General features: G+C 71.1%; 55 protein-coding genes and 1 other RNA gene (1 of these 56 cut by a window edge). 30 read left to right on the top strand and 26 right to left on the bottom strand.

What is annotated here, in order from left to right:
- Both ACRX5W_RS23680 and ACRX5W_RS23675 read left to right on the top strand, forming a co-directional pair.
- A protein-coding gene (locus ACRX5W_RS23680; protein ID WP_436790285.1) for an FAD-dependent monooxygenase crosses the window boundary here: on the top strand, positions 1-1,129 show its 3' portion. Its footprint begins 575 nt before the window's first position; the window shows 1,129 of its 1,704 coding nt (coding positions 576-1,704); its start codon lies off the left edge, out of view; its stop codon occupies positions 1,127-1,129.
- A gap of 462 nt (positions 1,130-1,591) precedes the next feature.
- Complete coding sequence (locus ACRX5W_RS23675; RefSeq protein ID WP_436790284.1) at positions 1,592-2,002, top strand: VOC family protein; 411 nt, start codon at positions 1,592-1,594, stop codon at positions 2,000-2,002.
- 11 nt (positions 2,003-2,013) lie between these two features.
- On the opposite strand, the gene ACRX5W_RS23670 is transcribed toward ACRX5W_RS23675, so the two are convergent.
- The 3 genes from ACRX5W_RS23670 to recA form a co-directional block, all read right to left on the bottom strand.
- Positions 2,014-2,700: a helix-turn-helix domain-containing protein gene (locus ACRX5W_RS23670; protein WP_436790283.1), complete on the bottom strand. Its 687-nt coding sequence runs from the start codon at positions 2,698-2,700 to the stop codon at positions 2,014-2,016.
- A 243-nt stretch (positions 2,701-2,943) separates the two neighbouring features.
- Positions 2,944-4,047 carry a regulatory protein RecX gene (locus tag ACRX5W_RS23665; RefSeq protein WP_436790282.1) on the bottom strand — a complete coding sequence of 368 codons (1,104 nt, stop codon included), beginning with the start codon at positions 4,045-4,047 and terminating at the stop codon, positions 2,944-2,946.
- A 369-nt stretch (positions 4,048-4,416) separates the two neighbouring features.
- Positions 4,417-5,583: a recombinase RecA gene (recA, locus tag ACRX5W_RS23660; RefSeq protein ID WP_436790281.1), complete on the bottom strand. Its 1,167-nt coding sequence runs from the start codon at positions 5,581-5,583 to the stop codon at positions 4,417-4,419.
- Positions 5,584-5,856: 273 nt separating this feature from the next.
- Between recA and ACRX5W_RS23655 the strand changes: the two genes are divergently transcribed.
- Positions 5,857-7,014 carry an RNA-guided endonuclease InsQ/TnpB family protein gene (locus ACRX5W_RS23655; RefSeq protein WP_436790280.1) on the top strand — a complete coding sequence of 386 codons (1,158 nt, stop codon included), beginning with the start codon at positions 5,857-5,859 and terminating at the stop codon, positions 7,012-7,014.
- A 143-nt stretch (positions 7,015-7,157) separates the two neighbouring features.
- Here ACRX5W_RS23655 and ACRX5W_RS23650 read toward each other — a convergent pair whose 3' ends face one another.
- Positions 7,158-7,400, bottom strand: coding sequence for a hypothetical protein (locus ACRX5W_RS23650; RefSeq protein ID WP_436790279.1), 243 nt, complete (start codon positions 7,398-7,400; stop codon positions 7,158-7,160).
- A gap of 203 nt (positions 7,401-7,603) precedes the next feature.
- Here ACRX5W_RS23650 and ACRX5W_RS23645 point away from each other — a divergent pair, with 203 nt between their 5' ends.
- A complete protein-coding gene (locus ACRX5W_RS23645) occupies positions 7,604-8,218 on the top strand; it encodes an NADPH-dependent FMN reductase (protein WP_436790278.1) in 615 nt (204 codons plus the stop codon).
- Between the two features lie 132 nt (positions 8,219-8,350).
- Here ACRX5W_RS23645 and npdG read toward each other — a convergent pair whose 3' ends face one another.
- Positions 8,351-9,043 (bottom strand): NADPH-dependent F420 reductase, encoded by a 693-nt coding sequence (npdG, locus tag ACRX5W_RS23640; RefSeq protein ID WP_436790277.1) that lies wholly within the window; start codon positions 9,041-9,043, stop codon positions 8,351-8,353.
- 226 nt (positions 9,044-9,269) lie between these two features.
- Here npdG and ACRX5W_RS23635 point away from each other — a divergent pair, with 226 nt between their 5' ends.
- Positions 9,270-9,911 carry a YegP family protein gene (locus ACRX5W_RS23635; RefSeq protein ID WP_436790276.1) on the top strand — a complete coding sequence of 214 codons (642 nt, stop codon included), beginning with the start codon at positions 9,270-9,272 and terminating at the stop codon, positions 9,909-9,911.
- A 218-nt stretch (positions 9,912-10,129) separates the two neighbouring features.
- Here the strand turns inward: ACRX5W_RS23635 and ACRX5W_RS23630 are convergent, their stop codons facing one another.
- Positions 10,130-10,348, bottom strand: a complete 219-nt coding sequence (locus ACRX5W_RS23630) for a hypothetical protein (protein WP_436790384.1) — start codon at positions 10,346-10,348, stop codon at positions 10,130-10,132.
- Positions 10,349-10,436: 88 nt separating this feature from the next.
- Here ACRX5W_RS23630 and map point away from each other — a divergent pair, with 88 nt between their 5' ends.
- Together map and ACRX5W_RS23620 are read left to right on the top strand one after the other, a co-directional pair.
- The gene (map, locus tag ACRX5W_RS23625) at positions 10,437-11,285 is read left to right on the top strand and encodes a type I methionyl aminopeptidase (RefSeq protein WP_436790275.1); all 849 of its coding nucleotides are present in this window, start codon (positions 10,437-10,439) and stop codon (positions 11,283-11,285) included.
- 10 nt (positions 11,286-11,295) lie between these two features.
- The gene (locus ACRX5W_RS23620) at positions 11,296-12,309 is read left to right on the top strand and encodes a hypothetical protein (protein ID WP_436790274.1); all 1,014 of its coding nucleotides are present in this window, start codon (positions 11,296-11,298) and stop codon (positions 12,307-12,309) included.
- Positions 12,310-12,375: 66 nt separating this feature from the next.
- Here the strand turns inward: ACRX5W_RS23620 and ACRX5W_RS23615 are convergent, their stop codons facing one another.
- Both ACRX5W_RS23615 and ACRX5W_RS23610 read right to left on the bottom strand, forming a co-directional pair.
- Complete coding sequence (locus tag ACRX5W_RS23615; protein ID WP_436790273.1) at positions 12,376-13,083, bottom strand: bifunctional DNA primase/polymerase; 708 nt, start codon at positions 13,081-13,083, stop codon at positions 12,376-12,378.
- Positions 13,084-13,479: 396 nt separating this feature from the next.
- On the bottom strand, positions 13,480-13,689 hold the full coding sequence (locus ACRX5W_RS23610; RefSeq protein WP_436790272.1) for a hypothetical protein: 210 nt from the start codon (positions 13,687-13,689) through the stop codon (positions 13,480-13,482).
- A gap of 71 nt (positions 13,690-13,760) precedes the next feature.
- Between ACRX5W_RS23610 and ACRX5W_RS23605 the strand changes: the two genes are divergently transcribed.
- On the top strand, positions 13,761-13,898 hold the full coding sequence (locus ACRX5W_RS23605) for a hypothetical protein (RefSeq protein WP_436790271.1): 138 nt from the start codon (positions 13,761-13,763) through the stop codon (positions 13,896-13,898).
- A gap of 341 nt (positions 13,899-14,239) precedes the next feature.
- Here the strand turns inward: ACRX5W_RS23605 and ACRX5W_RS23600 are convergent, their stop codons facing one another.
- Entirely contained in the window at positions 14,240-14,860 is a 621-nt protein-coding gene (locus tag ACRX5W_RS23600; protein WP_436790270.1) for a TetR family transcriptional regulator, read from the bottom strand.
- Between the two features lie 89 nt (positions 14,861-14,949).
- On the opposite strand from ACRX5W_RS23600, the gene ACRX5W_RS23595 reads away from it, so the two are divergent.
- Positions 14,950-15,447, top strand: a complete 498-nt coding sequence (locus tag ACRX5W_RS23595; protein WP_436790269.1) for a pyridoxamine 5'-phosphate oxidase family protein — start codon at positions 14,950-14,952, stop codon at positions 15,445-15,447.
- Between the two features lie 215 nt (positions 15,448-15,662).
- Positions 15,663-16,280, top strand: a complete 618-nt coding sequence (locus ACRX5W_RS23590; RefSeq protein WP_436790268.1) for a Uma2 family endonuclease — start codon at positions 15,663-15,665, stop codon at positions 16,278-16,280.
- Positions 16,281-16,409: 129 nt separating this feature from the next.
- Here the strand turns inward: ACRX5W_RS23590 and ACRX5W_RS23585 are convergent, their stop codons facing one another.
- Positions 16,410-17,030 carry a TetR/AcrR family transcriptional regulator gene (locus ACRX5W_RS23585; RefSeq protein ID WP_436790267.1) on the bottom strand — a complete coding sequence of 207 codons (621 nt, stop codon included), beginning with the start codon at positions 17,028-17,030 and terminating at the stop codon, positions 16,410-16,412.
- Positions 17,031-17,116: 86 nt separating this feature from the next.
- On the opposite strand from ACRX5W_RS23585, the gene ACRX5W_RS23580 reads away from it, so the two are divergent.
- The gene (locus ACRX5W_RS23580; RefSeq protein WP_436790266.1) at positions 17,117-18,538 is read left to right on the top strand and encodes an MFS transporter; all 1,422 of its coding nucleotides are present in this window, start codon (positions 17,117-17,119) and stop codon (positions 18,536-18,538) included.
- A gap of 34 nt (positions 18,539-18,572) precedes the next feature.
- Positions 18,573-18,695 (top strand): hypothetical protein, encoded by a 123-nt coding sequence (locus ACRX5W_RS23575; RefSeq protein ID WP_436790265.1) that lies wholly within the window; start codon positions 18,573-18,575, stop codon positions 18,693-18,695.
- A gap of 62 nt (positions 18,696-18,757) precedes the next feature.
- Here ACRX5W_RS23575 and rnpB read toward each other — a convergent pair.
- An RNA gene (rnpB, locus tag ACRX5W_RS23570) (RNase P RNA component class A) lies at positions 18,758-19,161 on the bottom strand.
- A 289-nt stretch (positions 19,162-19,450) separates the two neighbouring features.
- Between rnpB and yaaA the strand changes: the two genes are divergently transcribed.
- A complete protein-coding gene (gene yaaA, locus ACRX5W_RS23565; protein WP_436790264.1) occupies positions 19,451-20,248 on the top strand; it encodes a peroxide stress protein YaaA in 798 nt (265 codons plus the stop codon).
- Between the two features lie 85 nt (positions 20,249-20,333).
- Here yaaA and ACRX5W_RS23560 read toward each other — a convergent pair whose 3' ends face one another.
- The 3 genes from ACRX5W_RS23560 to ACRX5W_RS23550 form a co-directional block, all read right to left on the bottom strand.
- Positions 20,334-21,524 (bottom strand): bifunctional RNase H/acid phosphatase, encoded by a 1,191-nt coding sequence (locus ACRX5W_RS23560; RefSeq protein ID WP_436790263.1) that lies wholly within the window; start codon positions 21,522-21,524, stop codon positions 20,334-20,336.
- Positions 21,521-22,264, bottom strand: a complete 744-nt coding sequence (locus ACRX5W_RS23555) for a zinc ribbon domain-containing protein (RefSeq protein WP_436790383.1) — start codon at positions 22,262-22,264, stop codon at positions 21,521-21,523. The genes ACRX5W_RS23560 and ACRX5W_RS23555 overlap by 4 nt, the downstream gene beginning before the upstream one ends.
- Before the next feature lie 166 nt (positions 22,265-22,430).
- Positions 22,431-23,276 (bottom strand): Nif3-like dinuclear metal center hexameric protein, encoded by an 846-nt coding sequence (locus tag ACRX5W_RS23550; RefSeq protein ID WP_436790262.1) that lies wholly within the window; start codon positions 23,274-23,276, stop codon positions 22,431-22,433.
- Between the two features lie 436 nt (positions 23,277-23,712).
- Here ACRX5W_RS23550 and ACRX5W_RS23545 point away from each other — a divergent pair, with 436 nt between their 5' ends.
- The 3 genes from ACRX5W_RS23545 (at position 23,713) to ACRX5W_RS23535 (ending at position 27,792) form a co-directional block, all read left to right on the top strand.
- Positions 23,713-24,918, top strand: a complete 1,206-nt coding sequence (locus ACRX5W_RS23545) for a PASTA domain-containing protein (RefSeq protein WP_436790261.1) — start codon at positions 23,713-23,715, stop codon at positions 24,916-24,918.
- Positions 24,919-25,338: 420 nt separating this feature from the next.
- Positions 25,339-26,403, top strand: a complete 1,065-nt coding sequence (locus tag ACRX5W_RS23540; protein WP_436790260.1) for an ATP-binding cassette domain-containing protein — start codon at positions 25,339-25,341, stop codon at positions 26,401-26,403.
- A 201-nt stretch (positions 26,404-26,604) separates the two neighbouring features.
- On the top strand, positions 26,605-27,792 hold the full coding sequence (locus ACRX5W_RS23535; protein ID WP_436790259.1) for a PASTA domain-containing protein: 1,188 nt from the start codon (positions 26,605-26,607) through the stop codon (positions 27,790-27,792).
- A 96-nt stretch (positions 27,793-27,888) separates the two neighbouring features.
- Here the strand turns inward: ACRX5W_RS23535 and ACRX5W_RS23530 are convergent, their stop codons facing one another.
- The 3 genes from ACRX5W_RS23530 to ACRX5W_RS23520 form a co-directional block, all read right to left on the bottom strand.
- The gene (locus ACRX5W_RS23530; protein WP_436790258.1) at positions 27,889-28,812 is read right to left on the bottom strand and encodes a 3-oxoacyl-ACP reductase; all 924 of its coding nucleotides are present in this window, start codon (positions 28,810-28,812) and stop codon (positions 27,889-27,891) included.
- Positions 28,813-28,912: 100 nt separating this feature from the next.
- On the bottom strand, positions 28,913-29,992 hold the full coding sequence (locus ACRX5W_RS23525; RefSeq protein ID WP_436790257.1) for a Zn-dependent alcohol dehydrogenase: 1,080 nt from the start codon (positions 29,990-29,992) through the stop codon (positions 28,913-28,915).
- A 182-nt stretch (positions 29,993-30,174) separates the two neighbouring features.
- Positions 30,175-31,035 (bottom strand): MaoC/PaaZ C-terminal domain-containing protein, encoded by an 861-nt coding sequence (locus tag ACRX5W_RS23520; protein WP_436790256.1) that lies wholly within the window; start codon positions 31,033-31,035, stop codon positions 30,175-30,177.
- Between the two features lie 255 nt (positions 31,036-31,290).
- Here ACRX5W_RS23520 and rarD (ACRX5W_RS23515) point away from each other — a divergent pair, with 255 nt between their 5' ends.
- Positions 31,291-32,262, top strand: coding sequence for an EamA family transporter RarD (rarD, locus tag ACRX5W_RS23515; RefSeq protein WP_436790382.1), 972 nt, complete (start codon positions 31,291-31,293; stop codon positions 32,260-32,262).
- A gap of 65 nt (positions 32,263-32,327) precedes the next feature.
- On the opposite strand, the gene ACRX5W_RS23510 is transcribed toward rarD (ACRX5W_RS23515), so the two are convergent.
- Positions 32,328-34,043 (bottom strand): long-chain-fatty-acid--CoA ligase, encoded by a 1,716-nt coding sequence (locus ACRX5W_RS23510; RefSeq protein ID WP_436790255.1) that lies wholly within the window; start codon positions 34,041-34,043, stop codon positions 32,328-32,330.
- Between the two features lie 500 nt (positions 34,044-34,543).
- Here ACRX5W_RS23510 and ACRX5W_RS23505 point away from each other — a divergent pair, with 500 nt between their 5' ends.
- Entirely contained in the window at positions 34,544-35,455 is a 912-nt protein-coding gene (locus ACRX5W_RS23505) for an alpha/beta hydrolase fold domain-containing protein (protein WP_436790254.1), read from the top strand.
- A 30-nt stretch (positions 35,456-35,485) separates the two neighbouring features.
- Here ACRX5W_RS23505 and ACRX5W_RS23500 read toward each other — a convergent pair whose 3' ends face one another.
- Positions 35,486-37,876 (bottom strand): outer membrane protein assembly factor BamB family protein, encoded by a 2,391-nt coding sequence (locus tag ACRX5W_RS23500; protein ID WP_436790253.1) that lies wholly within the window; start codon positions 37,874-37,876, stop codon positions 35,486-35,488.
- Positions 37,877-38,113: 237 nt separating this feature from the next.
- Here ACRX5W_RS23500 and cutA point away from each other — a divergent pair, with 237 nt between their 5' ends.
- Complete coding sequence (gene cutA / locus ACRX5W_RS23495; protein WP_436790252.1) at positions 38,114-38,440, top strand: divalent-cation tolerance protein CutA; 327 nt, start codon at positions 38,114-38,116, stop codon at positions 38,438-38,440.
- Between the two features lie 148 nt (positions 38,441-38,588).
- Here the strand turns inward: cutA and ACRX5W_RS23490 are convergent, their stop codons facing one another.
- The 5 genes from ACRX5W_RS23490 to ACRX5W_RS23470 all read right to left on the bottom strand — a co-directional run bounded on the left by ACRX5W_RS23490 (position 38,589) and on the right by ACRX5W_RS23470 (position 42,203).
- Positions 38,589-39,374: a ferritin-like domain-containing protein gene (locus tag ACRX5W_RS23490; protein ID WP_436790251.1), complete on the bottom strand. Its 786-nt coding sequence runs from the start codon at positions 39,372-39,374 to the stop codon at positions 38,589-38,591.
- Between the two features lie 213 nt (positions 39,375-39,587).
- Positions 39,588-40,463 carry an EamA family transporter RarD gene (gene rarD / locus ACRX5W_RS23485; RefSeq protein ID WP_436790250.1) on the bottom strand — a complete coding sequence of 292 codons (876 nt, stop codon included), beginning with the start codon at positions 40,461-40,463 and terminating at the stop codon, positions 39,588-39,590.
- Positions 40,464-40,631: 168 nt separating this feature from the next.
- The gene (locus tag ACRX5W_RS23480; protein WP_436790249.1) at positions 40,632-41,375 is read right to left on the bottom strand and encodes a GntR family transcriptional regulator; all 744 of its coding nucleotides are present in this window, start codon (positions 41,373-41,375) and stop codon (positions 40,632-40,634) included.
- 139 nt (positions 41,376-41,514) lie between these two features.
- Positions 41,515-42,000: a hypothetical protein gene (locus ACRX5W_RS23475; protein WP_436790248.1), complete on the bottom strand. Its 486-nt coding sequence runs from the start codon at positions 41,998-42,000 to the stop codon at positions 41,515-41,517.
- A complete protein-coding gene (locus ACRX5W_RS23470) occupies positions 41,997-42,203 on the bottom strand; it encodes a hypothetical protein (RefSeq protein WP_436790247.1) in 207 nt (68 codons plus the stop codon). Before ACRX5W_RS23470 ends, ACRX5W_RS23475 begins: the two co-directional genes overlap by 4 nt.
- A gap of 121 nt (positions 42,204-42,324) precedes the next feature.
- Here ACRX5W_RS23470 and ACRX5W_RS23465 point away from each other — a divergent pair, with 121 nt between their 5' ends.
- Positions 42,325-43,287, top strand: a complete 963-nt coding sequence (locus tag ACRX5W_RS23465) for a helix-turn-helix domain-containing protein (RefSeq protein WP_436790381.1) — start codon at positions 42,325-42,327, stop codon at positions 43,285-43,287.
- Positions 43,229-43,357: a DUF397 domain-containing protein gene (locus ACRX5W_RS23460; protein ID WP_436790246.1), complete on the top strand. Its 129-nt coding sequence runs from the start codon at positions 43,229-43,231 to the stop codon at positions 43,355-43,357. Before ACRX5W_RS23465 ends, ACRX5W_RS23460 begins: the two co-directional genes overlap by 59 nt.
- A 146-nt stretch (positions 43,358-43,503) precedes the next feature.
- On the opposite strand, the gene ACRX5W_RS23455 is transcribed toward ACRX5W_RS23460, so the two are convergent.
- On the bottom strand, positions 43,504-43,848 hold the full coding sequence (locus tag ACRX5W_RS23455) for a hypothetical protein (RefSeq protein ID WP_436790245.1): 345 nt from the start codon (positions 43,846-43,848) through the stop codon (positions 43,504-43,506).
- Positions 43,849-44,388: 540 nt separating this feature from the next.
- Here ACRX5W_RS23455 and ACRX5W_RS23450 point away from each other — a divergent pair.
- The 4 genes from ACRX5W_RS23450 to ACRX5W_RS23435 all read left to right on the top strand — a co-directional run bounded on the left by ACRX5W_RS23450 (position 44,389) and on the right by ACRX5W_RS23435 (position 48,254).
- A complete protein-coding gene (locus ACRX5W_RS23450; protein WP_436790244.1) occupies positions 44,389-45,987 on the top strand; it encodes a (2,3-dihydroxybenzoyl)adenylate synthase in 1,599 nt (532 codons plus the stop codon).
- A 202-nt stretch (positions 45,988-46,189) separates the two neighbouring features.
- A complete protein-coding gene (locus ACRX5W_RS23445; protein WP_436790243.1) occupies positions 46,190-46,444 on the top strand; it encodes an acyl carrier protein in 255 nt (84 codons plus the stop codon).
- A gap of 49 nt (positions 46,445-46,493) precedes the next feature.
- Entirely contained in the window at positions 46,494-47,756 is a 1,263-nt protein-coding gene (locus ACRX5W_RS23440) for a beta-ketoacyl-[acyl-carrier-protein] synthase family protein (RefSeq protein ID WP_436790242.1), read from the top strand.
- Positions 47,757-47,864: 108 nt separating this feature from the next.
- Positions 47,865-48,254, top strand: coding sequence for a peptidase inhibitor family I36 protein (locus ACRX5W_RS23435; protein ID WP_436790241.1), 390 nt, complete (start codon positions 47,865-47,867; stop codon positions 48,252-48,254).
- 150 nt (positions 48,255-48,404) lie between these two features.
- Here ACRX5W_RS23435 and ACRX5W_RS23430 read toward each other — a convergent pair whose 3' ends face one another.
- A complete protein-coding gene (locus ACRX5W_RS23430; protein ID WP_436790240.1) occupies positions 48,405-49,616 on the bottom strand; it encodes a thiolase C-terminal domain-containing protein in 1,212 nt (403 codons plus the stop codon).
- Positions 49,617-49,850: 234 nt separating this feature from the next.
- Between ACRX5W_RS23430 and ACRX5W_RS23425 the strand changes: the two genes are divergently transcribed.
- The 5 genes from ACRX5W_RS23425 to ACRX5W_RS23405 all read left to right on the top strand — a co-directional run bounded on the left by ACRX5W_RS23425 (position 49,851) and on the right by ACRX5W_RS23405 (position 55,648).
- Positions 49,851-50,510, top strand: coding sequence for a class I SAM-dependent methyltransferase (locus ACRX5W_RS23425; RefSeq protein WP_436790239.1), 660 nt, complete (start codon positions 49,851-49,853; stop codon positions 50,508-50,510).
- Between the two features lie 788 nt (positions 50,511-51,298).
- Complete coding sequence (locus ACRX5W_RS23420) at positions 51,299-52,288, top strand: hypothetical protein (protein WP_436790238.1); 990 nt, start codon at positions 51,299-51,301, stop codon at positions 52,286-52,288.
- A 94-nt stretch (positions 52,289-52,382) separates the two neighbouring features.
- Positions 52,383-53,345 carry an N-acetylmuramoyl-L-alanine amidase gene (locus ACRX5W_RS23415; RefSeq protein WP_436790237.1) on the top strand — a complete coding sequence of 321 codons (963 nt, stop codon included), beginning with the start codon at positions 52,383-52,385 and terminating at the stop codon, positions 53,343-53,345.
- A 153-nt stretch (positions 53,346-53,498) separates the two neighbouring features.
- Positions 53,499-54,599 (top strand): hypothetical protein, encoded by a 1,101-nt coding sequence (locus tag ACRX5W_RS23410; RefSeq protein ID WP_436790236.1) that lies wholly within the window; start codon positions 53,499-53,501, stop codon positions 54,597-54,599.
- 248 nt (positions 54,600-54,847) lie between these two features.
- Positions 54,848-55,648, top strand: coding sequence for a hypothetical protein (locus ACRX5W_RS23405; RefSeq protein WP_436790235.1), 801 nt, complete (start codon positions 54,848-54,850; stop codon positions 55,646-55,648).
- Positions 55,649-55,669: the final 21 nt, after the last annotated feature.

Here is a 55,669-nt window from a genome sequence, read left to right as displayed (position 1 = left end):
GCTGCTGTGCGCCGACGTCAAGGTCGCGCTCCCGCGCCCGCCCTGGGACGAATCCCCCGTCGAACCCTGGCTGTTCGTCGATCCGCCCTTCCAACGCGACGGCACCGTGCTGGCCCAGCCGCTGCCCTCGGACATGTGGCGGCTGACTTGGCAACTCCCGCTCGCCCAGGGCATCGCCAAGGCCGCCGACGCCACCGCGCTCATCCCCGTGCACGGCGACCCGGGCGATCCGCGCCGCACGACGCACCGCGTTCGGGCGGTCCTGCGCACGCTGGAGGCGATGAACCCGGACGCCGACACCGCCGCGGACCCCGTCTACGACCTGGTCTGGACCGGCGAGTTCGAGGTCCACCAGCGCCTCGCCCGGCGATTCCGCATCGGGCGGGTCCTCCTCGCCGGCGACGCCGCGCACCTGGTCCACCCCACGGTCGCCGACGCCGTCGACCTCGCCCTCCAGGACGCCCGCAACCTGGCCTGGAAACTCGCGCTGGTGATCCGCCGCCGCGCGCCGGAACGCCTCGCGGAGACCTACCACGGCGAACGCCGAAGCGCCGCGCGGCGCAGGCTCGCGTACGGCGAGGACGCACTGCACTTCTTCAGCCCGCGCGGCACCGCCCAGAAGGTCGGGCGCCGGCTCACCCTGATGGGCGCGCGCGGCAAGGGCACGACGCTCCGACGCCTCGACCCGCGCACGCTCGTCGCGGACGCACAGCCGGAATACGCCGGTTCGCCGCTGCTCACCCCCGGCCCCGGCGTCGGCGCGATCGCCGACGACGTCCCCGTGGTCCGCGCCGACGGACAGCGCGCCCAACTGTCCGACTGCCTGGACGCCGGCCTGGTCGTGGTCCTTGTCGCCCCCGGCATAGAAGTTTGGGAGGGGCGACGCTGGCGGGACGCCGGCCTGATGCCCCTGCTCCGCGCCCGGCTCGCCGAACTCCCGGTGGCATCCGAGCTGGTCGTCACCCCGGAGTATCCGGAGGCGACCGCCCACACCCTGCTGGTCGTACGCCCCGACGGCTACCTTGCGGCCTGGCTGCCCCCGGGCCACGACGGCGAACTGATCACGACGGCCCTGCGAACAGTCGGCCGCCGCGCCCGCGAGGCGGTCGTCGCGGGTGTGCCGGAGTAAGGCCGGGCCGCGCGGCGACGACCAGCGACTCGACCGCGGCCGCGCGGGCTAAGCCCGTGGTCGCGTCTGCGACGCGCGCGAGTTCGGTCGCTCTGACGAGCACGCAGCGTGCGCCTTGCCTTCCCCCGGCCTGTTTCGTTCGCCCCGCAGCCCGAGACGGCTCTGGACGCTGCGACCGTCGACGCGGCCGGGGCCGGTGCCGACGTGGCGGTGGCCGTCGTCGGCGAGCGCACGGGCCGGGTCGGCGCCAACCCACGGACCGCGCGGGGTCCGGCGTCGTTGTCCGTCCGGCGGCCGTCGTGAAGCCCATCCCGATCGGCTTGCGGGAATCGTGCGGGTTCCTGCGGCTGTCGCGGACGTCCCTGGTGACGTCGTGCGGACGATCTCGGCCGCCGTTGACCCGTCCGCGGTGTGTCCGATTCGTTCAAGACCGCCCACCCGCCGCAGACCTACGGTGGCGGCATGAGCAGCACGAATTCCGCACCCGCGTTCACGTTCATCGGCTGCGTCGTCGACGACATGGCCGCCACACTCGCCTTCTACCGGCGGCTCGGCCTCGACATCCCCGCCGACGCCGACACACAGCCGCACGTCGAAGCTCCCCTGCCCGGCGGGCTGCTGCTGGTCTGGGACACCGCAGAGATCGTGCGTTCCTTCGCCCCGCATTGGGAGGCGCCCCGGGGCGGCCGGATCGGCCTCGCCTTCACCTGCACCGACCCCGCGTCGGTCGACCGGACGCACGACGATCTCGTCTCCGCGGGCTACCGGAGCCATCTGGCGCCCTTCGACGCGCCCTGGGGGCAGCGTTACGCGACCGTCCTCGATCCGGACGGCAACGGCGTGGACCTGCTGGCCGCGCTGCCTGCCGACTGACGGGGCCGTTCTCAGCCGCCGACCAAGGCGGTCAGCGGGACGCCGGTCAGCGACCGCACTTCGCGCGCGAGGTGGGACTGGTCGGCGTACCCCGCCCTCGCTGCGACGTCGGCGAACGGCTCTCCTCCGCGTGCCAGTTCGAGCGCGCGGCCGAGACGGAGCACACGGCCGAGCGTCTTCGCGCCGTAACCGAACGCCGCGACGCTCCGCCGATGCAACTGACGTCCGCTGAAGCCCACTTGGTCGGCAAGTGCGGCAACTCCCGCGCCGCGCGCCAGCCCTGCGGCAACGGCCTGGGCAACCGGATCGGGGGCGGTCTCACGCAGGCGCCGGGCCGCGATGTGCTCCAGGACCGGCCCGGGGTCCGCGGACTCGCCGATGTGTTCGACCCACGCACGCGCTTCACGCGCGGGCCACACATCCGCCAACGGCACCCTCCGGTCCCGGAGTTCGACGGCGGGCACGCCGAAGACCGCGGGCCCGAGGCCGGGCGCGAAGCGGATCCCGGTGTGCGCCGAGGGCTCACCGCCGACGACATGCGCGACAGTGTCCGGCCCGGCGACGACCAGATCGCCGTGCATCCAGATCAAATCCATGCACCCGTCCGGCAGAACCCGCGACTGTGCCGGCCGAAGCTCGCCCGTCCGCTTGTGCCAGACAACGGCACCGGCGACCACCGATACCCGCTCCTCGTACATCCCCTCAGCATGCCGGATCGCGCGGACGTTCGAGTCGCGGGCGGGACATTGAGGTTGACGGGGACGGCCCGGCCGCACTTGAGGAGGTGGCGGGAGTAGGACGCGGCCTCGCTGACGGCGACGATGCGGTTTCGGGCGCCCGGTTCCTCCCAGTGGCGGTTCCGGCCCACGACCGCATCCGGGGAAGGCGGGGCGTCACCTGGCGTGTCAGGCGAATGCCGGCGGCCTGCGTCCGCGTGCTCTTCAGGGTTCCGGTTCGGGCGGAGGATCGTCGTCGTAGTCGCCGCTGCCCGCCAGGCCCTCACCGTGCCACGCGTCGTCGTCCTCGTCGGCGTCGAGTGCCTCGCGGACGACCCGGAGCGCCAACCCCTCGCCGTACCCCTTGCGCGCGAGCATGCCGGCGAGCCTGCGCATGCGGACTTGTCGGTCGAGGCGCCGGGTGCTCGGAAGTCTGCGGGCGACCAGCGCCCGAGCGGTTGCCAACTCCTGTTCGGGGTCGAGGCGTTCGACCGCTTCGTGGACGAGGTCGGGGTCGACTCCGCGCTGTCGCAGTTCGCGGGCGAGCGCACGGCGGGCCAGGCCGCGCCCGACATGCCGGGTGTCGACCCATGCGGCTGCGAAGGCCGCGTCGTCGATGAGTTTGACCTCGGTGAACCGGCCGAGAACGTGCTCGGCCACGTCATCGGGCACGCCCCGGCGCTTGAGGGCGTCGGCCAACTGCGCGCGGGTCCGGGGCTGACCGGTCAACTGCCGCAGGCAGATCGCGCGCGCGGCGGCCTCGGGGTCGGCGTCCGGATCGATTTGCGCGGGCCCCGACCGCCGCTCGCGGGGGCGGGTGCCGCTCGTCGGCTCCGCTCCCGGGTCGGCGACCGCATCCCGCCCTCCACCGCGCCCGCGACGCCTGCCCCGACGACGGCGTCCCGTCGCACGATCGGAGCCGTCGTGGCCGTCGGTGCCGTCGTGGGTGTCGGTGCCGTCGAAGCCGTCGACGCCACCCGCGTCCGCCCTGCTCAGGCGGTCCGAACCACCTGCCTGAGACCCGTCGTCGTCCTGCCGCCCCACCGCGTCATCGTCGGACGCCGCATCCGCCTCGCCGATGCGTCCCCCGCGACTCCCCACGCGGCGCTCCGGCCGCCCTGGACGGCTGCGGGCCCGCGCCCACTCCTCTACGGCGACCGTGGTGTCGTGGCCGCCGGCCAGCGCCTGCCCCAGCAGCGCGCGGGCACGCGCTTGCTCCTCGGCGCTGACCTCTCCCGCCCAGGTGTCATTCCATTCCGCGGTGTCATCGGGCGCGGCGGCTCCGTCAGTGTCGGAAGCCTCGCCGCGCACGCCGCGACGCCCTCGCACGTGTGTCCCCTTCTTGCGGCCGGAACCGGATCCTCGGAACCGCGCTCGCCCCTCGCTCCGCTCCGGCAACCGCACTGCGACCGTGGACTCGCCCGCGCCTGGATTCGCCGGTTCGCCGGGGTCGGGTCGGATACCGCCCCGCCCGCGGCGACCGGTCCGCACTTCTCCGGCGCACCGCGTCCCGAAGCACGGCCACCGCCCACTCCCCCGCTTCGTCGATCGCGAGTTCGTGCCGTGGCGTGCGGAAGGAAGCGGTGAACTCCTTCCGCCGCCCGCACGCGTGTCGCGGGCCGCGGCAAACTCGGGCTGGTCCCGGCGTGCCGCCGCGCTGCGAGAGCGTCGGTCCCGCACCGTCCACTCGCGCGGCCCCTACGCCTTCGCCGCCTTTGCCGCCGGCTCTGCGGGGGCCGCCGCCGGAGCCGCCTTGGCCGCGGGTGCTGCCGCCGGAGTCGCCTTTGCCGCTGAGGTCTTCGCGGGCGGTGTCGTACGCGCGGACGATTCCGCGGCGGCGGGCTCGCCCGAGGCGTCCGCATCGGCGTGCGGGCCGACGCCGAGCTTTTCCTTGATCTTCTTCTCGATCTCGTCGGCGAGGTCGGGGTTGTCCTTCAGGAAGTTGCGGGCATTCTCCTTGCCCTGGCCGAGCTGGTCGCCCTCGTACGTGTACCAGGCGCCGGACTTGCGGATGAAGCCGTGCTCGACGCCCATGTCGATGAGGCCGCCCTCGCGGCTGATGCCCACGCCGTACAGGATGTCGAACTCGGCCTGCTTGAAGGGCGCGGCCATCTTGTTCTTCACGACCTTGACCCGCGTGCGGTTGCCGACCGCCTCGGTGCCGTCCTTCAGGGTCTCGATGCGGCGGATGTCGAGGCGCACGGACGAGTAGAACTTGAGCGCGCGGCCACCCGTCGTCGTCTCGGGCGACCCGAACATGACGCCGATCTTCTCGCGGAGCTGGTTGATGAAGATCGCGGTGGTCTTGGTCTGGTTGAGCGCGCCGGCGACCTTGCGCAGCGCCTGGCTCATCAGCCGGGCCTGGAGGCCGACGTGGGAGTCGCCCATCTCGCCCTCGATCTCGGCTCGGGGCACCAGGGCCGCGACGGAGTCGACCACGATGATGTCGAGGGCGCCGGAGCGGATCAGCATGTCCGCGATTTCGAGCGCCTGCTCGCCGGTGTCCGGCTGGGAGACCAGCAGGGCGTCGGTGTCGACGCCGAGCTTCTTGGCGTACTCCGGGTCGAGCGCGTGCTCGGCGTCGACGATCGCGGCGACGCCGCCGGCGCGCTGCGCGTTCGCGATCGCGTGCAGGGCGATCGTCGTCTTACCGGACGACTCCGGGCCGTACACCTCGACGATGCGGCCTCGCGGGAGACCGCCGATGCCGAGGGCGACGTCGAGGGCGATCGACCCGGTGGGAATGATCTCGACCGGGGCACGCGCGTCGTCTCCGAGGCGCATGACGGAGCCCTTGCCGAACTGCCGCTCGATCTGTGCGAGGGCTGCGTCGAGAGCCTTCTCGCGGTCCTGTCCTGGTGCCATCGCTGATGCCGCCCTGTCGGGTCGTGGTGTGCGCTTCATTGTCCAGACGCTAACCCGTCCCACCGACATCGCGGGACGCGTCCGCACACACCTGTGGATAAGTCCCGCACCCAGCCTATGCGAACTCATGTTCGAGTTCGACAGCGACACCCGGCGCGGGGCGAGATTCAGCACGTTCCTGCGAAGAGCCCTGGCCTTGAAGACGAAGACCAAATATGCGCATCAGGATTGGGCCCCCTCGTGGTGACATAGGGCGATGATACGGTCACAGCCGTGAAGATCGTGGTGCAGGTGAAGCTCCTGCCGACGTCCGAGCAGGCGTCGGCGCTCGGGGCGACCCTTCGCACGGTCAACGAGGCGGCGTGCTGGGTCTCGACCGTCGCGTTCGAGCGGGGCGTTCCCCGCGAGTACGAGCTGCGCACGCACACCTACCCACAGCTGAAGGAACGTGGGCTCGGGGCGCAGGTCGCACAGCATGTGATCAAGAAGGTCCGGGACGCATACACGGCCCTGCACGCCAACATCAGGGCGGGAAACCTCGGTAAGCCCGGCTCGAAGCGCCGGACCAAAGCCGGGTCGAAGCCAATCGCCTTCCGCCCGGAGGCGGCGCAGCCGTACGACGACCGGTGCCTGTCCTGGCAGTTGGACGCACAGACTGTGTCGCTCTGGACCACGGCGGGCCGACTGAAGAACATCGCGTTCGCGTGCTCTCCGGACGCCCTCGAAACGCTGCGGCAGTACCGCAGGGGCGAGTCCGACTTGGTGGTGCGCGGCGGCGCGTTTTACCTGACCGCCACCTGCGACATCCCCGAACCCGAGGTGTACGAGCCGGACGGCTTCGTCGGTGTGGACTTCGGGATCGTCAACATCGCCACCGCGTCCACCGGCTACCGGGCCGCCGGGCGTGGCCTGAACCGGTACCGCGCCCGGCAGCTCGCGCTACGGGCCAAGCTCCAGAACAAGCGGACGAAGTCTGCCAAGCGCAGGCTGAAGGCCCGCGCCCGCCGTGAGCAGCGGCACGTCAGGAACACGAACCACATCATCGCGAAGACGATCGTGACCGAGGCTGAACGCACCGCACACGGAATCGCCCTGGAGGAACTCAAGGGCATCCGGCAGCGGGTACGGCTCCGCAAGCCCCAACGGGTCGCGCTCCACTCCTGGGCCTTCGCCCAACTCGGGGAGTTGGTCGTCTACAAGGCCCGACGTGCCGGTGTGCCGCTGGTGCACGTCGATCCCGCCTACACCTCGCAGCAGTGCAGCGAGTGCGGACACACCGACAAACGCAACCGGGTCGACCAGGGTCTCTTCATCTGCCGGAGCTGCGGGGTCGTTGCCCACGCGGACCGGAACGCTTCCCGCAACATCGCCACTCGCGGCGCTGCTGCGTGGACAGCGGGGCGTGAGTCACGCGTCCCTGCCACCCCCTAGTGGGTGTCTGAACGGGGGAGCCCACCCGGCAGCCAGCCGGCCACTACCTCCAAACCCGGCCCTTCTGACCGGGTCAAGTTGACGCGAACGAGTGACGGAAACGTCGCGGTGCCACGCGCCACGGCCCTGCCGGGACAGTCCACTCAGGCGGCGTTCTCCGCCGACGGAGTGGCCGATGAGGAGCGGGAGCCCGCGTCGCGGCGGGCGCGGTGCAGGTAGAACCACGCGATATTGCCGTCCACGGCCGCCAGCAGGACGAACGGAATGCCGAGCCAACTGCCGTCCACGAAGGCGATCACCGCGGCGACAAGCGCGAGCACGGCCACGACTGCGGCCAGGACGGCGACGCGTGGCGTGCGCGGCGCGGGGGTGGGCGTGGAGGGCATGCGGTCGGCTCCCGGAGGGCGGCATCGAGGATCGGAATCGGTGGTGACTCGGCGTTCGCCGGCCTCCATTGTCGCCGAGGGCCCGGCCGGGGAATAAACGCGCCCGGGAGCGGCCTTGTCGCGGGAAGCCCGTGCAAGTTGAAAACGAAACATCATGGGTATAAGTTGTTCACTGTTCAACCAACTCGCTGCCGGAGGCACCCATGACCCGCGTCCTCGCCATCTCGGGCTCGATCCGCGCCCAGTCGTTCAACACCGCCCTGCTGCACGCGCTGCCGGCCCTCGCCCCCGAGGGCATGACCATCGAGGTCTTCAAGGGCATCGACGAACTCCCGCATTTCAACCAGGACTTGGAGGCCGACGTACCAGCCTCCGTGGTCCGCCTGCGAGAGGCGATCCAGGCTGCGGACGGCGTGATCATCTCGACGCCCGAGTACAACCGCTCGGTCCCCGGCGTGCTGAAGAACGCGCTGGACTGGGCGTCGCGCCCGTACGGCCAGTCGTCCTGGTTCGGGAAGCCCGTCGCGGCGCTGTCCGCGTCTCCCGGCCCGCAGGGCGGCGGCATCCGCGCCCAGGAGGAGCTGCGCTCCCAGCTCCGCAACCTGGGGGCGTACGTCGTGCACGGCCCCGAGATCGCGGTGACGGAGGTGCACAGCCGCCTGAGCGTCGACGAGCAGGCCCGTGTGACGCTGAACGACCCGGCGACCGCGGGCATGGCCAAGTTCCTGCTCGCCGCCCTCGACGACGCCGTGCGCGCGAACACCGGCGGCACGCACGTAAAGTCGCTCGGCGCCTGGATGACGTCGCTGGCGGGCTGACGCCGCCCGCCCTAAGGACATGCATGAAGGCCCGGCACAAACGTGCCGGGCCTTCACGCATGTCCTTATATGTATGGGTACGCGGGCGCATCGGCGCGTGACAGGTGACACGCCCGCCCGGAACTCCGGGGCTCAGACGTCGGTGACCCGCAGGCCGGCGTGCGCCTTGTAGCGGCGGTTGACCGAGATGAGGTTCGCGGTGAGCGCCTCGACCTGACCCGCGTTGCGCAGGCGCCCCGCGTACACGCCGCGCATGCCCGGGATCCGGCTCGCCAGCGCCTGCACGATGTCCGTCGCGGCGCGCTCGTCGCCGAGCACCATGATGTCGGTGTCCAGGGACTCCACGTTGGGGTCCAGCAGCAGCACCGCCGAGACGTGGTGGAACGCCGCGGTCACCCGCGACTCGGGCAGGACGGCGGCGGCCTGCTGCGCGGCGCTGCCCTCCTCGACGGGCAGCGCGTACGCGCCGCGCTTGTCGAAGCCCATCGGGTTGACGCAGTCGACCACGATCTTGCCCGCGAGCTGCGCGCTGAGGGAGACGAGCAGCTCCTTGTGGCCGTCCCAGGGGACCGCCACGATGACGACGTCGCTCTCGGCGGCGCACGTCGCGTTGTCGGTACCGCGCACTCCGGCACCCAACTCCGCGGCGGCGGACGCCGCGCGGTCCGCGCTCCGCGAACCGATCACGACTTTCTGCCCCGCGACGGCGAGACGGTAGGCGAGGCCGCGACCCTGCTCGCCGGTTCCACCGAGGACGCCGACGACGAGACTTCCGACGTCAGGCAGGTCGCGCGGGTCGCGCTGAGCGTTGGAGGGGGTAGTCATGGCGTGATCCTGCCAGGGGGGTCGGCGAGAGGCAGCAGGCGGCGCCCAGATGCAGCCGAGGTCACAGCTCAATTCCCAGCATGGCTGGCATCTTGGGCAATTCAGACTCTTTGGTATTTCACCCTAAAGCCACAACTAGTGTGACAAATGCTGCAACCCGTGTTTGTTTGATACGTAAATCGTTCGGCGACGGGCCGGACATTTGTCCCGCACACGGGAGGCACCGATGCCGGCAAAGTTCGTTCTCAGCAAGGGCCGTACGGGCAAGTACAGCTTCGTCGTGGCAGCCGCCGACGGCACCACACTCGCGAAGTCCCCTGGGTACTCGACCAAGCGCGAGGCGATGACCGCACTGCGCTCCGTGCAGCGCATGGACGCGATGAGCGAGGTGGACGACCGGACCAGCGCCGTGATGTCGCAGTCGGCGAAGGCGCCCGCTCGGAAGACCGCGAAGGCGGTGTCGAAGGCCGTGTCGAAGAAGACCGCCGCCAAGCGCACCGCCAAGCGCACCGCGAAGGCCGCCGCACGCACCGCGTCCGCGTCCGCGAAGAAGACGACGGCGAACCGGGCCGGCGCCAGGAGCTCGATGGCGGGTGGCCGCACGCCCACGAAGAAGTCCGTCGTCAAGAAGGCCAAGAGCACCTCGGCGAAGAAGACCACCGCCAGGAAGACCGTCGCGAAGAAGGTCGGCGCGCTGAAGTCCGCTGTCAAGAAGACCGCCCGCAAGGCACCGGCCCGCAAGTCGACCGCGATGCGCGGCCCCGCGACGAAGCGCACCGCCCGCAAGACCGCGACCACGGCCAGGACCGCCGGAACCGCCATGGCCCGGAAGACCTCGATGCCGCGCCGCGTCGGCGCCGCGAGGTAGCCGTGGGTTAGCCCCGACCGATCGCCCGCCTTGCACGCCCGCGCCGCCGGGCCGCGCTCCGAAGCCGTCGTGCTTCTCGGATCGGCCCCCGGTCGCGGGCGTGCGGCAGTCCGGGGAGCCGGCCCATGCGGTTCGCCGGTCCGGGTCCACAGGACTCACATGGACGCGATGCCGCCCGGTCCTGCTCGGGACTGATCGGATCCGCTCACAGCCGCCGCTCAGTCCTGGGGCTTCCGGTCGTTCCACTGCGGGTCGCTCTCCCACGACTGGTTGCGCTCGTGCGCGGTCTCCAGTGCGTGTTCGGCTTCCTCCCGCGTGTCGTACGGGCCCCACCGGTCGAGCGCCCGGCACTCCGGCCCCTCTTCGACCCGGCCGTGCCGCACGCAGTAGAACCATTCGTTCTCGCGGCCCTTCGGCCGCCGCCACCACCCGAACATGACGCACTCCCCTGCCGTTCGTCCGCCGTTCGTCCGTGCGTGCTCGCGGGTGATGCTGCCCGACGCACGGTCGTTACACTCGCTTTTCATGGCCACTCTCGTTCCCGGCAAGCCCACCCCGATCCGTACCGTGCCCGCCGACATCCCGCGGCCGGAGTACGTCGGCAAGGCGGCGCCCGCGCGCTACGAGGGTTCCGACGTGCAGAGCGCGGAAACCATCGAGAAGATGCGTATCGCGGGGCGGATCGCCGCCGGGTCGCTGGTGGAGGCCGCCAAGCACGTCGCGCCCGGTGTGACGACGGACGAACTGGACCGCGTCGCCCACGAGTACATCCTCGACCACGGCGCGTACCCCTCGTGCCTGGGCTACCGCGGCTTCCCGAAGACGATCTGCACCTCGGTCAACGAGGTCATCTGCCACGGCATCCCGGACACCACGCGGCTGGAGGACGGCGACATCGTCAACCTCGACGTCACCGTGTTCATCCACGGGGTGCACGGCGACACCGATGCGACGTACCTGGTCGGGGACGTCGACGAGGAGTCGCGGCTGCTCGTCGAACGCACACAGGAAGCGCTGCACCGGGGCATCAAGGCGGCGCGGGCGGGCCGGCAGATCAACGTCATCGGGCGCGTGATCGAGTCGTACGCCAAGCGGTTCGGCTACGGCGTCGTACGCGACTTCACCGGCCACGGCATCAACTCGACGTTCCACTCCGGCCTGATCATCCCGCACTACGACGACCCTCGGGCGGTCACCGTCATGGAGCCGGGCATGACGTTCACGATCGAGCCGATGCTGACGCTGGGGACCCACGAATACGACATGTGGGACGACGGCTGGACCGTCGTGACCAAGGACCGCAAGCGCACCGCGCAGTTCGAACACACCATCGTCATCACGGACGCCGGCGCGGAGATCCTGACGCTGCCGTAGTCTCCCCGTCGTGGCTCGTACCGCACACACTTCACATCGGCAGATATCCGTGCCGCCCACCCGGCCCGTCCCGCTGCTCGCCGCGCTGTTCGCGGTCCTGCTCGTGTTCGCCGTCACCGGGTGCGTCACCGTCGACGGTGAGCACACCCGTGTCGCGCCGCTGGACGCCCGCGAAGCGGCCCAGGTGCTCGCGGAGTTCGACGCGCGCAACAACGAGGTGTACGCCAAGCGCGACTTGGCGCTCAACGCGCAGATCGAGACCGGGCCGGTCGGCGCGATCGACCAGGCGTCGCTGCGGATCATGCAGTTCACCGATCCCCAACTGACGCGTGAGATCCCGCAGTTCACGCACGATCAGCCGGACTTCTGGATACCCCGGACGATCGGCTGGCCCAAGTGGTTCGCGGTGCACAACACGCCGTCGTACCCGAACGCGCGCCCGATGCTGCTGGTCTTCACCAAGCAGAACCCGGACGCGCCGTGGCAGGCGGCCTGGGGGCCGACCCTGCGGCCCGGTGAGACGTTCCCCGAGCCCTATCGCGACGCGAAGGGCCACGTCGTGGAAGTCCCCGCCGACACAGCCGGGTTGGTCGTCACGCCGCGAGACGCCGCGGGCGCGTTGACCGCGTACCTGACGGATGGTCAGGCATGGGCGGGCCTGTTCGCCGACGGGCCGAGCACGACGGAGCAGCGCAAGTTGCGCGAGGAACCCGTGCAGAACGGATTCGTACGGCAGTTCATCGACACGCCCGCCGCGCACTTCCCGCCGCTCGCGATCCGGACCAAGGGCGGCGGCGCGCTGGTGCTCTTCGCGGTGGCGCACAGCATGAAGCTGACGGTCCAACCGCCCAACGTCCTGGGCGAGATCGAACCGGAACAGCAGGCGTTCATGGCCGCGCCACCGAAGAAGTCCGTGACCGAGCACCGGCTGACCGGATACGCGGCGGTCGTGCCGCCGGTGGGCGAGGGGCAGGTCCGGCTGGTGGCCACGATGTCGGGGCTCATCGGCGCCGAAGGCGAGTGAACGCGCGATCCCGCGGGCGACCGGGCGACACGCGTGCCGCCGGGCACAGCCGTGCCCGGCGGGCGGTCACATTCCCATCAGCCAGCGCGAGTCGGTCGAACCGGCACCGACCGTGTCGCAGGCGTCGGTCAGCACGTCCAGCACCCGCAGCGGGTCGGGCAGCGGGGCCTCGGGGCCGCGGATCCAGCTCACGGCGGCACCGGACGGGTGGCCGGACGGCGGCAGCAGCACATAGCTGCCCCGGCAGTGCCAGCGCAGGCCCGGGTGTTCGTCGAGGGTTTCCGGGTGGCAGTCGAGCTCGCACGGCCACCATTCGTCCTCGTCGACGGGGGTGCCGCGGGTGGCGGTGAAGAACAGATGGCGGTCGGGGCCGCACGCGACGACCGGGCCGACTTCGTCGCCCAGCGCTTCGAGAGCGATCTCGCCGGCCTCGGCCGGGACGTCGAGGACGTCGTGGGCGACACCGGTCGCGGTGACGAAGTTCGCGTCCGGATAGCGGTCGAGCCAGCGGGTCACCTGCGCGGCGTCGGATGTGGCCTGGGTCTGCCAGGCGGAGGAGAGCGGGTGCATGCCGGGCGACGGGCATCCGACGCGGTCACAGGAACAGCCGTACTCCAGCGGGTGCGCGGCCGGGCATACCGGCCAGCCGAGGCGTACGACCTCCAGGAGCAGGTCCGCACGGCTGTCGCGCCCGGCCTCCGGGTCCCGTCGCTGTGCGCGGCGCAGCCATCCGGCCACTCGGGCCCGCTTGCCGATGCGATCCGTACGGTCCATGGCACCCCTTCTTCCGCCCTGTTGACCATGATCTCCCCAAGCGCGGCGCCACCCTGCACAGCGCGGAGATGCGACGAAGGCAGTCCCATCATCGCTGCTCGGTGGTCGTCCCGGCCGCCGAGGGTTCCGAGCTGACCGGAATGGCACCGAGGCGCTACTTCCGGTCATCGCTTATCGGTCGGTTTCGTAGGGAAAGTGTCCGGGGTCACGCGCGAAAACGCGAATGCCGCAGGCCGTCGGCGCCCGGCACGAACGCGGCTCCCGCCCCGCGGGGTACGCGGAGGGCACACGGTAGGGGTTCCGGTGCGCCGCGGGCGGGACCCGGCGGGGTTACTTGGCACGGCTCCGCGTTCCGAGGCTTCGCGAGGCGGCATCGGGTGGGCAACAGCCGTGCGGTCATCCGCCGTTCGCCAGGGGCGACACGACGGCCGCCTCGGAAGTGGGGTCGTTGTCGGTCGTGTTGCCGGCTTTCACCATGAAGCACACCGCGCAGTACTTCGACCAGGGTTTGCCCGGCACGTACTCGCCGTTGTACTTCCAGGCGTGCGGCACGTCGTCGTGACATCGGAAAGGCCAAGTGTTCCGCCAGCCGTTGTTGTCGTCCACGGGATTCTCCGTCTGCCGTGAGGGGTTCTACACTCACGGTAACGGCCGTTGAGGCGGACGGAGGGCGTTCCATGGAGTGCGGCGTGTGCGGGGGCCGCAAGGGCTACTACCGGCTCGTCACCGAGGTCAAGGACGGCAAGGTCGTCGAACGCCGCGAGTGGGTCGATTGTTCGACTTGCCGGGGCACGGGCCAAGGCGCGGGCGGCTGACGGGATCCGCGCGTCCAACACCGCGCGACGGTCCGGCGACGCGGCGAAACAGCGGGCGGGAGAAGGCGGTTGCCGCCCGTCCGACTGCCGACGAGCATGGTGCCGTGGCGGGTTCGGGTGGTGCGGACGACGGTACGAGCGGCTGCGGCGATGTGCCGGCGCTCGGGGTCGCGGCGAACGTGCGCCGCCGGATCCCGCACGGCGAAGGCGGCGAACTGCGGGACGGACCGCGACACTTGCTGCGCGCGATGACCGCACCCCCGCGGAGCCCCGGACCGGACGGTCTTCACGGCGCCGGGCGACGACGCCCTGCACGTGGTCCCCGAGCAGCGGGAACCACGTCACTGCACTTCCGGGGCGCCTTGGGGTGGGGGGCCGACGGTGACGCAGTGCAGGGCGGTGCTGATGCGGGTGGTGAGCGAGCCTCCGTGCCGGATCCAGTCGTCGAGGGAGATGCGTACGGCGGCCATGGTCATCGCGGCGGTCATCCGGGGGCGTGGGTCGTGGTCGGCAAGGTGCGGGAAGCGCGGGGCGATGGCCTCGGCGATGGCGGTCTCGTAGCGGCGGTAGGCGTGCAGCACCCACGCGTCGAGGATGTTCGACGAGCGGGTCAGGCGCGCGAACTCGCGGATCCGGCCGTAGCTGGGCGGGTTGCGTTCGGCGATCTCGCGGAAGGCCGCGGTGATCGCGCCCATCGCGTCCAGGTGCGGGGGCTGCGCGGCGATGGTGGTGACGAGGCGGTCGAGCACGGGGCCGGTGATGCCTTCCGCGACGGCCTTCTCCTTCGCGTCGTAGTAACGGAAGAAGGTGGCCCGGGCCACGTCCGCGTCGTCGGCGATCACGTCGACGGTGGTGGCGGCCAGTCCGCGTTCGGCGACCAGCCGCGCCGCGGAGGCGGCGATACGGGCGGCCGTCGCGCGCCTCTTGCGATTTTGCAGGCCCTGCGCTTCACTGCGAGACATAGTCTCATAGTGAACTCTGTCTCATTCGGGGGCAAGTGAGGGCCGGCGTGCCCGTGCGCCCGGGGGCCGACCGAACGGAGCCGTTCCGTATGGGCGTGAACCAGCGCAAGCAGATCACCATGTCCGCACCGGAGGTCACCGAGTTCCTCCGGGAGCAGCGGGTGGCGACCCTGGCCACCCTCGGTCAGGACGGCCGGCCGCATCTGGTGGCCATGTGGTACGCGGTGATCGACGGCGTCATCTGGTTCGAGACCAAGGCCAAGTCGCAGAAGGCCGCGAACCTGCGCCGCGACCCGAGGGTGACGGTGATGGTCGAATCCGGCCATACCTACGACCAGTTGCGCGGCGTCTCCCTGGACGGTACCGCCGAGATCGTCGACGACCCCGAGGCGCTGTTCGCGGTGGGCGTGAGCATCTGGGAGCGCTACCACGGCCCGTACACCGAAGCGGCGCGGCCGTTGGTCGAGGTCATGCTGCACAACCGCGTCGCCGTCCGCGTGAACGCCAGCCGGACCCGCTCCTGGGACCACCGCAAGCTCGGCATGAACCCCATGCCACTCGGCGGCAGCACCGCCGCGTTCCTGTGACGAACCGCCGGACCGGCTCGTCTTCGGGGTCATGAGCTGCGACACGCGGACCCGGCATTCACCATCCGCACCTGCACTCACTTCACGCCAAAGTCCGCGTGGCTTGGCCTCACGGCGACGGAGTTACCCATGGCCGGCCGCACCTCGTCGGGAGCGCTGACGCCCGGAGCGATGGGGCGAAATTGGGTGACCGGCCCGGCAGTAGACTCAGGCGCATGGGCGCCGACATCCCCTTGGACGACAACCGGGCCATGTTCGACCGGCTGCTGCGCATGCTCGACGACCACCCGGAACTCGTCGGCGACGTGCGCTTCGAGACCACACCCACCGGCATCATTGCGATGAGCCCGGCCGACCTGGCACACGGCGCGATCATCCGCGAACTGCGCCGCCAACTCGACGCCGGCCTGGGAGGCAACGACACACGCGGCCTCGACGTCAACCAGGACGCCGGCTTCGTCGTCGCCGGGCTGAAGAAGATCCCCGACCTGTTCGTCCTCGACTACGACCGGCACGCCCCCGAATCCGACGGCTACGTCCAAGGCGTCGACGGAGTGTGGCTCTTCGCCGAAGTCACCTCCCCCTCGACCCGCGCCGCCGACCTCGGGCTCACCCACACCGCCGAAAACCCCGGAAAGCCCTGGGTGTACGCGGAGGCCGGCGTGCCGCTCTACCTCGTCGTCGACCGGAAACAGGCCCGCGTCCTCCTCTACGCCGAACCCGGGCCAGGAGGCTACACCCCACCCACAATCTGCCCTGTCGGCGAACGCCTGTGGCTCCCCCACCCGTTCGGTTTCGCCGTGGACACCGAAGCGTTCAAACCGCACCTCTGACGGCCGCGAATCCCGGCTTCAGCGTCGAGGAAGCCGCGGCCCCGAACCTGTTCATCGCCAAGGTTCACGACGCTGCACGGTTTGCAGTGTGATTCGGTCACGTAGGCGTCCTGCGTACCGCGGGTCGGGTTACTCCCGGGAGAGCGCGGCGTTCCGGGGACGAGCCTGCGTTGTTCCGCGTGCCGCCCGATCACCGGCCGCGTCGAGGATGAGCACCGCGATCTCGCGCGCCGCCAGTGCCGGATGGGCATCGGGACGGGTGACGGCATGCGCGAGGACACCGTCCACAAGCACGAGGATTTGGTCCGCGCCCAGGTCGGGGGCGGGATGGCCGAGGCGGGTCAACTCGTCGGCGAACAGGGCGTGCAGGCCGTCCTTGTAACGGCGGATTTCCGTGTGCGCGGGGTGGTCCCGGTCGGCGAGGGCCAGATCCGCCGAGGTGTAGCGGCAGCCGCGGAAGGTCGGGGCCGTCGTGATCCGTTCCAACTCGTCGAACACCGCGAGCACGCGGGCGCGCGGAGCGTCGCCGGCCGAGTCCATCACCGCGCGGTAGCGGCTCTCCTTCGCGGCCCGGTGCAGCGTCTCGGCGACGAGGCCGTCCTTGCCGCCGAAGTGCTGGTAGAGCGAGCGGCGCGCGACGTCAGCCTTCTTCAGGATCGCGTCCACACCGACGTGCACGCCTTCGCTGTAGGTCAGTTCGAGGGCGGCGTCGAGGAGGCGTTCGCGGGGGCCGGGGCGCGTCGTGCTCATGGCGCAAGTCTCCCACGCAGTTGACAGATAGATCAACTGGTCTATCTAATCCGCGTATACCAATCGTTCTACCCCAAGGAGCGGCCATGCCTCGTGCGGGCACCTTGCCCCTCGTGCTGACCGGGGTCTTCGTCACGATCCTCGACTTCTTCATCGTCAACGTCGCAATACCATCCACCCAGCAAGACCTGGATGCCGGACCCACCGCCATCGAGTGGGTGGTCGCCGGATACGGATTGGCGTATGGCTCCGGCCTGATCCTCGGCAGCCGACTCGGCGACATCCACGGCCGCCGTCGCATGTTCACCCTCGGCCTGGCGCTCTTCACGGCGGCCTCAGTCGCGTGCGGCCTCGCTCCCGACGCCCGTACACTCGTTGCCGCCCGCATCGCCCAGGGGATCGCCGCGGCGCTTCTCGCACCGCAGGTGCTGGCGATCATCCGAACCGTCTACGCCGGCGCCGCGCAGGCGCGGGCGATCGGGGCGTACGCGCTGACCATGGGCCTGGCCGCGGTGTTCGGGCAGCTCATCGGCGGCGCATTGATCCAGGCCGACCTGTTCGGTATGGGATGGCGCGCCTGCTTCCTCATCAACGTGCCGATCGGCGTTGTTGCTCTGGCCGCCGCCAAGCGCGTACTGCCGGAGAGCCGCGCCGACACGGCGCCCCGCCTCGACCTCGTCGGGACCGTGCTGATCATCCTGGCCCTGACGGCGACCCTGCTGCCGTTGATCGAAGGCCGCGAGCAGGGCTGGCCGCTGTGGGCGTGGTTCTCGTTCGTCGCATCCGCCCTGCTCCTGGCCGGATACGCCGTGCGGCGCCACGAATCACCCATCGTCGACACCGCGCTTTTCCGCGAACGCGCCTTCACCGTGGGACTGTTCGCGAACCTGGTCTTCACCATGGGGATGGCCGCCTATTTCCTCGTCTTCGCGCTCTACATGCAGCAGGCGCGCGACCTCGACGCACTCCAGGCGGGCCTGATCTTCACGCCCATAGGCGCCGGCTACCTCGCCGCGTCGCGGGCCGCGCCGCGCCTGGCCGCACGTCACGGGCGCCAGGTCGTCGCCGCAGGTGCCGTGCTCCGCGTGCTCGCACTCGGCGGTCTCCTCACAGCGGTCGGGTGTGACGCGTCCCTTCTCTGGATGGTCCCCGCGCTGCTGGCCGACGGCTTCGGCATGGGCCTCGCCCTCGCGCCGATCATGGGCACGGTCCTGGCCGGCGTCTCACCCCGCCACGCGGGATCGGCGGCCGGGGTACTGACCACCGCCCAGCAAGTGGGCGGTGCTCTGGGGGTCGGCATTGTCGGTGTTGTGTACTACGGCGCCGCGGACCACGGCATCACGGAAGCGTTCCGGCAGAGCCTGATCTATCTGATCGCCGTCGCGGCGGCGCTGGGCGCGATCGCCCAGCTGCTGCCGGACCCCCGAGCGGCGGCCCCGACTCCCGATCCGGACCACGCGCCGTCGACCGAAGCAGCCCCCGAACCACAACCGGCGGCCGGGTCATGACAAGGCCCGACGTACAACGACAGGAGCAGAGGGCATGCCTTTCACCGCTGCCGACGCGTTCGCCCGCCCTTATATGGCGATATGGAACGAACCCGACGCGGATGCCCGCCGCACGGCCGTCACCGTGAACCAGGGGTTCGGCCACCAGTCGGCATGACCGGGGCCAGGCGCTCTGGCCTGCGTAAACGTATGTCAGAGCACCTGGCCCCGGACGGGCGGCGGAAGAGTCGGCCTGTACGCCGGGTTCTGTCTCGCGTGGGCCTTGCGGTCCGCGCGGAGGCGGTCATCCATCTAGGGCCGACGTTGCCGCCGGCCTCCAGCGGTCTACCCGCAGGCTCGGGCGGGCAGCCCTCGATCGCCTGCGCAGGAACCCGTCGGGTTCCCTTTTGACCTTGCTCCGGGTGGGGTTTACCGAGCCGCCCGAGTCACCTCGGGCGCTGGTGGTCTCTTACACCACCGTTTCACCCTTACCAGGTGTCCGAGTGGACGCCTGGCGGTCTGCTTTCTGTGGCACTGTCCCGTGGGTCGCCCCAGGTGGGTGTTACCCACCACCCTGCCGTGTGGAGCCCGGACGTTCCTCGGCGGAACCGCGAGGGTTCCGACGCGACCGCCCGGCCGGCTCTTCCGCCGCTCCCCAACCTTAGCCCTGAGGCCGCGGGACCGATAAACCGCCGACCCGTCCGGAGGAAGAAGGTTTGCGGAAGGACCCGTTCGCCCCGATTAGCCCTTTTCCGGTGCCGGTCGGGCGCCGCGGCGGTCGGTGTGCGCCCGGGGGCGCGACACGCACCCGGCGGGCCGCACGCGGGCGGCGGGGGGGTTCGTCATGGATGGCCGGTCTTGCGGTGCTTGTCGGGTCTTGCGGCGTCATAGGGTAGGGGCGCTACTCGTCCGTACGTCTTGGGAGTTCCGTCCGTGCTCGTGCTGTTGCCGCCCTCGGAGGGCAAGGCGTCGGGGGGTCCCGGCCCCGTTCTCGATCTCGCCGGGCTGTCGCTTCCCGAGCTGACGGCGACGCGTGAGCGCGTGCTCGACTCGCTGGTGACGTTGTGCGAGGGCGATGAGACGAAGGCACTGGAAGTGCTCGGCCTCGGGCCGAAGTTGCGCGGCGAGGTGCTGCGCAATCTGGACGTGCGGGAGGCCCCGACGCTGCGGGTGTCGGAGCTGTACACCGGGGTCCTGTACGACGCGCTCGGACTCGGCACGCTCGACCGGGCGACGGCGAAGCGGGCGGAGCGGAGCCTGCTGGTGTTCTCGGGGCTGTGGGGTGCGCTGCGGCCGAACGATCGGGTGCCGCCGTACCGGCTGTCGATGGGGGTGCGGCTGCCGGGGCTCGGGGCGCTGCCGGGGCTGTGGCGCGAGGCGATGGACAAGGCCCTGCCCGAACTCGCGGGCGAGGGGCTGGTGTTGGATCTGCGGTCGGCGGCGTACGTGCCGGCGTGGCGGCCGGTGGGCGAGGTGGCGGCGCGTACGGCGATGGTCCGGGTGCTGCACGAGCGTGTGGTGGACGGCGTCACGCGGCGGTCGGTGGTGAGCCACTTCAACAAGGCGACGAAGGGGCGGCTCACGCGGCAGTTGCTGACCGCGGGCGCGGAGCCGGCCGACCCGGGGGAACTGGCCGCCGCGCTGCGCGACCTCGGCTGGACCGTCGAGGTCGGCAAGCCCGCGAAGCGCAACGCGGCGTGGGCCCTGGATGTGGTGGTCTCGGAGGTCTGACGGCCGAGCGCTCCGAGGAGCGGGAGCCCGCCGGGCCCCGCCGACGAGGGCGGGGCGCCCTCGTCGGTTCGCGTCTCCCTGGGCCCTACCGCGGGGCGCGCAGATGTGCCGTGTCGTTGTAGACGCGCAGTGAGGCGTTGCCGTCGGCCCACCAGTTGATGACGGTGATCGCCGCCGCCGACAGTTCCATGCGGAACATCGACTGCGCGGGCGCGTCGAGGGCGAGGCGCACGAGCGTCTTGACGGGGGTGACGTGGGTGACCACGAGAACGGTCTTGCCGGGATAGCGCGCGAGGAGTTTGTCGCGGGCGACGATGACGCGCCGGGCGACCTCGACGAAGCTTTCGCCGCCGGGCGGTGCCACCTCGGGGGAGGCGAGCCAGGCCGACAGCTCGTCGGGCCAGCGTTCTTGGACCTCGCCGAAGGTCAGGCCCTCCCAGGCGCCGAAGTCCGTTTCGCGGAGCCCTTCTTCGACGCGGACGGGGAGGCCGAGGCGGCCGGCCGCGGCTTCCGCCGTCTGGCGGCAGCGGCTCAGCGGCGACGTCACGACGGCCTGCACGGTGCCGCGCGCGGCGAGGAGTTCGGCGGCGCGCTCGGCCTGCCAGCGTCCGGTCTCGGAGAGCTCCGGGTCGCCGCCGACTCCGGAGAACCGCTTGTGCGGAGTGAGCGCGGTCTCGCCGTGGCGCAGCAGGACGAGTGTGGTCGGCGTACCGAGGTCGGGGCCCCAACCGGCGGGCGGGGGCAGGGGCTTGGTCTCGGCAGCCGCCCGGCCGGCCACCGGGGTCTCCTCGGCCGGCGCGGTGGTCTCGTCGACGAGCTGGGGGTCGACGGCGACGGGCGCGGTCGGGCGCCAGACCTCGCCTTTGGCCGCGAGGTCCATCGCTTCGTTGGCGAGGCGGTCGGCGTACTTGTTCTTCTCGCGCGGCACCCACGTGTATTTGACTCGCCCGGCCGGGTACAGCGCGCGTACCTGCGCCGCGAGTTCGCGCATGTCCGCGTGTTTGATCTTCCAGCGCCCCGACATCTGCTCGACGACGAGCTTGGAGTCGGCGCGGACTTCGACGGCCGCGTCGGGGTCGATGTCGCGCGCGGCCGTCAACCCCGCGAGCACGCCCCGGTATTCGGCGACGTTGTTGGTGGCGACGCCGATGTACTCGCCCATCTCCCACAGCACGGCGCCGGACGACGCGTCGCGCACGAGTGCTCCGTACGCCGCCGGCCCCGGGTTGCCGCGCGAGCCGCCGTCCGCTTCGACGACGAACCGGCGGGCGCTCAAAGGCCCGACTCTGCGGTGCGTACGAGGATCCGCCGGCAGTTGTCGCAGCGCACGACCGTGTCGGGCGCCGCCGAGCGGATCGCGTTGAGGTCGGTGATGCCGAGTTCGAGGCGGCATCCCTCGCAGCGGCGCTGGTGGAGGGCCGCGGCTCCGACGCCGTGCTGCTGCTCGCGGATCTTCTCGTACAACTTCAGCAGTTCCGCGGGGACCGCGGCGGCGACGACCTCGCGCTGCTTGGCGTCGCCCGCGCTCTCGGTGTCGATCTCGGCGAGGGCGGCGTCGCGCCGGGCGGTCGCCGCGTCGCGTTCGGCCTGGGCCGCGTCGCGTTCCTCGACGAGCCCGGCCAGGCGGGTCTGGATCTCGTCGCGGCGCTCCATGATCTCCAGGACGACCTCTTCGAGGTCGCTCTGGCGTTTGGCCAGCGAGGTGATCTCGTGCTGGAGGTTCTCCAGTTCCTTGGGCGAGGTGACGTGGCCCGAGTCGAGGCGCTGTTGGTCGCGTTCGGCGCGGCTGCGGACCTGGTCGACGTCTTGTTCGGCCTTGGTCTGCTCGCGTGCGGCGTCGCTGTCCTCGGTCTCGGCGGCGACGACGAGGTCGCGCAGGGTGGCGAGGCGGCTGCCGAGGCGGTCGATCTCCTCGTGCTCGGGCAGCGTGCGGCGCCGGTGCGCGAGCCGGTCCAGGCGCGAATCGAGGCCCTGGAGGTCGAGCAGGCGGAGTTGGTCGGCGGGCGCGGCGTTCAGCGGGTTCTCCTTACAGCGGGGTTATCGCGGTCGTTGGGGTGCGCGGCTCTGTGCGGTTCGTCGCGGTTCGTCCGAAGCTTGCTGCGTGCTGGTGTTGTTGCCTGTTGCGTCGTGCGCGTCGGTCGTGGCGCGACGCCGCGTCGCGGCCCGGCTCCGGCCCCCGTGGTCACGGGCCTTGCGGCGCGGTGGGCCCGGGGACGTGGAAGGCCCACGGGTCCGTGGCCAGGCGCGAGACGTACGTCTCCACCGTAGCCCCGGACGCGGCGGTCGCGGCCGTCAGTTCCCGGGCGGCCTGCTCCAGCCAGGGCCACTCGGTGGCCCAGTGGGCGGCGTCGACGAGTGCCGGGCCGCCGGCTTCGAGCGCTTCGGACGCCGGGTGGTGGCGCAGGTCGGCGGTGAGGTAGACGTCGGCGCCGCTGCGCCGGGCGGCCTCGAACAGGCTGTCGCCCGCGCCGCCGCACACCGCGACGGTGTGAACTTCGCGGTCCGGGTCACCGGCGATGCGGAGCCCGGCGGCGGTCGCGGGCAGGGCTTTCGCGGCGCGGGCGGCGAACGCGGCCAGCGACTCCGGTGCGGGCAGCGTCCCGACGCGCCCGATGCCGCGGCAGCCCTGCGGGTCGGCGGCGCTGGGGTCGAGCGGGCCGGTGACGGTCAGGCCGAGGGCCCTCGCCAGGGCGTCGGAGACGCCGGGGTCGGCGGAATCCGCGTTGGTGTGTGCGACGGCGAGCGCGCAGTCGCCCTTGATGAGGCTGTGGACGACGCGTCCCTTGAACCCGGTCGCGGCGACGGAGTGCACGCCGCGCAGGAAGAGGGGGTGGTGGGTGATCAGCAGGTCGGCGCCCCACGCGAGCGCTTCGTCGGCGACGGCCTGGACGGGGTCGACCGCGAACATCACCTTGCCGACCTCGGCGCCCGGGTCGCCGCACACCAGGCCGACCGCGTCCCATGATTCGGCCCACGCCGGGTCGTAGAGGCGGTGCAGTGTGGCAAGGACGTCGGAGAGCTTGGGCACGGGGTCGAGGTTACCGCGACCGGCCGCAGGGCCCTGACCGCCGGGGATCAAGGGTTCCCGGACTCGGTCGGGCGCGGGTTTGTGACGCGGCGTGGGGCGCGGGTGCGGGTGGGCGCGGTGGCCGCGGCGCCCCGGAGAAGGGAACGCCTGGGGTGATCCCGGCCCCGCCGGGGACGCGGACGGCCGGGTGGGGACTGTCGGTGCGCGGCCTCGGAGTGCGGCCTCGGAGTGCGGCTGTCCCCATACCACGGCAAACCCTCGGATACCCGGGGAAACGGCGACCGTGCGCGGTCACGATTGCGTCAAGCCGCCCCAACCGTCCGGAAGAACGGGTAGGACCGGCGTCGCGAACGGCGTCCGACCTGAAGCAACCGCACCCGGGCTCTTGGACCGTCCGGTCCGGGCGACCCGGGAGATCCGTCTGGGGGCGGCATCGATGGTGCACTGCATACTCTGCGGCACCGGCAACGACGTCACGGCCCGGTACTGCGCCGGCCTGGGGTGCGGTGCGGACCTCGTCGGGCTGCGCGAAGGGGACCCCACGCGCGCGGTCCAGGTGTACGGCGATCCGGCGGAAGCCGAGGCCGACGCCGGGGAACTCGTCGAGACCACGCTCACCATCCGCAACGCGGGCAGCGAACCCGACAGGTACGTCCTGGAGTTGCGCCGCGACATCGGCGACCGCGTCACGGTCCGGGGCAGCAGCGCCCCCGGCGGCCTCGCGCCGGGCGAAACCTGCCAGTGGACCGTGCGGTACGCGGTGCCGCACGACCGGGCGCCGGATGCCGGAGTGCTCGACATCCCCTTGCGCGTGGTGTCGACGCACGACCGGCGGGTGGCGGCCGTGACCCTGTTCTCGGTCCATCCCGCCGACGCCGCACCGCTGGACGCGGTGCCGTTCCCCGTCCCGCGCGGCGATTCGCGGGCGGGCCACCGAGCCCGCCGCCGGGCCCGGAACACGCAGTTCGCGGCGGCGGGAGCGGTCGCGGCGGTGGCGGTCGTCGCGGCCCTCATCGTCGGCATGGCCTCGGCCGGATCGGGTGGCGGCGACCGGGATGCGCCGACCCGGCAGGCCGCGCCGGCCACGACGCCGCGCCTGCCGGTCGGCGAGTCACCGCCGCCGGGGAACGAGGGCATCCCGACCGAGTTGCCAAGTCACCCGTCGACAGCTCCGTCCACAACCGACGGCACCGCGTCGGCGACGGTGACCACGCGCCCGCCGAGCATCCGCTCGCCGGGCGCGTCGGCGTCCGGCACCAAGTCGGGCGCGCCGGGTCCTGCGACGCGGCCGGGCGGTGGGGCCACGACACCGCCGCCGGTGCCTTGGCCTCCGGTGCCGAGCGGGCCCGGCACGGGCACGCCGTCCACGCCGCCGGGGTCGCAGGGCCCGTCGCCCTCGGCGAGTCCGTCTTCGGAGCCGCCGTCGACCGTGCCGGTGCCGAACGTCGTCGGGTCGGGGTACACCGAGGCCCGCGCGGTGCTGGAGAGCGCGGGTTTCGAGGTGGGCGCGTCCGGCTCCGGGCCGTGCCGGGGGGATTTGTCGGCTGCGGGGTGCGTCGTGGTGTCGCAGTCGCCGACGGGCTCGGCGCCGGCGGGGTCGGAGGTGTCGCTGCGCGTCGCGTCGAGACAGGACGGCGACTGACGCTGCGGACGGTGACCGGCCCGGCGGCACCCGGCAGCTCGGCGGGACTTCCGTGAGACGGGAAAACGGCTTGCCACAGGGGTGTTCGCGGGCCGCTGCCGACTCTTGCGCATCCCATCCGCCATATCGTCACACCATGCTCTTTACCGCTGTCAAACCCCTCGTGTTGGGCGTTCCCGGGTTACTTCACCCATGCGGGTGAACCCCCCGACAACTCGTTGAGCCGCTGCGAAAGCGAACCGTACGGTCTTTCACGTCTCGCCGGGTTCGGACCAACACCGGTCAACGGGTGGGCAGTTCGCACCGATCCCGTCATCAGGACGGGTGTCGGCGGCATTTTCCGGGCGCCGGCCCGAGGACCGGGGTGGTCCGCCGGACCGGACGCGAGGGGGGAAGCAGCGTTGGGCGCAGCACGAGTGCGTGAACCACGTGCCGTTGGGGACGGGGCTCGGTGCGGCGATCGACGCACAGGCGGAGGCGACCCGGGCGCTCGCCCGGGCGTCCTCACTGCGGCTGACGGTCGTCGGAGTGGGCGGCCAACTTCCTTTGGTGATCCTGGTGTTGGTCGCACCCATGCTCGTGCGCGACGGCACGTTGTCGCCGGGCGAACTCGCCGGTGCTGTGCTGTATCTGGTGAAGGAGCTCGCGCCCGCGCTGCGCGCCCTCACCGCGACGGTCGGGGACTGGATCCTCGAACTCGGCGTCGTCGCGGGCCGTTTGGCGGAGGCGGGCGCCGTTCGGCGGCCCGCGCGCGCCTCCGCTCCCCCGGTCCCCGGTGCGGGGGGCGACGTGGTGTCGGCGCGTCCGGCGGTGTTGTCCGTGCGCGATGTGGCTTTCGCGTACGGTCCGTTCGCGGCGCCGGTTGTCGACGGGCTGCATCTCGCGGTGCCCGAGCAGGGCCATCTTGCGGTCGTGGGGCCGAGCGGCATCGGCAAGTCGACGCTTGCGGCGCTTCTGGCGGGGCTGTTGGAGCCGCAGCGGGGCGCGGTGCTGCTGCGCGGCGAGCCACTCGACCGGATCCCGGAGGAGCGGTTGCGGCGAGAGATCGCGGTGGTGCCGCAGGAGGCGTACGTCTTCGCCGGAACGGTCCGGGAAAACCTGGCGTACCTGCTGCCGGGGGCGACCGACGGTGAACTCGACCGTGCCGTGCGGCTCGTCGGTTGCCGGGACCTGGTCACCCGGCTGGGCGGTTACGACGCCGAGCTCGCCGATCCTTCCGCGCTCTCCGCGGGTGAGCGTCAACTGATCGCGCTGGCACGGGTGTTCGTTTCGCCTGCCGAGGTGGTGATCCTGGACGAGGCGACATGTCACCTGGATCCCGCGACGGAAGCGCTCGCCGAGGCCGCGTTCGCCGCCCGCCCGGGTGTGCTCGTCGTGATCGCGCACCGCATGGACTCGGCCCGCCGCGCCGAACTGTTGGCCGGATCGGCGCTGTACGCGGACCTGATGGGCCGCTGGTCGCTCACCCCTCATCCGCGCAGGTAGTGCCCCGCCGGGACCTCGGACGGCCGCGGAAGCGCCCTGGTCCGACGGCTGTTCCCGGACATCCTCCGTGCGGAACCGGGCCGCCCCCGGTTCGCGTCCCCCAATCATTCCGGCGGAAAGGTGCTGCCGCGAAGAGCCCGAGGGGGGATGATGAGGCACTTCTGCCGGCTGTGCGGGGCGCGGGCGGACGGTAGGGAGCGGTTGGGCACGTATTGCCCCGGCAACCACTGCGGCGCGGACCTCTTGGGCGGGGACCGCACGGGCGTCCAGGCGTGGTGCGAGCCGGAGCGGCAGCGCGGCGAGCCGAGGTCGACCGTGACGGTCCGGCTCGTGGTGCGGAACGCGGGCGCGCGGCCGGACACCTTCCGCGTCGAACCGGTCGAACGCGTCCACGGGAGCCTGGACTTCGACGCGTCGGTGCTGAACTTCCCGCTGGCTGCGGACCAGACCCGGGTCGTGGAAGTGCGCTACACGCTGCCGCGCGACCACACCCGGCTGGGCATCGACGTCGCGTCGCGCTTCGGGGTGCCGGGCGCGGACGCGGCCGGACGCGTCAACGACGGGCGGACACAGCGCTTCGGTGTCGCGCTGCGGGTGGTGTCGACGACCGCGAACCAGGGGGCGGCGTGTGCCGCGTTCGCGGTGGACGTCCCGCGGCGGTTCGACACCGACCGCCCCGACGGGTTCTCGCGCGCCCGCTCGGTGCCGCTGCTGGTCGGCAGCGCGGTGCTGGCGCTGATCGTCGCGGCCACCGCCGTCGTCGCGGTGACGTCGGACGACGGCGACTCCGCGTCGGCCCCGCGGGGCGACGCGGCGCAGCAGGTGCCGGTGGGCGACGGCGCCACCGCGGGTGTGATCCTGCCGGGCGTCACCCCGTCCGGCGGCGAACCGCCTTCCGCGGCGGTGGAGTCCCCGTCCAAGGGCGCGGGGCGGCAGCCGCCGGTCGTGTCGTCGACGGTGACGTCGGGGGCGTCCGGGAAGTCGGAGACGGTCGTACCGGAAACGGTCGGGCTCGACGTCGAGGCGGCGCGGCAGGCGTTGCGCGAGCGGAACCTGGTGCCGCGCGTGCAGGTGCGGGCGAACTCGAAGGGGCCGAAGGGCGAGGTCCTGGAGTCGTCCCCGGCGGCCGGGGAGACGGTGCGCGAGGGCGCGACGGTGACGATCACGGTCCGGGACGGCAACACGACCGTGCCGGAGGTGGTCGGCTCGGACGAGGAGAGCGCGACGGCCGAGATACGCGCGGCGGGCCTGGCGGTGTCGGTCAAGCCGAGGCTGACGTCGAAGGCGGAGGAGTACAGCGTGGTGGTTGCCACGTACCCGTCGGCCGGTGCCCAGGTGCCCCTCATGACGAGCGTCACGATCTACGTGGGGAAGCCGGACGTCCGCTGAGCGGGACGCCCCGGAGTTTCCGCGCAAGGGACGAAGCGTGCCGTCCGGCGGCGTGTTTCGTCCCTTGGCTCACCACCTCGGGCCGCTGGTGTCGGCTCAGCGTTCGCGCCGCAGACGGAGCAGGTCCGGCGCCGAGAAGCCCTCGTTGAGCTCCTTGTCGGCGAAGTGCGGCACCAGCAGCTCTTCGAGCTCGTCGGTGTTGAACGCGTCGCCCTTCGCGTCGAACTTGGCCTGGAGTGTGGGGCGTTCGATGACCGCCACGAAGCCGCCGTGGACGACGAAGAGCTGGCCGGAGATGTGGTCGGCGGCGGGGCCGGCGAGGAACGCCACCAGCGGCGAGACGTGTTCGGGTGCCAGCGGGTCGAGTTCGCCCTCCGCGAGGTCGTCCTTGGCGGTGAAGACGTGGCTGGTCAGTTTGGTGAGTGCGCGCGGGGCGATCACGTTCGCGCGGACGCCGTAGCGGTGGCAGCCGTTCGCGGTGCTCATGGTGAGCGCGATGACGGCGGATTTGGCGGCGGCGTAGTTCGCCTGGCCCGGTGATCCGGCGAGGCAGGCCTCCGAGGCGGTGTTGACGACGCGTGCGTACACCGGGCCGCCTTGCGCCTTGGACTTGTCACGCCAGTACTTCGCGGCGTGGTGCGAGGTGTTGAACGTGCCCTTGGCGTGGACGGCGAGGATGATGTCCCATTCGGCCTCGGTCATCGAGAACAGCATGCGGTCGCGCAGCAGGCCCGCGTTGTTGACGAGGATGTCGAGCGACCCGTACGTGTCGACCGCGAGCCCGACCAGTTCCCCGCCGACCGCGAACTGCGAGATGTCGCCGCGGTGCGCGGTCGCCTCGCCGCCCGCCGCGACGATCTCGTCCGCGACGGCCTGCGCCGGGTTCGGCGCGTCCTGGGGGGCGAAGTCGTTGACGACGACTTTCGCTCCGTGCCGGGCGAGTTCGAGTGCCTCGGCGCGCCCGAGGCCGCCGCCGGCACCGGTGACGACGGCGACTTTGCCGGTAAGGGACGTGGGCATGGCGCCTCCAAGGTTTGCGTGGGACGGCCGTCGAACCGGGCGCGGACAACAGGTGCCCGTACGCGACTCGACGGCCGTCGGGGGTGGGTCCGGTGGCGGGTCAGGCGAGCGTGATGATGGTCCGGATCGACTCGCCGGACCTCATGAGGTCGAACGCGTCGTTGATGTCCGCGAGTTCGAGGCGGTGGGTGATCATCGCCTCCAGGTCCAGGCGGCCGGCGCGCCACATGCGGATGATGCGGTTGTACTCGCGGTGGATGTCGCCGCCGCCGTAGATGCTGCCGATGATCTGCTTCTGGTCGAAGAACAGCTCGAACATGTTGAACTGCACGTTGTCGTCCATCGCCCCGGCACCCACGATGACGACGCTGCCGCCGCGCCGGGTCAGTTCGTACGCGCTGCGCGCGGTGAACGACTTGCCGACGACCTCGAAGACGTAGTCGAAGCCCTGACCCGCCGTCAGGTCGTTCTTGGCGGCCTGCGCCTCGTCGGGGGTGACCGCGTGCGTGGCACCGAACTTCTTGGCCCACGCGTGCTTGGACGTCGCCGGGTCGACCGCGACGATGTCGGCGGCGCCGGCCGCGCGCAGCGCCTGGATGACGGCTATGCCGACGCCGCCCGCGCCGATGACCGCGCAGGTGGCGCCCGGTTCGATCGCGGCGCTGTTGAAGACCGCGCCGACGCCGGTGGTGACGCCGCAGCCGATGAGCGAGGCGACCTCGTACGGCACGTCGTCGGGCACCTTGATCGCGCACGGCGCGGCGACGACGACCTCTTCGGTGAAGGTGCCGGTGCCGGTGAAGCCGTGGGCCGGGGTGCCGCCGAACGTGAAGTTCTTGTTGCCGGCGTTCATGAAGCCCGACAGGCACAGGTTGGACTGGCCGCCGGTGCAGAAGTTGCACACGCCGCAGGGCGGCGCCCAGCAGATGACGACCTTGTCGCCGACCGCGACCGAGGTGACGCCGTCGCCGACCTCGACGATCTCCCCGGCGCCCTCGTGGCCGGGCACGAACGGCGCCGGCTGCGGCAGGACGCCGGTCATCGCCGACAGGTCGGAGTGGCAGACGCCGGTGACGTGCAATTTGACCCGGACCCTGCCGGGACCCATGCCCACGGCTTCGACGTCGTCGCGGACTTCGAGCTTGTCCTGTCCGGTCTCGTGCAGGATGGCTGCGCGCATGGGCTGCTCCTCGTCGTCCCGGCCGTGCCGTGGGGTCGTCGACCGCGAAAATATAACGTGTTCTCGTTTGGGGCAAGATAAATGACAGGGTCAAGCTAATACGTACGGGGCGCGCCGAGAAGCCGTATCCCGGACACGCCCCGGATCGTGTGGCGGGCCACTGTCCCCCGAGAACCGCGCGGTCAGGAGGCGTACTCGACCACCGTGTCCGACAGCACCACCGCGTCGTCGCGCTCGACCGACGAGGCGCGGACGTGGAGCGTGCCGCCCTCGTCCCAGACGCGGACGCGCATCGTCTCGCCCGGGAAGAAGATCCCGGCGAACTTCGTGCGGTAGCGCGTCACCCGCGCCACGTCGCCGCCGAGGACCGTGTCCACGACCGCCTTGAGCGTCACCCCGTACGAGCACAGCCCGTGCAGGATCGGGGTGTCGAAGCCCGCCGCCTTCGCGAAGTCGGGGTCGGCGTGCAGCGGGTTCCAGTCGCCGGAAAGCCGGTACAGCAGCGCCTGGTCGGGACGCGTGGACACCTCCACGACGTGGTCCGCGTCCCGCTCGGGAACGTCGATCTTCGTCGACGGTCCGCGCTCGCCGCCGAAGCCGCCCTCGCCGCGCACGAAGATCTCCGACCGCGAGTCGTACAGCGGCGTGCCGTCGGGCAGCGCCGCCGAGGTCTCCAGCACGATGACGGCGGCCTTGCCCTTGTCCCATACGTCCGCGACGCGACTGCGCACACCGATGTCGGTCGCCTCGGGGGGCAGCGGGCCGTGGAGGACGACCTCCTGCCCGCCGTGCAGCACCGCGCGCAGGTCGACGTCGATGCCCGGCAGCGACGCCAGGTCGCCGCCCGCCTTGAACCCGGCCACGGCCGCGAAGGTGGGCAGGACGTGCAGGTTCTTCTCGTACGTGTAGCGCAGTTCGTCGGCGTCGGTCGGCGGGATTCCCGCGCCCAGGCCCAGGTGGTAGAGGATCACGTCCTTGCGCGTCCAACCGATGCTGCCCTCGCGGGGCTGGGCGCCGGTGGCGGCTGTGACGTCGATGGGCATGACGTCCCCTCTCTGATGTGGTCGGCGTGCCCGGCTGCGACCGGCGTGCCGGGTGGCCGTATCCGGTGTGGTCGGCGCGTCCCGGCTGCGGCCTGCGTCTCCGGACCGCGCCGATGCGACGCGGCGCTCACAAACTAGAACGCGTTTTCATTCAGCCGCAAGATCGGCGATCCGGCCGAACCGGCCCAGGCCACCGGCCGCCAATTGGCCCGGGACTCGCGGACGGGCCCCGACTAGCATCCGGCCGTGAGCGACATACGGGAGACGACGGAGCAGCGGCGCGGTCTGTGGCTGGGCGTGGCGGCCTACGGGCTGTGGGGCCTCTTCCCCCTGTACTGGCCGCATCTGAAGCCCGCCGGGGCGGTGGAGATCCTCGCGCACCGGATGGTGTGGTCGATGGTCTTCATGCTCGTCGTCCTCACGGTCGTGCGCCGCTGGTCGTGGGTCCGGGGGCTGCTGCGCGATCCCGTACGCCTGGCCAAGATCGGCATCGCCGGGATCACCATCACCACCAACTGGGGCCTGTACATCTGGGGGGTCAACTCCGATCAGGTGGTGGAGACTTCGCTCGGCTACTTCATCAACCCCCTGGCGTTCATCGCCGTGGGCGTGCTCGTGCTCGGGGAGCGGCTGCGGGCCGCGCAGTGGATCGCGGTGGCGCTCGGCGTCGGGGCCGTGCTCGTGCTGACGGTCGGGTACGGGCGCCTGCCGTGGCTCGCGCTGGTCCTCGCGGTCAGCTTCACCGTCTACGGCTATGTCAAAAAAACCGTCGGGCTGGCGCCGACCGAGTCGCTGACCGCCGAGACGTCGGTGATGTTCCTGCCGGCCGCCGGTTACCTGGCGTATCTGTCGTGGACCGGCGAGGGCACGTTCGGGACGGTGTCGTTCGGGCAGACGCTGCTGCTGATCGGCGCCGGCGTCGTCACCGCCTTCCCGCTGCTGCTGTTCGGCGCGGCGGCGGTACGCATCCCTCTCTCGACCGTCGGCATGATCCAATACCTCGCCCCCGCCTTCCAGTTCGCCGTCGGCGTGTGGATCTACCACGAGGCCATGCCGGCGACCCGCTGGGCGGGTTTCGGCCTCATCTGGGCCGCGCTCGCGGTGCTGACCTTCGACGCACTGCGGCAGGGCCGGAAAACGCGGCGGTCTTCGGCGGCGGCACCCGCACCGGCGCCGGCAAAGGCACCGGTCGACGGTGTGCCCGCCAAGTCGGAAGTGAAGCCGTAGGCGGAAGCGGCGTCACCGGAGACGACCACGGCCGAAGCGAAGCCACCCGGCCGCTGCCTCGACCGCTACTGCCGGGGCTGTTCCGGCGGCTCCAGCAGGTCCAGCACGTGTGCGCGCCCGTGCTCCGCGAAGCGCCCCTCCGTCGCCTCGACGTCGGCGTCGGTCAGGGGCCGGTACGCGGCATCCCTCCCCGACCGGAACCACACCTCGTCGGGAGCGGGCGCGTACCAGGCCTGCCGCGCGAGGACGCGTACGAGCACTTTGTTGGTGTGGGTGTGCGGCAGTTCGGCGGACAGCCGCACGTAGCGCGGGCGCCAGGTCGGCGACAGGTCGGGCTGCCGGGCCTGCCATGCCGCGAAGCCCCGGGCGAACTCCTCGGCGCCGACGCCCTCCCGCAGTACCACCGCGGCCATCGCCTGGTCGCCGGCTGCCTCGTCCGGCACCCCGTAGACGGCCACGAGGGCGATGTCCGGGTGCCGCGCGAGGATGCGGGCGACCGGGGCGGCACCGAAGTTCTCGCCGTTCACGCGCAGCCATTCCCCGCTGCGCCCGGCGAAGAAGAACAGGCCGTCGGCGTCGCGGTAGGCCAGGTCGCCGCTCCAGTACCAGCCGTCGCGCAGCCGGTCGGCGGTCGCGTCGTCGTTGTTCCAGTAGCCCTCGAACGCGCCGGCGCCGTCGAGGTTGACCAGCTCGCCGACGGCTTCGTCGGCGTTGAGCAGCCGCCCGGCGGCGTCGAACCGGCCGCGCGGGCACTCCTCACGGGTCTCGGGGTCGATCACGCGGATGTCGCCGTTGGCGGTGCCGAGCGCGCCGGGCGGCATGCCGGACACGGGGATGAACGACAGGCCGCCCTCGGTCGACCCGAAGCCGTCGCGCACCGAGCAGCCGAAGCGGCGGGCGAACCGCTCGACGTCCTGCGGTCCGCCCTCGTTGCCGAACACCCGGGTCAGGGTGTTGTCCGCGTCGTCCGGGCGCTCGGGGGTGGCGAGGATGTACGACAGTGGTTTACCGACGTAATTCGCGTATGTGACGCGGTACTTGCGTACGTCAGGCAGAAAGCCGGAGGCGGAGAACCGGCGGCGCAGCACGAGCGTCGCACCGGACGCCACCGCCGGCGCCCAACAGGTGATCACGGCGTTGGAGTGGAACAGCGGCATCGCGCAGTAGGCCACGTCGTCGCCGGTCAGCTTCTCGGCCGCGACGAGGCTCGACCCCTGCGTCGCGATCTTGCCCTGCGAGCAGATGACGGCCTTCGGGTCGCCGGTCGTGCCCGAGGTGAGGATGAGCATGAAGGGGTCGTCGGGGGCGGGCGACACCGGCGGCAGCGCGGCACCCGCGTAGGGCGCGAGCGCTTCGGCCCACCGGGGATCGTCGGTGTTCCACACCCGCGACTCGGGGAAGTCCGGTACGGCGTCGCGGAGTTGGTCGGCGTGCGCGTCGCCGGTGAGCAGCAGCGCACAGCCGGTGTGGTTGATGTCGCGGGCCAGTTCGGTGCCGCGCCGGGTCGGGTTCAGGCCGACGACCACCGTTCCCGAGACCGCGGCGGCGGCCAGGAGGAACGAGTACTCCGGCACGTTCTCCAGCAGCACGCCGATGTGGAAGGTGGTGGATGCCCCTTGGAGGGCGGTGCGTTGCGCGTCCAGGAAGGCCGCGCGCTGGGCGGAGAGGCGCACGTGCTCCTCCCAGGACCACAGCGCGTCGCCGCAGCGCACACCGGGCGACGGGTCGCCGGCCCGCCGTCGGACCAGGTCGTTCACGGTGACGGACCAACGGCCGGCCATGCGCCCTCCCGCATACCCCGATTGCTTGACCGAGGCAAGGTAACGGGACGGCGGGCAACCCGGAAGCGTGACCGGCCGGTTGCGCGCGGAGAAGTCGTCACGGCCGCGACATGGCCCCGACAGCGCCACACCACCGGTTTTCCATCGATTCGTATCGCTTGGACCCTGGTCAGCCTCGGTCTCCGGTGCCACCGTGGAAGGAGGCCGCACCGCACGCGCACCGATGCTGCGGCCGGAAGGGTTCTTGCGTCGTCTGCTCGGAAGGGCCGGCGGGTTCGCTGGGATCGGCGGGTCGGCGGGTCGGCGGGCTTGAGGGATTGAGCGGGCCGGTCGGCTCAGTGGGCCGGCGGATTCGCCGGGTTCGGCGGGCTCGCCGGTCCGGGGTTTCCGATCCGCCAAGCTCAGCCGAAGCGGCGGGTTCACGGATCCGCCGGGCTTCCCGGTCCGCAGGGGCACGAACCTTTCCGGTCATCGCACCGGCCCCGTCGAGGAGGACCGTCGTGCCCGAGCTCTCCGTTCCCCTGGCCCGCGGCCTGGTGCGCCGCACCGTCCGCCCGTTCCTGCGCCCGCGCGTACCCGTCGCCGTGCAGCGCCTGCGCCTCGACGCCGCCGGCGCCCTCACGCCGCTCCCGCCCGGCGCCCACATCCTGCGCCGACTCCTGGGAGGCGTACCCGGGCGGCGCGTGTCCGTCGGCCCGGTCGCGCCCGAACGCGCGGTCCTCTATCTGCACGGCGGCGGCTACGTCACCGGATCGTCGCGCTCGCACCTGCCCTACGCCGCGCACCTCGCCCGCGCGACGCGGTCCACGGTGTACGTCATCGACTACCGCCGCGCTCCCGAACACCCGTATCCGGCCGCCGTCCACGACGCCCGCGCCGCGTGGCGCGCACTTGCGGACGAGACCGGCCCGGACACCCCGATGGTCGTCGCGGGCGACGCGGCCGGTGGCGGACTCGCCCTGACGGTCGCCCTCGCAACCGGCACCAACGGCCCCGCCGACACCCCGACCCGCGCCCCGGACGCGCTGGTCATGCTGTCGCCGTGGCTCGACCCGCTGCGCCCGTGGCCGTACGAGCCGGTCTACCACCACGACCCGATCCTGCATGCGTCCTGGCTCACACGCTGCGGCGTCCTGTACGCGGACGGCATCGACCGGGAGCTCCTCGCCCCCGCCCGCAGCGCCGACCTGTCCGGCCTGCCTCCGACGATCGTCCAGAACGGCACCGACGACATCCTGGCCCCGGAGAGCACGGCCTTCGCGGAACGCGCCCGTGCCATGGGAGTTCGCGTCGACCACCTCGAATACCCCGACCTGTGGCACAACTTCGTCCTGCTCGCCGGCATGCTCGCGCCCGCCGACGAGGCACTGCACGACCTCGCCAAGAGCCTGGACGACATGCTTGCGCGGTGATCCCCCTGCGGCGCCGGGGAGACGAACCGGCTAGGTCTGACGGGCCGTCAGGGCCCGGACCCGGTCGCCGTCGACGACGTACACGAACTGTCCCACCACGACCGGCGCGACCATCGTCAACGTGCCGAACGCCGCTCGCCACCACCAGCGTTCGCGCCCGTCCTCGCGGTCGAGGACGATGAGCACGGCATCGCTGTGCGAGCGCACGCACACCACGTCCCCGGCCGCCAGCACCGGCAGCGTACGGTCCAACTGGCCGCCGACCGGGTCGAGCGGGGGACGGGCGGGGATCGGGTCGCTGACCCACCGGCGCCTGCCGTTCACGATGTCGACGGCGTAGACCCGGCGGTCCTCCCCGCGCAGGAACGCGACGTTCCCGGCCGGGGCGAACGCGATCCCCGCGCTTCCGCCCGCCCATTCGACGTCCCACAGCGCCTTGCCCAGGGCCGGGCTCGCGGCGCGCAGCCGCCCGCCGCCGAGGATGTACAGCGTGCCGTCGTCCAGAAGCGCCATCTCGCCGGGGTTCGGATCGCTGTACAGCAACTCGCCGCTGCGGGCGACGCGCACGACGTACTCGCCGATCTCGGCGGTGCCTTTCCGAAACCGCGCGCACAGCACCAGGTCACGGTCCACGGCCGTGACTATGGAGTCCTCCGCGTCGTCGCGCCACAGCGGTTCGCCCGTCGCGGCGTCGAGGGCGTGGACCGGTTCACGGCCGTCGCCGCTGAGGAAGACCGCGCCGGCGCCGTCCCGGCTGAACGCGGTGCGCCGCGCCTCGCGGCGGTTCCACAGCAGATTGCCGGTGACCGGATCGAGGCCGAACAACTCGCTGTGCCCGCCGATCGCGGTCACGGCCCCGGGCACCGGCCGGTACACCGCGTGCACCCGGAACGACCGCTCGGCACGCGCGAGCCGCCCCGCACTGCGCGCCCACAACCCACGCGCGGCGGCTATGTCGGTACGCCACACCTCCGTGCCGCTCGCGGCGTCCACCAGCGCGATGCGCGTGCCCTGCGCGAGGTACGCCTGCCCGTCGCGCGGCTCACCGGCCATGCGCCAACCGGGCTTCGACCACACCAGGTCGCCGGTCTGCGCGTCGAGAGCGGTCAGGCTGTCACCGTCGGCGAAGAGCATCCCGTCGGCGGCGAAGAGGTTCTGTACTCCGGGGATGCGATGGGTCCACAGGCTCCGCGCGGGCAGTTCGGCGGCCCGCGTTCCCTGCGACGACGCGACGACCGGGGCGCTGTCGGCAACTTCAGCCGGTGCGATGTCCTCGGGGGCGGCAACCACACCGGTTCCACTGCCCGTCGCAGCAGGCGCCTGAGGTTGTCCGCCCGTAGCGTTCCCGGTGGCGGAAGCCGCCGTTGGTGGGCGCGAACTCGCTTGCGTCGCCAGGGATTCGGCACCTCGCCTGGCCCCCGGGACCAGTGCCCGGCCCGGTCCTCCCGACGCGACCGCCGCCGAGACCGCGTCGGCCATCTGGGCGGGTAGACCGGCCAGCCCGCCGAGACCCGCGTGGTCCGCCGACCGCGCGTGCCACGCGATGACGTCGCGTGCGGCACGCGGCAGCAACGAACCGAGCTGCCTGGCCTGTTCGCCGATCCGCTCGCGGTCGGGCAGCAGCAGCCGGCCGCGCACGTGGATGCCCGCCACGACGCCGCGCTCGCCACCCTGGCCGCCCAGCCACGCGGCGACTTCGGCGGCACGCGGCCGGGCCAGCGGCACCGGGTCCATCAGCGCCTGCGCCAACGCCGCCAGATCCTCCGGGAGTTCGGCCACGTCGCCGGCCCCGCTCGGCAGCGTCCCCCGGGCGCACAACACCAACAGCACGCCCAGCGCGTACAGATCGGCGGCCATGGTCTCCGGTTCGTCGTCCGACGGCGCGAACGCCCGTCCGGCGAGCGGGAGTCGCCCCCGGGACTCAGACGTGCCACGGTCGAACAGCCGGATCAGGCCGCCGTCGACGAGCTGCGCGCTGGTCACCGACACCAGGACGTTGCCCGGCGAGACGCCCCCGTGCGGAAGCTCGACCGCGTGCATCGCGGCGAGGCCCCGCGCGACGCCGCCCACGATCCGGCCCGCGGCGCGCGGGAGGGCACCGCACGTGGCCAGCAGCTCGGTCAGCGAGGCACCCGGCACGAACCGGCGTGCGTACCAAGGGCGGGCGTCTTCCGCGTCCCACTGGACGATGCGTCCCGCACCCAGGTTGCGGACCCGGGAGAGATCACCCATCACCTCCTCGAAGCGCTCGACGAACCGCCCGTCGGCACGCAGGAGATGCGGATGCGCGAGTTTGACGGTGAGCCACTTGTCATGTGGCGCACGGGCGACGTACACCCGGCCGAAACCGCCCGTGCCGAGGACACCGACCAACTCATGGTCGCCCAGGCGGCGGGGTTCGCCGGGTTCCAGCTCACGCATGCGACGACGCTAGCCGAACGCCGGGCCCGACACACCCCAGGCCCTGCTCCACCAATTGGATCCGGACCGCCCGAAACCCGTCTGACATGCGAGGTTTCCACCGAGTGGAGAAGTCGATCTCACGACGGCCGCCACGCCGAAATCCCGGCCGCGGGACGTGTGTTGGCGATCCGAGACCGGGAGCAAAGAACGCAACTCGCCCATCTCGCGGTCAGGCGGCCCGACTACGCTCGCCGCATGACCGACTACGTGACCGTCCTCACCACGACCGGCACCGCCGAGGCGGCCGAAGCGCTCGCCGACTCCGCCGTCCGCGCCCGCGTGGCCGCCTGCGCGCAGATCGTCGGCCCGATCACCAGTGTCTACCGCTGGGAGGACGAGGTGCAGCGCGAACAGGAGTGGCAGGTCGTCTTCAAGACGACCGCCGCGCGCTACCCCGCCCTTGAAGCCCACATCAAGGCCGAGCACACCTACGACGTCCCCGAAGTCATCGCCACCCCGATCACCGCGGGCAGCCCGGCGTACCTCGCCTGGCTCGCCGCGGAGACCGCGGTGCCGCAGTGACGTGCGGGGCGTTCGCGGCCTTCAGGTCCGAGGCGCGTGTCTCCGGCAGGCACCCGTGCTCCGCCTGGCCCGATGCCGCCCGATGACGCCACCGCGCCCGTCCGGCCCCGGGCGCGGGTGACGTATCGGGCGGGCCGTGCCCGTGGGGTCAGGCGAACTTCGGCTGGGTGGAACCGGGTTTGGGGGCCATCGCGTTGCGGCGTTCCGGGGGACGCAGGGTGACCATGCGGCGCGTGCCCCAGAGACGGTCGTACAGGTACGTCGCCTGGATGCCGGCCTTCAGGAGCGCGCGTTGGGCCCGGGGCCAGCGCAGGATGCGGCCCATGTGCTCCATGACCGCGAGGCTGACGTCGCGGTTGACCTTGATCTCGGCCCGCGCGGTCTTGCGCAACGCCCGCTTGATGCGCGCCGCACCGCCGTTGTCGGAGAGCCGCAGCAACTCCTCGTGGCAGTACGCGAGATGGTTCTCCTCGTCGTCGCAGATCATGCGGATGCCGCGTCCGACGTCGGGATCGTCGCCGAGATAGCGGCGGAGCAACCGCATGTCCTCGGCGGCGCGTTGCTCGGTGACGCGGCTGTGCACGAGGTAGTCGACGATGTCGGCTTCGGTCATCGGCTCGTCGCGCTTCAGGCGCTCGTGCGCGAGCCCGATGCCCTGGCGTTCGAGAAGCATGCAGTAGTCGGTCTCGGGTGGCACGTCGACCGGTTCGAGCCCGCGCCGATGCAGCATCGCACGGAAGATTCGCCCGTGTTTGTCCTCGTCGGCGCCGTGCCGCGCGACCTTGGGCGCGAGTTCGGCGTCGGGGACGAGGGCCGCGATCCGGGCGTTCTCCCAACCGCCTTGGCTCTCACCTTTGGCGGCGATGCTACAGAACAACCGGAACGCGTCGTCGTCGCGGTGGATTTCCTGGAGTATGCCGCGTGCGCTGAGCATGATCGGCCACCCTTCCCCACAGGTACCGTTGACGCCGTTTTGACGCATATGTCTTCCACGGTAACGCAACCGACAGTAGGCCACATGTCGGCGCCCGGTAGCGGAAACCTTCCTTCCGGAGGAGAATTTGCCCGCACATCGGGCGCCACACACGTCACCGCTCACCGGCCGGCTCGGGCTCGGCCCTGCCGGTTACCCCCGGACAACGCCCGGTCATGCCATCTGAGTCGAGCGCCTGGAGTCGTGCACGAGGAGGAGCAGCGCGGCCCAGACAAGGGCGAAGCCCATCCATCGGGCGGTCGGCATCGGTTCGTGCAGGATGGCGACTCCGATGCCGAACTGCATGGCGGGCTCCAGATATTGGAGTAAGCCGAGTGTGCTCAGGGACACCCTGCGTGCGGCGGCGGCGAAAAGCAGCAGCGGAGTCACCGCGAGGCCGGTGGTGATGAGCATCAGGGAGTTTCCGGTTCCCGCTGCGACAAATGTGCCGGTGCCGCGCCACGCCAACCACGCCAGACAGGCGGACGCCGGAATGAACATCACGGCGATCTCGACCGTCATGAAGTGTGCCACCGGCAGCTTCACGGTCTTTTTCAGGTACGCGTACACCGCCCACGAGCCCGCCAACGCGAGCGCGATCCACGGCACGTGTCCGTACGCCGCGATCAGGACGAGCACCGCGCCGAGCCCCAGGGCCACCGCCGCCGACTGTGTCGCGCGCAATCGCTCGCCGAGCAGGAGGACGCCTGTCCCCACGATGGCCAGTGGTGCGACGAAGAAGCCCAGCGCCGCCTCCACGACACGGCCGCTGTTGACGCCGTGGATGTAGACGCACCAGTTGAACGAAAGCACGGCGGAGGCAAGGCAGATTCTGCCCAGCAGGGCGGGTGCGCGGACCACTCCCCGGATCCACGCCCACTGTCCCCGTATCGCAAGAAACCCGATCATAAGAAAGAGCGACCACACCGTGCGGTGGGCGATGAGTTCCACGGAACCCGCGAAATCGAGCAGGGGCCAGTAAAGCGGAAAAAGCCCCCACAGCCCGTATGCGCCCAACCCCAATCCCAGTCCGTGGCGGTCATCGTTCATGCCGGAATGGTAAATTCGGCACGACGAATTCACTATGCCCTGGCGCCTATGGGATAAATGGCCTGACCGATTGACATCAAGGGATCCACCCGGGAAGCAGTGCGAATATTCTTGGCAGCTCCGGTTGACCTGTCAAACGGTCAATAAGGCCTTTTTCTTCATCTCGACTCAGCCCAGGGCGTACGAGGCCTCCAACTCGCGCTGCCCCGGAAGAAGCATGTTCTCGACCGCGAAGACCGGGTTTCCCGCCGAATCGATGACGGCGATCCAGATCAGCAGCGCGGGAGTTCCGGGCGCTGTTTCCAACGCCTCCGCCTCGCTCTCGTCGACGGCCCGAGCCGTCACGGCCTCGGTGGCACGTGCGAGGCGGATGCCCTTGCGGTCCTCAAGATGGGCTCTCAGCCCGCCCGGAACGAGTGCCTCCGAGCCCAGGCTCGTGCCTTCGACCACCGGCAGCGGGAAATACGTCGATATGAGCTCGGCCGGCCTGCCATCGGCGTGCACAAGGATCCGGCGGACCAGAACGGGCGTTCCGTCCGGCAGGTTCAGCATGTCCCGCACCCGGGGCGACGCGACGACGTATCCGACTCTGAGCAGAGTTCCGGCCGGTGCCTCGTCGAGGGACAACAGGCACGTGCCCCGACGCTCCGGTTCGGCGGCGCGGCGCGCGAGCACGAACCGCCCCCGGCCCTGCTGGGCCCGAAGCCAGCCGTTGCGGGCCAGGATCTCCAAGGCCCTGACGACCGTGGGCCGCGAACACCCGAACTCCTCGGCGAACGCCGCCTCCGTCGGAAGCAAGGCACCGACCGGATACGTCCCGTCCTCTATACGCTCCTGCACCGCTCGCGCGAGTCTCGCGTACTTGGGCGGGGGCACTTCGAAGGGCGCGGCGAGCGCCTTGTGTTCAACCATTTGCGTATGGTACTGACAACCTGTCGACCTGCCCGAAGGCCGTACCTCGCAAATTGGATAGCAGTGAATAAAGCGTGAGAGTCGGTTCCGCATTCCTCGCCGAGGAATCGCGAGCCGCCGGAAGCCCTCGGCAAGCAGTTCAATTATCCGCGCCCGTCGCACTTCGCTGTCGAAGGTCCGCGGAGGCTCCCGAACCGTATGAGCGCAACTCCGGCTCGCGGAACCACCCCTCGCGCCGGCGGGCTTGGACGGCGGCAATCTCCTCCGGAGGGATGACCCCGTCGGAGATCAGCCACCACGCGTGGCCGTAGTCGACTTCGCGGGCGAAGGCCAAGCGTGCGGCTTTGTCGGCGAAGGGCGCCTCGCGCACGGAACGGCCGTAACTGGCCACGGTGTCGACGATGGCGAGTGCTCGTTCCGAGGCGTGGTCGCGAGCACGGTTGATCGCGCGCATCACGTGGGCTTGGTCGACGCCCCAGGCGATGAGGACGACGCGCGGGTACTGGGCGAGCGGTTCCCACTTGGGTGCCGAGTGCGGAGGCGTGGCGAAGGGTGCGGGCCTGACGCTGCGCAGGACGTACGGTCGAACCAGCGTCTCGTCGGACGCTTGTTCGTCGGCGTTCACGCGCGCTCCTCGATCCACTCCGCGAATCGGGCGGCGAACGCGTCCGGGATCACGCCGAGTTCGACGCCCGCAGATCCGTCGGGCAGCAACCCCGGCTGGATGTGCGGGAAATCGAAGCCTGCCGCCCGCATCGCCATCGCAAGTTGCCGCGCCGCATGGGTCGCGTGTGTGGCCGTGTGGCGGCCCGGTGCCGTCTGCTGCATGGTGTCCGATCCGTCGTTGCGATGTTCACTGTGTGTGTATCGACGGTTGCGCATCCGGCATACGATTGGGGAGAGCCACATGTTCGAGCCACCACGCGCGAACATTTGGAAGGGAGATGCTTTGGCCGCTCACCTGCGGGAACTCGATCCGTCGTCACCACGCGGCCTGTACGGCGCGGAACTTCGACGCCTGCGGCTCGCCGCGGGGTCGTCGCTCGACGCTCTGGCGAAAAACCTTCACCGGAGCAAAGCCTTTTTGTCTGATATCGAGCGCGGCGAGACGCCCGTACCACCGGGGCTCTCCGAGCAGTTGGACGCGTTCTTCGAGACTGACGGCATGTTCCTGCGGATGTATCCGGCCGCGCGGAAGGACGTGCATCCGAACCGGTACAAGCGGTTCATGGATCTGGATGCGAAGGCGGAGCAGATTGAGGAGTACGCGGCGCATGTCGTGCCGGGGTTGCTGCAAACTCCGGACTATGCACGGGCGCTGATCAAAAGCAACTCGCCTGACGCGTCCCCTGACGAAGTCGAAACACGAGTCGCTGCTCGCCTGGAGCGCCAAGCCCGGTTTGTTGGTCTCGGCCGCCCGCGTTATTGGGTGGTACTCGATGAAGCTGTGCTCCATCGGCCTGTTGGGGGCCGACAGGCCATGGTGATCCAGCTCAAAGCGCTGCTTCAAGCAGTGGAGAACCGAGTGGTCACCCTCCAAGTAGTGCCGTACGAACTGGGCGAACACCCTGCGTTGGGCGGCTCGTTGACGTTGCTCACCCTGCCCAATCGGTCGCTGGTCGCGTACCTGGAAGGATTCAAATCCGGGGAGCTCGTTGAAGACCCGGTGGGCGCGTCGGAGTATGAGCAGACATACGATCGCCTCCGAGCAGTCGCCCTGCCACCGGAAGCGTCAGCGGAGATGATCCGCGCGGCCCTAAAGGAGTTCAGCTCTAATGACTCGCACGACCCTCACCCTGGGCACACAAGCGTGGCGCAAGAGCAGTTACAGCAACGGCGACGGCGGCAACTGCGTGGAAGTCGCCGCCCGCACTTCCGCCATCGTCCCCGTCCGCGACAGCAAGGACACTGACCGCGGCCACCTCACCATCCCCGCCCCGTCCTGGGCCTCGCTCACCACGGCGCTGAAGGCCGACCGGTAGCACCGCCGCACCCCGCGACCGCGTAAGAGCCACGTCTTCGGCCGCCGTACGATCACGAGCTCGTACGGCGGCCGCAGGCTGTCTCGGAAACCCGTGCCCGCGGCGAAGCGTGCTGCCGCACGTCGGCCGTGGCCCCTGACTCGACGCTAGTTGCGTGACTTCCGCTTCACGAGCAGGAACACCACCACGACCAGAAGGACCACGACAACAATTCCGACGATCGCGAAGATCCCGGCCTTGCTCTTCTTCTTTTTCTTCTTCTTCGTGCTGGTTTTGGTGGTGGCCGCAGGAGCCTTGGCCGCAGGGTTCTTCGGCTTGGCCTCAGGCGCCGGCGCCTGAGGTCCCTTCACCGGCGGCAGTTCCTTGGCCGCCACGACCGCCGACCCGGCACCGGCCGCCGACCCGCCCGACGGCTCGGCCCCCGCGACCGGACCGGCGAACAAGGTCAGCCCAACCGCGAACCCGACGACCGTCGTTATCAAACGACGCACTGTGTCCCCTCCTTGTCGAGACCGCGCACCCAAACCCCAACGGCCGAGCCGGTCCCGAATGCGAGCCCCCAGGCTAGTGCCGTATCACGCCACATTTGAGGGGCCCGCCGACCACGGCCCCTCGGGCTGCCCGCCCGTCGCCGGGAACTCCCGCTCCGCGACCGTCCATGCGCTCGCCGCCGGCGGCCAGATGTCGCCCTGACTGGATCAAGTCCTATGCAGCGAAAGCGAGTTCGATACACTCACGGCTGTGGGGAGAAGAGACTTGTCGGACAGTTGATGCCAGTGATGTGGTCGACACGGAGATCATCGGCCTGATCGGGCCCGCAAGGATCCCGCCGAGCGGATCCGGCGGGCGTGGGCCGTCGTCGGAAGCTGCCGTACCGATTCCGGGGCGGGGGATACGCGTACTCGACAAGCACGGGAACCGGCTCGTAGTGGTGGGCATCACGGGGGGCTCATGGTGGTCAGGGCGTTGCGCGGCCCCACGTAACGAGCGCGGTGTCGACCTGGTGATCAGGACTCTCACGGGGGTGTGTGATGGACGTTGTTCCGTGGCCCGAAGTCTTCGCCGCGCGTTATCGGCGCACAGGTTACTGGCAGGGGTTGCCCCTGGGTGAGCTGCTGCGTGAGCGGGCTCGCAAGTCTCCACACGCACCCGCCGTGCGCTGGGGCGACCAGTGTTGGGACTTCGCCGAACTGGACCGCCGAAGTGACCGACTCGCGGCGGGTCTCGACGGTCTTGGCATCGCCCGCGGAGACCGTGTGGTTGTCCAGTTACCGAACGTCCCCGAGTTTCTCGTGGTTCTGTTCGCGCTCTTCAGGGTGGGCGCGGTGCCGGTGCTCGGATTGCCCGCGTACCGCAGGGCGGAGGCCGTTCACCTGTGCCGGAGCACGGACGCGGTGGCCTACGTCGTGGCGGACACCGACCCGGATCGAGGGTTCGATTACCGCATACTGGCCGACGAGGTCGTGGCCGAGGCGCCGTCGCTGCGGCATGTGCTGGTCGCGGGCGACGCAGGGGCACACACGCCGCTGGACGAGATCAACGCGGAGCCGATGGCGATCCCGCCGCCCCGAGCGCAGGACCCCGCCCTGCTGCTGGTCTCGGGCGGAACCACCGGAGTTCCCAAGCTCATTCCGCGTACACACGACGACTACTTCTACAACGTGCGCGCCAGTGCCGAGGTCTGTGGCCTGGGCGAGAACAGTGTCTACCTGGCCGCTCTGCCGGTCAGCCACAACTTCGCGCTCGCGTGTCCCGGAGTACTGGGCGCGCTGTACGCCGGAGGCACCGCCTTGCTGTCGGCGTCGAGTCGGCCGCAGGATGTCTTCGCCGAAATCGAACGGTTCCGAGTCACCATCACGGCGGCGGTGCCGCCGCTGGCCGCGCAGTGGGCCCAGGCCGCGGCGCGCAGCCGCTGGGATCTGAGCTCGCTGCGGGTGCTCCAGGTCGGGGGCGCCCGGTTGTCCGAGGCGGCGGCACGGAAGATCGACGAGGCTTTCGGCGGCGCGTTGCAGCAGGTCTTCGGCATGGCCGAGGGCCTGCTCAGCTACACCCGCCTGGACGACGACACGGACACGGTCGTCACCACCCAGGGCCTGCCGCTGAGCCCGGACGACGAACTGCGCATCGTGGACGCCGAGGGCACGGACGTGGCGCCGGGCACGGTCGGCAGCCTGCTCACCCGCGGGCCCTACACCCTGCGGGGCTACTACCGCGCGCCCGAGCACAACCGCCTCGCCTTCACCTCCGACGGCTTCTACCGCACGGGTGACCTGGTGCGTCTCACCCCCCACGGCCGACTGGTGGTGGAGGGCCGGGAGAAGGACCTGGTGAACCGGGCCGGGACCAAGATCTCCGCGGACGAGGTGCAGGACCACCTGCGCGCCCATCCGGCGATCCTCGACGCCGCACTCGTCGCCGTACCCGACGCCAGACTGGGAGAACGGTCCTGCGCCTGCCTCGTCCTGAGTGACGGGCACGGTACGACGCCGCCCGACGTGGCCGGTTTCCTGCGCGACCGCGGACTGGCGGCGTACAAGATCCCGGACACGGTCCTCGTCTACGACTCTTTTCCCCTGACCAGCGTGGGCAAGGTCGACAAGCGCGCCCTGGTTCGCGACATCACCTCGTGATCGGGCCTCCTCCCGGCAAAGAGGCGGTCATATACGGACGAGGGCACGGCACCGCGTCCGAAGTGCCCGCCCTGGGCCGCCCGTTGCCGCCCGTTGCCGCCCGCCTCGTCCGCTCGGGACGCGGCACTGATGTCTTCCGCCGTCTTGTCCCCGAGGCCCTTGTGCGCACGCCCGGGCCTGTGCTCTTCGAAGGAGTGACCTCATGAGTCATGACATGCAGACCTTCCTGGCCGACACATTCCGCGAGTGGCAGATCTCGGACGGCCCGATCACCGGGGGCGTCCTGATCGGCGACGGCGGGCTGGGCATCGACTCGCTGCTGCTGACCGAGCTGGAGACCCGGTTCTACACCGAGTTCGGAGTGGAACTGGAGTCGGCGGACGTGAAGCGAATGCCGTTGATGACCGTCGACGAACTGGCCGCGCTCCTGGCCGACCGGGCGCAAGGCGTCACCTGACGATCTTTCACCACCACCGCCAGGACGCCCGCAACCGGAAAGGACAGCCATGCGCAGGCGCGTAGTCGTCACCGGAATCGGCGTCGTCACCCCACTCGGTGACGACCCGGACAAGGTCATGCAGCAACTCATGGAGGGCTCGACGGCGATCGGTAAGACGACCAGGTTCGACACCACCGGCCTGCGTGCGGACGCTGCCGCCGAACTTCCGTCGTTCGAACCGGGCCGCTACACGATCAGCCGACGGGACACCTTCATCCTGGACGTCTGGCAGCAGTACGTCGTGGCCGCCGCGGAACTGGCGGTCCGTGACGCCGAACTGCCTTTGGCCCGCAACGAGATCTCCTCCAAAGACCGGGCGGAGCCAGGCCATCCCCGTTATGGGGCGTCGGTCGGCACCGCCTACCTGAGCGGGGCGTTTCTCGCCGAACAGCTCTACAAACTGCGTGACACGGGCCCTCGGGGTGTGTCGCCCCGGCTGCTGCCCTCCACCGTCCCCAACGGGGCGACCTCGGTGGTCTCCATCCGCTACGGCCTGCGCGGCCCGCTCATCACGGTCAGCAGCGCCTCGGCGGCCGGAACCGACTGCGTCATCGCCGCCTACGACCGCATCCGCCAAGGCCGGGCGGACGTCATGCTGGCCGGAGGTGGCGAGGCAGGCGTCAACCTTCCGACCGTGGTGGCCCTGAGCCGGCTCGGCACCATCTCCCCGACCGGTGCGTGCCGCCCCTTCGACCAGGACAGGGACGGCACGGTCATCGGCGAGGGCGCCGCGATCCTGGTCCTGGAGGAGTACGAACACGCACGGCGGCGCGGCGCCCGCATCCAAGGCGAACTCCTCGGCTACGGGCAGCGCGGTGACGCCTTCGACCTGGCGGAACTGCCCGCCGCGGCCCCCAGCCACATCGACTGCCTGCACGAAGCCCTGGACGACGCCGGCATCTCGCCGTCCGACGTGGGATACGTCAACGTGCACGGCACCGGCACCGTGTCCAACGACCGCGCCGAAGCCCACGCGGTACGCACCGTCTTCGGCACCGGACCCGACGCGCCGTACGTGGGCTCCGTCAAGGGCAGCACGGGCCACATGGGAGGAGGGGCCGGGGCCTTCGAGATCATCGTCGCGATGCTCGCCGGCAGCCGCGGCGAGGTCCCGCCCACGGTCGGTCTGACCAACCCCGCGGAGGACTGCAACCTGCGCCACGTCATCGGCAAGGGCATCAGCGCCGCCGTCCCCTACGCCGTCTCCGCCGGCAACGGCCTGGGCGGTAACTGCTCCGCCCTCGTCATCCGGGGCACGGCAGACCGGTAGTAGCCCGCCGAGTCCCGGCGGCCGCGGCCGCCGTATCCCCCATTCGGCGGATGGCACCGGCTGCAACCAACCGGTCACCCTGAGCGCACACGGCGGAAGGAGACTCTTGTGCGTTTGAGATCCGCGTTGGCGGTTTTGGCGTCGGCGGCGTTCCTGACATTCGGACCGGTTCCGGGGGCCGGCGTGGCCGCTGCCGCACCCCCCTGCCCGGCGGGGGCGGGCTGTCTCTGGCCGATGTCGGACTTCCAGGGAACGGCCATCACCGTGTGGCCCAACGGCGCGTTCAACCAGTGCTTCGCGATCCCGGACCGGCAGGACGCCCTGTCGTTCTGGAACCGCAGCGGCGCCACCATGTTCGTGTACGCGCAATCCGATTGCCGTCCGGACCTCGGCTACTACGGCGTCCCGAACGAGGACGGGACAGGCCGGCTGACGAAGATTTCGTTCGGCTACTGCTTCGACAACGGGGTGTGGCCAGGCTGCCCCAAGCAGGACTGACAGCACCCGGCCCGCGAGTCCGCGCGACGCCTGCCTCCGAGGTCGTCCCCGACACTACGGACGGCGTGGTGGGGCGCGGCTCGCCCGGGCCGCCGCATCGCCCGGCTCAGAGAATGCCGCAGGAACACCGGTCGGCCGTACGACCGGGGTTCAGAACCGGGCGCGCCGGTACAGGCCCACGACCGCGGCGCCGCCGAGGCCGATGTTGTGGGTGAGGCCGATCTCGGCACCCGCCACCTGCCTGGCTTCCGCTTCGCCGCGCAGGTGCCAGGTGATCTCGGTGGCCTGGGCCAGGCCTGTCGCGCCCAGAGGATGGCCTTTGGAGATCAGGCCGCCGGACGGGTTGACGACCCACTTGCCGCCGTGGGTGGTGGCGCCTTCGGCGACGAGTTTGGCGCCTTCGCCGTCGGAGGCCATGCCCAACGCCTCGTACGTCAGGATCTCGTTGATCGAGAAGCAGTCGTGCAGTTCGATCACGTCCACGTCGTCGATGGTCAGACCGGACCCGGCGAAGACGCGGTCGGCGGCGAGGCGGGACATGGATTTCCCGACGGCGTTGACGACGGAGCCGTCGAAGCTGTCCGCCGTGTCGGTGGTCATGGTCTGGGCGACGATTTCGACGGCCTTGTCCTGGAGCCCGTGTTCGCGGACGAACCGTTCGCTCGCCACGACGACCGCGGCGGCGCCGTCCGAGGTGGGCGAGCACTGGAGCCTGGTCAGCGGCGCGTGGATCTCCTTGGCGGCCAGGACGTCTTCGAGCGAGTACTCGTCGCGGAACTGGGCGTACGGGTTGTCCACCGAGTGCCGGTGGTTCTTGACCGCGACGAGCGCGATCTGCTCCTGGGTGGCGCCGTACCGCTCCATGTATTCGCGTGCGGCGTTGCCGAAGATCTGCGCGGCGGGCGGGGCGGCGACGAACGGGTACTTCTTCGCCATGATGCCGTAGTGCCGGCCGACCGGGCTGCTCGCCATGTCGCCGCTGCCGCTGCCGCCGCCGAGGGCGCCCTTGGACATCCGCTCGAAGCCCAGGGCAAGCACACAGTCGTTGATGCCGCCCTGCACGAACTGACGGGCCATCATGAGCGCCGACGAGCCGGTCGCACAGTTGTTGTTGACGTTGTAGACGGGAATGCCGGTCAGGCCGAGTTCGTAGACCGCCCGCTGACCTTGGGTGGACGGGCCGGAGCAGTAACCGACCGGCGCCTGCTCGACGAGGTCGTACGAAATCCCCGCGTCGGCGAGTGCCTTCTCCCCCGCCTCCTTGGCCATGTCGGGGTACTGCCAGTCCCTGCTGCCCGGCTTCTCGAACTTGGTCATGCCGACGCCGACGATGAAGACCCTGCCGGCCCCTGAGTCGCTCACTGGCCCTGCCTCCCACCACGCGCAAATGGACATTTCGACGAGTTGTCATGGCGAACACCCGCGCACGCGGCGTCCGACTCCCGCGATGCTAGAACGTGTTCCACCCAAGGGGGAGGGCCTGTCGATCGCCGCGGATGTGGCCCTCGCCACGGCACGCGCCCGCGCGGCTGGGGCAGGATGATCGCCGACACGCCCCGGAGCAGCCGGGGCGACGCCTCAGAGCAGGGGACGCGCATGACGGACCGCTCCACCGCCACCGGCGCGATCGACCCCCGCGTACTGGACGCCTTCGACGCGGCGGTCGGGTTCATGCCCGCCGACGAGGGGGCGGCGTTGTACGCGGCGGCGGTCGAGGCGGCCAAGGTCGGTCCGCTGCTCGAACTCGGCACGTACTGCGGCCGTTCGACGATCCTGCTCGCGGCCGCGGCCCGCGACGCGGGGACGGTGGTGGTCACGCTCGACCACCACCGGGGCTCGGAGGAGCAGCAGCCCGGCTGGGAGTACCACGACCCGACGCTGGTCGACCCCGAGGTCGGTGCGATGGACACCCTGCCGACGTTCCGGCGCACCTTGTACCGCGCGGGACTGGAGGACCACGTCGTCGCCCTGGTGGGCCGCTCGCGCACGATCGCGCCGCTGTGGAACACCCCGGTCGGCATGGTCTTCATCGACGGCGGCCACACCGACGAGCACGCGAACGGCGACTACGAGGGCTGGGCGCCGCACGTCGCGCAGGGCGGACTGCTGGTGATCCACGACGTGTTCCCGAATCCGGACGACGGCGGACAGGCGCCGTACCGGGTCTATCTGCGGGCACTCGCGTCGGGGGCGTTCACCGAGTCGGCGGGACACGGGTCACTGCGGGTGCTGCGGCGTACGGGACACGGCATCTGAACGCGAACGGGGTTGACACGCACGCCTGGCACGACGGGCTGCGCCCCCGTGCGCGAGGGAAGCCCCGCAAACATCAGGCAAGTCAGTGACACAGGTGTGTCCGAGGCGGGACACTGTGTGCCCCGACAAGGTCCGTACGTGACAGGATCGACATGACCGAGGGCGAGCAGTACGAGCGGGTTTGGGATGCGGCGACGCGCCGCTGGGTGACTCGCCCGTCGGTTCCGTCGACCGCGGAAGGGGCGTCCGCCGCCGCTCCGCCGGACCGGGCTGCCGGTGCCGGTCCGCGCGCTGGGCGACCGCCGAATCCGGTCGGCCCGGAACCCGCCGACGACGAGCCGACCGCGACGCAGCCGAGTGTGGTCGACCCGGCGCCCAGGCCCCGGCGTACCCCTCCACCGCGTCCGACGCAGGCCCCGAACGTGCACTTGGGCGGACCGGGCGGCGGGCCGAACGCCGGTGCGGTGCGCGGAAATCCGGGGGCCGCGGGGACTCCGCCGGGCACGGCGGGCCCGGGTACGCCGGACGCTCCTCGCAGCCCCGGTGATTCCCCGCCGGGGTCGCGGCATCCGGCGCCACCGACCGCGCTCGGCAACCTGCCCGCACAGACGGCGGGTTCGCCCGGTTCGCCCGGTCCCGGCGCGCAGGGTCCGGGACGGCCGGGCCCGGGACGGCAGGCTCCCGGTCCGCAGGCGCCCCCACAGACCCCGGGTGCCCAGGCCGCCGAACCGCGGCCTTACGACCCGCAGGCGCCCGGCTGGTTCGCGCGCAGCCAAGAACCTCCGCCCATGCCGCGCGGTTCCACGTTCGCCGACGCGGCGGGCAGCCGCACGCCGCCCAAAGGCACCGACCTTCGCGCGAGCGGGCCCGGCACTCCCACTCAGGGTGCGAACGGGCCGTACGGCAGCGGCCCGGGGTCGGCCACCGTCGCGGGCATGCCGACCGCGCCCGGCGCCGCGTGGAACGCGATCCCGTCGGCGCCGCCCACCGGGCCGGGGCGCATCGCGCCACCGTACGACCAGCCCCCGGGCGGCGGTTCGCCCCCGCACGTTTCCGGAGACTCCGGCGGCGACAACCGGGTGCGCACGCTCGCGGTCATCGCCGTGATAGTGGCCCTCATCGCGGCGGCGGTCACCGTGGTCGTGTGGCAGCCGTGGAGCGACGACGACACGGCGTCGGTCGCGGACGCCTCGGGCGGGCCGACCGGACAGACCGGATCGGCGACGGGGACAGGCCCGACGCCCACGCCGACACCGTCCGGCGGAAACGGGACACCGTCGCTGTCCACTTCACCCTCCGCGTCACCGTCGCCGTCCCCCTCCGCCTCGCCGTCCGCCGACCCGGGCGAGCAGGCCCGCGCGCTGAGCAACCTGCTGGACCACAGCGGATCGTCGCGGCAGTCGGTGATCGCCGCGGTCAACAACGCCCAGGCGTGCACGGCACTCGACTCGGCGTACGCCGATCTGAACAACGCGGCCGTGACGCGCAGGTCACTGGTCGAGCAACTGAACACGCTCAAGTTCGACGCTCTTCCCGAGGTACAACCGGCGCTGGAACAACTGCGCACCGCCTGGCTGGAATCCGCCTCGGCCGATGACCACTACGCTGCATGGGCCGAGGCCCAGTCGACTGACGGCTGCGGCGCGGGCGAGGCCGACAAGGCCGCCGGCGACGCCGCCAGCGGCCGGGCAACAGCTGCCAAACAAGCGTTCGTACGGGCGTGGAACGACATCGCGACCCGTTACGGACTGCCGACGAGGACCGAACTTGCCATTTGACCCGTCAGAACCCTGGGAGCCCTGGGACAGCCCTCCGGCCCCCAGGTCCAGCCGTGCGCGTGACCGCTCCGAGCCCCGCCGAGGTCGCACGCGCGTGACGGTCGGCGTCGCGGTCGCGGCGCTGGCGCTGATCGGAACGACCGCACTCGCGGTCGAGTGGCGCAACGACGACTCAGGCGGCACCGCGTCCGCCGCGGCGACCTCGCCACCGGTCTCCTCACAGGCCGCAACCACCGTGCCCGGCAAGGGAGTCGACACACCGTCAGGTGCCTCGCCCAACGCGGACGGACCACAGGCGACCGCGAACCGACCGGGTGCGTCCGCATCCGGGCCGGCCGTTCCCCCCGCCCCCGCTTCTCCTGCTGTTCCGCCGAACTCGGCGCCGCTGGCCGGGAAGACCGTCGTGATCGACCCGGGCCACAATCCGGGCAATGCGCGCCACACTCGCGAAATCGGCCGCCAGGTCGACGCGGGCGGCTTCGACAAGAACTGCGACGAGACCGGCACGCAGAGCAACTCCGGCTACACGGAAGCCGCGTTCACCCTCGATGTCGCCAACCGCGCCCGCCAGTTGCTCACCGGGCTCGGTGCCAAGGTCGTGTTCACGTGGGACAACGACCGCCCGTGGGGACCGTGCATCGACGAACGCGCGCGCGTCGGCAACGAGGCGCGGGCAGATGCGGTCGTGTCGATCCACGGTGACGGAGCGGGGCCGACCGCGTACGGTTTCCACGTGATCGTCCCGGACGCCGTGATCGCCGGCACCGCCGACACCCGGCCGATAGCCGCCCCCTCGCGCGCGCTCGGCGACGCGCTGGTGGCGGCGTTCGCCGAGAACACCGGTACGGGCCCGGCGAATTACATCGGGCAGGACGGCATCGACGTACGTGACGATCTGGGCGGGCTGAATCTGTCCACCGTGCCGAAGGTCTTCATCGAATGCGGCAACATGCGCAATGCCCAGGACGCGACCCGGATGAGCGATCCCGCGTGGCGGCAAAAAGCCGCGCAGGGCATCGCGTTCGGCATCCGCGACTTCCTGTCGAAGGGGTCTTGACACAAGCCCCCTACGCACCAACGCACCTGAAACATCCGTAAGCTCCCCGGACCCGAACACCGCGTCACCCGGCCGCACTCCGCACGCGCGGCGTCCTCGGGGACATCCGGGAGCGCTCGCGTCCACGTCCCCATCACGACCCAGAGGAGCATCGTGAACCCAAGAGGCCTCACACGGGGAGACGGCCTTGTCTTCGTCTGCGTCGGACTCATCTTCGGCTTCTCGTTCGCGCCGTACATGAAAGCGTCGGCGTCGGGCGGTGGCCCCGGCGGCGGTTCGAGTTTCGACGAGGACGACTTCGACTACGACAGTTCGAGCAGCTCCTCCGGCGACGACTTCACGGTCAACGCCTGGGCCCAGGACCACTGGCCGCTCATGGCAGTGGTCGTCCTGCTGCCGATCATCGCGTTCGTGCTGCTCGTGGCGCACCGCTACATGGTGAACTCCGACCAGCGCCCGGTCGGCGGGCTGACGTTGCGTCAGTGGGCCACGGCGTTCAGTGTGGTCGCGGCGTGGGCGGCACTGTGGTCGCTCGGCGGCAACGTGTTCGGCAACGCGGACTTCGGGTTCGAGATGCAGGGCATCGACCTCGAACACGGCTTCGGCGCGTTCGTCATCCTGCCGTTCACGGTGCTCATGGCGCTGCTGATGATGGTCATCGACCGCTCTCCGGCGCTGGCGTACCCGCTGTTCGTCGCGGCCCCGGCCTACCCGCACGGCTACATCCCGCAGCAGCCGGGCCGGCCCGGCTACGCGGGACAGCCCGGCATGGCACCGTACGGCGCGACCGGCGGCTTCGCCGCACCCGTCGTGCCGCCGGGGACGCCGGTGTCGCAGATGCCGCCGCCGATGACCCACGCCGGGGGGATCCCGGTCGTGGCCCCCGCGGCGGCCGCTGCGGCGACTCCTGCGGCAGCGCCCGCTGCCGCGCCCCCCGGGGCAGCACCGGCTGCCGAGGCCGCGCCGTCTCCCGCCGAAGCACCGGCGGGGCCGCCGGCGGACGCACAGACGGATGCGCAGGCAGACGCCCAGGCAGACCCCCAGGCCGAGCCGGAGTTCGCACAGTTCTGGCTCGCGGTGCCGGAGCCGCGTCCGCTCGCGCCGGTGGGCGGGCTCGACAAGACCCCGGTGGCCACGCTGGTGCCGGGCACCTGGTATCTGGCGGTGGACGCCGCGGGCGACGGCTTCGTCGTCGAGGTCGACGGAGTCCGGGGGGTGCTCCAGGACGCCTCGGGCATCCAGCGCGGCGAGTGACCGCCGAGAGTAACTGCGGAGAGTAACAAGGCACCAATAGCAAACGAACTTTTTCACCTCAAACCGGGCCCCGTCACGTCGCCCCCCGACCGGCGGGGCACGTCCCCCGACCGGATCTGGCACAGTGTCCGACCGGAAGCCTTCAACCCCAAGGCACCGGCAGCGCGCGGGGGCGCGGTCGGTGCGGCAATTTTGGTCGCCCCCGTACCTTGGCGGCGCCCATCCCCCTCGGGAGGAGACCCCAACTAGTGGACATCAAGAAACTCACGCGCGGTGATGCGGTTGTCGCGCTTGCGGCACTGCTGATCTTCATCTTCTCGTTCCTCGCCTACTTCGAGACCGAGTACATGGGCCAGTCGGACTCGGTCAATGCCTGGGACAACGAAGCCATCCCCGGCGCGGCTGCATCGCTGGTCCTGGTTCCGGTCGTCGCCGCGATTTTGTTCATCGTCGGCGGGCTGCAGCCGCGCCCGGTGGTGTTCCTCGGCCTCAACCTGCGGCAGTGGGCAACCCCGCTCGCCGTGGTGTCCCCGTTGTACGCGATCTGGACGATCGCCGGCGGCCCGGAGGGCATCGACGCCGGTATTGGGGCCATCTTCATCCTGCTCGCGACTCTGATCCTCGCCGGTGCCGTCATCGCCACCGAGATGGTCCCCGCCCTCAAGGCCCCCCTCGGCCTCGGCGGCGGTGCGGGTGCGGGTGCCCCGCAGGGCGGCGCTCCGTACGGCGGCCAGCCCGCCGGCGGCTTCTCCGGTGCCCCGCAGGGCGGTGCCCCCTACGGCGGCAGCCAGCCCGGTCAGTTCGGCGGTGCCCAGGCGGCTCCCGCCGGTGCGGCGGCCGCGCCTGCGGCCGACCCGTCGTTCCAGCCGTACTGGTTCTCGGTGCCGGACCAGCGTGAGCTGGTGGACGCGCAGACCAACGCGCCGACCGGTTCCCTGAACCCGGGCGTGTGGTACCTCGCGGTCGCGCAGCACGGCCAGGGCCTCCTGGTCGAGGTCGACGGCGTCCGCGGCGTGCTGTGGAACGTCTCGGGCATCCAGAAGTCGTAACACCCTGCCCAACCGAGGGGG

The organism is Yinghuangia sp. YIM S10712, from assembly GCF_051388935.1.
GTDB lineage: Bacteria > Actinomycetota > Actinomycetes > Streptomycetales > Streptomycetaceae > Yinghuangia.
This window is presented reverse-complemented; position numbering and strand designations above follow the sequence as displayed.

What these genes read in the sequence shown, in the direction of transcription:
- recA (WP_436790281.1), bottom strand. Translation starts at nt 5,583, where the DNA reads ATGGCACCAGGACAGGACCGCGAGAAGGCTCTCGACGCAGCCCTCGCA.
- cutA (WP_436790252.1), top strand. Translation starts at nt 38,114, where the DNA reads ATGACCGACTACGTGACCGTCCTCACCACGACCGGCACCGCCGAGGCG.
- ACRX5W_RS23445 (WP_436790243.1), top strand. Translation starts at nt 46,190, where the DNA reads ATGAGTCATGACATGCAGACCTTCCTGGCCGACACATTCCGCGAGTGG.
- rarD (WP_436790250.1), bottom strand. Translation starts at nt 40,463, where the DNA reads ATGAACGATGACCGCCACGGACTGGGATTGGGGTTGGGCGCATACGGG.
- ACRX5W_RS23670 (WP_436790283.1), bottom strand. Translation starts at nt 2,700, where the DNA reads ATGTACGAGGAGCGGGTATCGGTGGTCGCCGGTGCCGTTGTCTGGCAC.
- ACRX5W_RS23580 (WP_436790266.1), top strand. Translation starts at nt 17,117, where the DNA reads ATGCCTCGTGCGGGCACCTTGCCCCTCGTGCTGACCGGGGTCTTCGTC.
- ACRX5W_RS23480 (WP_436790249.1), bottom strand. Translation starts at nt 41,375, where the DNA reads ATGGTTGAACACAAGGCGCTCGCCGCGCCCTTCGAAGTGCCCCCGCCC.
- ACRX5W_RS23615 (WP_436790273.1), bottom strand. Translation starts at nt 13,083, where the DNA reads ATGGACCGTACGGATCGCATCGGCAAGCGGGCCCGAGTGGCCGGATGG.
- ACRX5W_RS23585 (WP_436790267.1), bottom strand. Translation starts at nt 17,030, where the DNA reads ATGAGCACGACGCGCCCCGGCCCCCGCGAACGCCTCCTCGACGCCGCC.
- ACRX5W_RS23510 (WP_436790255.1), bottom strand. Translation starts at nt 34,043, where the DNA reads ATGGCCGGCCGTTGGTCCGTCACCGTGAACGACCTGGTCCGACGGCGG.
- ACRX5W_RS23425 (WP_436790239.1), top strand. Translation starts at nt 49,851, where the DNA reads ATGACGGACCGCTCCACCGCCACCGGCGCGATCGACCCCCGCGTACTG.
- ACRX5W_RS23675 (WP_436790284.1), top strand. Translation starts at nt 1,592, where the DNA reads ATGAGCAGCACGAATTCCGCACCCGCGTTCACGTTCATCGGCTGCGTC.
- ACRX5W_RS23525 (WP_436790257.1), bottom strand. Translation starts at nt 29,992, where the DNA reads ATGCGCGCAGCCATCCTGCACGAGACCGGACAGGACAAGCTCGAAGTC.
- ACRX5W_RS23645 (WP_436790278.1), top strand. Translation starts at nt 7,604, where the DNA reads ATGACCCGCGTCCTCGCCATCTCGGGCTCGATCCGCGCCCAGTCGTTC.
- ACRX5W_RS23650 (WP_436790279.1), bottom strand. Translation starts at nt 7,400, where the DNA reads ATGCCCTCCACGCCCACCCCCGCGCCGCGCACGCCACGCGTCGCCGTC.
- npdG (WP_436790277.1), bottom strand. Translation starts at nt 9,043, where the DNA reads ATGACTACCCCCTCCAACGCTCAGCGCGACCCGCGCGACCTGCCTGAC.
- ACRX5W_RS23440 (WP_436790242.1), top strand. Translation starts at nt 46,494, where the DNA reads ATGCGCAGGCGCGTAGTCGTCACCGGAATCGGCGTCGTCACCCCACTC.
- ACRX5W_RS23600 (WP_436790270.1), bottom strand. Translation starts at nt 14,860, where the DNA reads ATGTCTCGCAGTGAAGCGCAGGGCCTGCAAAATCGCAAGAGGCGCGCG.
- ACRX5W_RS23605 (WP_436790271.1), top strand. Translation starts at nt 13,761, where the DNA reads ATGGAGTGCGGCGTGTGCGGGGGCCGCAAGGGCTACTACCGGCTCGTC.
- ACRX5W_RS23470 (WP_436790247.1), bottom strand. Translation starts at nt 42,203, where the DNA reads ATGCAGCAGACGGCACCGGGCCGCCACACGGCCACACACGCGACCCAT.
- ACRX5W_RS23420 (WP_436790238.1), top strand. Translation starts at nt 51,299, where the DNA reads ATGCCGCGCGGTTCCACGTTCGCCGACGCGGCGGGCAGCCGCACGCCG.
- ACRX5W_RS23450 (WP_436790244.1), top strand. Translation starts at nt 44,389, where the DNA reads ATGGACGTTGTTCCGTGGCCCGAAGTCTTCGCCGCGCGTTATCGGCGC.
- map (WP_436790275.1), top strand. Translation starts at nt 10,437, where the DNA reads ATGGCCACTCTCGTTCCCGGCAAGCCCACCCCGATCCGTACCGTGCCC.
- ACRX5W_RS23530 (WP_436790258.1), bottom strand. Translation starts at nt 28,812, where the DNA reads ATGCCCACGTCCCTTACCGGCAAAGTCGCCGTCGTCACCGGTGCCGGC.
- ACRX5W_RS23500 (WP_436790253.1), bottom strand. Translation starts at nt 37,876, where the DNA reads ATGCGTGAGCTGGAACCCGGCGAACCCCGCCGCCTGGGCGACCATGAG.
- ACRX5W_RS23520 (WP_436790256.1), bottom strand. Translation starts at nt 31,035, where the DNA reads ATGCCCATCGACGTCACAGCCGCCACCGGCGCCCAGCCCCGCGAGGGC.
- ACRX5W_RS23595 (WP_436790269.1), top strand. Translation starts at nt 14,950, where the DNA reads ATGGGCGTGAACCAGCGCAAGCAGATCACCATGTCCGCACCGGAGGTC.
- ACRX5W_RS23545 (WP_436790261.1), top strand. Translation starts at nt 23,713, where the DNA reads ATGGTGCACTGCATACTCTGCGGCACCGGCAACGACGTCACGGCCCGG.
- ACRX5W_RS23490 (WP_436790251.1), bottom strand. Translation starts at nt 39,374, where the DNA reads ATGCTCAGCGCACGCGGCATACTCCAGGAAATCCACCGCGACGACGAC.
- ACRX5W_RS23635 (WP_436790276.1), top strand. Translation starts at nt 9,270, where the DNA reads ATGCCGGCAAAGTTCGTTCTCAGCAAGGGCCGTACGGGCAAGTACAGC.
- ACRX5W_RS23590 (WP_436790268.1), top strand. Translation starts at nt 15,663, where the DNA reads ATGGGCGCCGACATCCCCTTGGACGACAACCGGGCCATGTTCGACCGG.
- ACRX5W_RS23575 (WP_436790265.1), top strand. Translation starts at nt 18,573, where the DNA reads ATGCCTTTCACCGCTGCCGACGCGTTCGCCCGCCCTTATATGGCGATA.
- ACRX5W_RS23630 (WP_436790384.1), bottom strand. Translation starts at nt 10,348, where the DNA reads ATGTTCGGGTGGTGGCGGCGGCCGAAGGGCCGCGAGAACGAATGGTTC.